Below are 55,061 nucleotides of genomic sequence, written 5' to 3'. Positions count from 1 at the left end.
CGCGCAGGCCCGCGCCGCCGCGCTGCCGGAGAACGACATCGCCGCGCTGGAGGACGCTGCCCGCACCCACGCCGCACAGGTCGCGCAGCTCCAGGCCGCGCTGGCCGACCTGAACCGGCAGCTGGGGGCCGCGCCCTTCGACCCGGCGCAGCTCGACCAGACGCACCGCGACCTGATCGCCACGGACGCCGCCCTGAGTGCCGCCCGCGAACGCACCGGCATCCTGGCCGAGCAGGAACGCCAGCTGCGCGAGCGCCTGGAGCGGCGGGCCGACATCGAGGCGCGGGCGTCCAGCGCGTCGCGCCGCTACGACACGTGGCAGACCCTGACCAACACCCTGAAGACCAGCGAGTTCCAGCAGTTCCTGCTGGCCGAGGTCGAGGCGCAGCTGCTGACGCGGGCGGGTATCCTGCTGCACGAGATCAGCGACGGCCGCTACCGACTGGCCCTCCAGAACGGCGACTACGTGGTGCAGGATCTGTGGAACGCCGGCGAGGTACGCGGCGTGAAGACCCTGTCCGGCGGCGAGACCTTCCTGGCGTCACTGTCGCTGGCGATCGCCCTGAGCGACTATCTGGCGGGCAACCGGGTGCTGGGTGCCCTGTTCCTCGACGAGGGCTTTGGCACGCTGGATCCCCAGGCACTGGAGGCCGTGGCGGGCGCGCTGGAGAACCTGAGAACGCAGGGCCGCATGGTGGGCGTCGTGACCCACGTCGAGAGCCTGTCCGAACGCCTGCCCAGCCGCCTGCTGGTCACGAAGAGCGTGGCGGGAAGCAGCGTGCACCGGCTGGACGGGTAGGGGCTCTGAGTTCCGGGCTGTGAGCAGAACTGCAGACGCTCTCGCGCTGGCTGAAGCTCCCCTCATACGGGATTACCGAGCCGTGCCCTGATTCGTAGCGATGTGGCATCTGGAGCCGCGTGCGGTGAGCCGAACTTCTACTCCTGCCGGCGGCCAGGTTCTTATTGATCTGGGCATAAGTCGGCGCAGCGCGGAATTCGGGTGATGAGAACTGCGCTCGGTGTCCAGACGCTTCGCCACTTGGCTGGGTAAGGAGGGAGGCGCAGGTGCGGATTTTGGCCGCTATCAATAACGACTGCTGCGGGTCAACTCAATGCGCCATGAACACAGGCAGATCCCCCCGGTGTCCCATTTCTGTAATCTCAGTCAGCACGCTTACTGAAGGTCATCACTGTCAGCAGGTTGACAGGTACCCAAGGACGACGCTCGAGCGTCGTCCTTCTTCACGACCACGGCATCCTCAACTGGGATCGCCCGCAAGGACACCATGACTGACCAACCGACAGTGACCGCCCACACCGCTGGAGAAGCCCCCTCCACCAATCGCCGCAGCCTGCTCAAGCACCTCACCGCCACCGGTGTGGGGCTCGGCCTCAGTGGACTGGCCTCGTCCGCCCTGGCGGGCGGTGCCCCTGGCCCCATGAAGATGGGCCTGAACGAGAAGACCTTCCGCATGGGCGTCATCGGGCCAGCTGAGCTCTCCCTGATCACCAGCCAGATTGCGGTCGCCCGGGCGACCAACGCCAACGCCCGGGAGTTCGCCCGCTTCGAACTGCGGGAGGCCATTGCGGTGACCACCGTGCTCAAAGAACTCAAGACCCCGGTGCCTCCAATGGATGCCAAAGCCAGGGCGACGCTCGCACGCATTCAGTCCGCTCCCGACGGGAAGGACTTTGACACGGCGTACATCATGGCCCAGCATGACAACCACGTCTTTTTGCAGCAACTGGCAACGGCGTATCTGGCAAATACCACGCCGAATGAACCGACGTTCCCGGAGCAGCAGGGGCGGCACCTGGCGACGCTGGCCCTGAATCAGTTCACGGAGCATGTCGAATTGACGGCACGGATCCTCAAGGAACTACAAGCCTAGAGAGGCACCCGCTCGTGAAGCGACGATCTACCCGCTTCGACGGGTTTTTCCGTCCTCGCCATTCGTTGAGGGAAGAGAAGCCTGGTTCTTTCAATGAAATCTGAGACCTGTCGCTACACTTACTGATCCGTGCTTAAATCAGTAGCGACGCCGTGAACGGCCTTCCTCGGATGAACGCAAGCGGCAGGGCCTTGCGCCGGATGCTCTGCCAGCCGACCGACAACCGCTTCTTCAATTCGCCCACCGACATCGCGCAGAAGTTCCCCACCACATTCCGCTTGAGATCTGCCCAGAACAACTCGATCGGGTTCAGTTCCGGCGCATACGGCGGCAGGTAGACCAACGACAGGCGTTCGTGCAGGTGCACGAACGCCTGCACCGACTTCAACCGGTGGATCATGGCGTGATCCAGCACCACAACCACCTCGCCGTCGATATGGAGCAGCACAGGTTTCAGGACCGGGTGAACGCACTGCGCCGCGGTGCGTGTGGTGCAGGAACTGCCCGCCTGTCGTGATGGCCCCGATCACGGAGAGATGTTCCCAGCGAAGCTTCGTGGGAATAACCGGTGTCTGCCCACTCCGCCCTTAGGTGCGCACCTTTATCGTATTCAGACTGAAGCCGGTCTCGTGCAGAAACACCACGGTGGCACCCTCAGCGACTTTTTTTTCCCAGGGCCTCTCGCTGGACACGAACCCAGGTGGCGATGTCGTCGTCGTGGCGTTCCACGGCCCGCAGCGCGGGCCGCTGATACGTGAACCCCCAGCGGCGCAGGATTCGGGAGAGGTGCGCCCGATCAAGCCACACGCCGGAGGTCACGCCGATCACGTGGCGGATCTTCGGGATCGTCCAGCCGCTGGTTTCAAAGCCGTGCGACCGGGGGTCACCGTCAATTACGGCTCCGATCTCGTCTTGTTGCGCAGCGGTCAGATGTTGTGGTCGACCAGTGGCGCGGGACGCGCGCAGCGCGTCCTCTCCATCGCGCCGCAGCCGAGCACGCCACGCACGGATGGTGACCTCGGCCACGCCGAACTGCTGGGCCAGGTCGTCGGTCGTGCGGCCCGGGTCGGTGAGGGCAGAGTGGGCGGCCAGACGCCGTTCTTCCTGTTGGGCGCGCGTGAGGTGGCTCGGCCGCCAGAAGGAAACTGTCAAGCCCCATGCTACAGATTTACGCACGGATCAATAAGTTGTTTGCAGGGCATGGCAGCGTCGTGAGCCGGACCCCCCTCTCCCCTGGGGAGAGGGAGGGAGGAGCGCCGAGGGCGGAAGGGTGAGGGGTCTTGGATGCCGCGCACCCAACTGAGTCCGGTGTCATAGCCCACAGCCCAGAGCCCTACACCACCGCTTCCTCCCGATCCAGCTTGGCGAAGATCATGCGGCCCACACTGGTCTGCACATTGTTCACGACCTGCACGCGCACGGCCTTGCCCCGGTGTTTCAGGCCGTCCTCGACGACCACCATGGTGCCGTCATCGAGATAGCCGACACCCTGCCCGGCCTGCTGGCCACTCTTGGTGATCGTGATGGTCAGGGGATCGCCGGCCTGCACCTGGGCCCGCAGCGCGACGGCAATGGCGTGAATGTTGATGGTCTGGACGTCGTGCAGACGGGCGATCTTGCCCAGGTTGCTGTCGTTGGTGAAGATCCGGGCGCCGGTCTCGCGGGCCAGCCGGATCAGCTTGTCGTCGGCGCCGGGCAGGGCGGGATCGTCCCAGTCCTCGATATGGAGATGGCGCAGCTCGCGCAGGTCTTCCAGGATGCCCAGCCCGCGCTTGCCGCGGGTGCGCTTCTGGGGATCGGCACTGTCGGACAGGGCCTGCAGCTCCCGCAGGATGAAGGTGGGAACGACGAGTTCCCCGTCGAGCAGCCCGGCACGGGTGAGATCGAGGATCCGGCCGTCGATGATGACGCTGGAATCCAGCAGCGTGCTGCCCGGCTTGCGGCGTACCTGCGGAAAGGCCAGCAGCCCGAAGGCGTCCGCGTGGCCGGTGGCGTAGGTCACGAAGAACACGCACAGCAGCGCGGTGACGGCGACGCTCCAGATCCAGTTGTAGAACGGCAGGGCCTGGAGCAGGCTGCCCAGCAGCACGCTCAGCAGCAGGGCGATGATCATGCCGAAGGTGGCAGCAGCGACCTTGCGGGGCGACAGCGCGGCATACCAGCGGCCCAGCCGGGTCGTGTACTGCAGGCCCAGGCGTTCCGCGCGGGGCGCGAACAGCAGGGCGGTCAGCACCCCCGCGAGCATCAGGCTCAGGGTGTTGACGACCCCGAGTTCCTCGGGTTGGATCGCCGCCAGGGCGCGCCCGGCCCCGAGCCCGGCGAGCAGGCCCAGGAGCATGGTCAGGAGGCGGATGGCGAGCACGCCCCGCAGTGTACCCGCCAGTGCTGTGCGGGAACCAGGGACTTTTCGTGATGACGCGGCGGAACTCAGCCCGTGGTCGGCTCCGGGTGGGTGGAGGGCACCGGCCCATCCAGGCGCCGCACCGCCGGGTTCAGGAGCTGCGCGCCACAGATCACGGCAGCGGCCACGCCGGCCCAGCTCAGGACGTCGCCGGCCGGCAGGTGGGCGGCGGCCAGCCCTGCGGCGGCGGTGCTGATCGGATTGGTGAACTGAGACAGCATGCGCCGCACGCTGAACACGCGGCCCTGCACCTCCGGCGGCACCTGCGACTGCCAGATGCCCATGGAGTGCGCGGCGGCACTGGGCGTCATCAGGCCGTACACCACCAGGCCCGCGCTGGCGATCAGGACGCTGTGGGTACTGCCCGTGAGCGCCTGGGCCAGACCGGCCACGAGCAGGGGAATCAGGATGCCCAGGGTGCGGCGCTCGCGCAGTCCGCCCCACGCGCTGATGATCAGTCCGCCCACGACGCTGCCCAGACCCAGGGTCGTGTACAGCGCGGCCAGGGCCGTGCTGGGCGTCCACGCACGTACCGCGAGGTCGGCCGCGAGCGTGCCGGTCAGCAGCAGGGGCCTCAGGACGCCGCTGCCCACAGTCAGCAGGTTGAACACGGTGAAGGTGAGCAGCAGGTTCAGCAGGGCGGGCCGCGCCACGATGAACGTCAAGCCGTAGGTCAGGTCATGTGTCAGGCCGGTGCGGGCGCCCTGGCGGGGTGGGGTGGGCACGTGCAGCCGCCACAGCACGAGCGCGGCCACGACGAAGCTCAGGGCATCGACCATCAGGGTCAGGGCCACGCCGTCCGTCCAGCCGGCCAGCCACGCCGGGCCGCCGCCCTGCCGGATCAGCGCGGGCAGGCCGATGATCAGGGCGCCCAGGCCGGGGCCGATCAGCGTGGCGGTGCTGGTCAGGGTCTGCATCATGCCGTTGGCGCGGGGCAGCTGCTCACGCGGCACCAGCGTGGAATAGCTCGTGTCGAAGGCGGCCGAGTGCACGGCGAAGAGGGCCGCCTCGGCGGCGGTGAAGGCGACAATCAGCCACAGCGGCGGCGTCGGGGCCGTGACCATGCCCACGCCCAGGGCCATGAGCACCGCCCCCAGGACATTGGCCGTGAGCATGATCCGGCGGCGGTCGAGGCGGTCGGCCAGCACCCCGGCCAGGGGGGCCCCGAAGATCGTGATGATGTTCCACGCCAGCAACGTGAGGGTCAGCGCGGCGGCGAGTTCCCCCCGCTGCTCCGGGAGCGCAAAGCGCGTCTGGACGAGATAGACGCTGATGGCAAACCCGCTGACGATGCTGCCCAGGGCGCTCAGGGCCTGCGAACCCCACAGCCACAGGAAGGTGCGCCAGCCCTCAGCAGAGGGCCGGGGTGGGGGGAACCGGTCGGTCATTGCCGTCCAGCGTACGTCAGGTCACGGGTGGTCGACACCTCAGATGTGGGGTACCTCCACCGCGGCGCGGGCCGGAGCCACGTCGCCCAGGGGCCGCAGGCTGGGATTGAGCAGCTGCAGGGCCGCGACGCCGGCGTACAGCAGCCCGGCGGCGACCAGCACGCTGCCCGGCGCGTAGTGCGCGGCGAGCACACCGGCCAGGGCGGCACTGACCGGCGACGTGAACTGCGCGATCAGCCGGCGGACGCTGAACACCCGCCCCTGCATGTGGGTCGGCACCTGCGACTGCCAGATGCTCTGCGAGTGCGCGTTCATGGCGGGCAGGGTCACGCCCATGACCAGCAGCGCGGCGCTGGCGGCGAGCACGGTACCGCTCAGGCCCAGGGCGGCGAGGGCCATGCCCGAGATGACCATGGGGACGAGCACGCCCAGCACCCGCACCCGTTTCAGCCCCCCCCACGCGCTGATGAGCACGCCGCCCAGCACGCCCCCGACACTCTGCGTGACGGTCAGGGTGGCCAGGGCCGACTGGAAGGAACTGCCGCGTGCCTGCCAGTCGGCCGCCAGCCCGAACTTCACGAGCAGGGGTTCCAGCACGCCCAGGCCGCTGCTGCACAGGTTCGCCACGGCGAAGGTGAGGAGCAGGGCCAGGAGCGGCCGCCGCTGCCCGATGAACCGCCACCCGAAGGTCATGTCGTCCCGGAAGGAGCGGCGCTCGCCCCCGTGGGCGGCGTGGACGGGCGACGGCACGCGCAGCCGCAGGAGCACCAGCGCGGCGAGCAGGAAACTCAGGGCGTCCACACCGTAGGCGAAGGGCACACCGTCCCGCAGCCCGGCGATCCACGCGGGGCCACCGTGATCCCGCAGCACGGCCGGCAGACCGATCAGCAGCGCGGCGGCAGCCGGGCCGACCAGCCCCGACAGGCTCCAGATGGTCTGCATCAGGCCGTTGGCGCGGGGCAGGCGGTCGCGCGGCACCAGCGTGGTGTAGCTGGCGTCGAAGGCCGACCCGTGGAAGGTGGACACCAGGCCCATGGCGCCGGAGAGGAGCACGAGCACCCACAGCGGCGTGGTGGCGCTCAGGAGCAGCAGCATGAGCACCACGGTCAGGGCCGCCCCGAGCACGTCGCAGACCAGCATGATGCGCCGCCGGTCGTGCCGGTCCGTCCACGTTCCGGCCAGCGGCGCACTCAGGGTGGCGGCCAGGGTCCACGCCAGCGCGGTCAGCGACAGCGCAGCGGCCAGCTGCGGTTTCTGCTCGGCCAGCGGAAAGCGCGTCTGGGTCAGGTAGATGGTGAACGCGAAGCCTGCCACCGCCGAGCCCAGGACGCTCAGGGCCTGCGAACTCCACAGCCACAGGAAGGTGCGCCAGCCGTCCGGGGCGGGGGGCGTCGAGCCGGTCATGGACGTCCAGGGTAGGCGTGGACGCGGCGCGGCGCGATACGCCGAATGGCCCAGCCCGCTGGCCCGGCACCACACGCACCGGCCGCGGGCACCAACCTTCCCTGAACCGGCCGCTGCGTAGACTGCCGGCGTTCCATCGTCCAGTTGCCCCCCACGTCCTCGCACGCTGGCCGGGCCCCGCCCGTTCGTGGGCTGCCTGCTGTGGGCAGGTGCGTCTGCCGGCGCTGGCCCGATCCGTCCCTCGCCCCATCGTCGTCTGCCCATACACCCCGGAGGAGGTGAGCTCCATGTGGATGAAACCCCGCGCGAAGAAGATCGTCGTGTGCTGTGAAGTGACTGCGTACGCCCACAGCCGCTGAGCCCCGCCGTTCTCCCGCGCCGCACCTGCGCCCACACCGGCCAGGGCGCGGCGCGCGCCCTACTGCCGGGTGTCCATGCTGCACATGCCGACCGCACCTCCGATGTTCCAGCTCCTCGGCACCGCCGCCGGCGGCGGGCTGCCGCAGTGGAACTGCGGGTGCCGCAACTGCGACCTCGTGCGCTCCGGGGAGCTGCCGCCCCGCACGCAGTCCAGCGCGGCCTTCACCCCCGACGGCGAGCACTGGTACCTGATCGACGCGTCGCCGGACGTGTCGTGGCACATGGCGATCCTGGATCCGCCGCGTGGGCGGCGCACCCCGCTGGCGGGCGTGCTGCTCACCGACGCGGAATTCGACCACACCCTGGGGCTGCTCCAGCTGCGCGAGGGCAGCGCGTGGGAACTGCACGCCACGCCCGGCGTGCACCGGATCTTGGAGGATCAGTTCCCGGTGCGCCGCCTGCTGTCGCGCTACGCCGAGGTCACGGCCATCACCGCCGAGCCGGGTGAGCCGCTGCGCTTCGGGAGCGTGGAGGTCACGTGGGTGCCGCTGGACGACCACACGCCCCGCTACCACCACGGCCGCCGGCCCGAGACGGGGGCGACGTGCGCCCTCGTGCTGCGCGGCCCACGCCGGACGCTGGTGTACGCCCCCAGCCTGAGCACCCTGGACGGCCCGGTGCAGGAACTGCTGGCGTCAGCGGACGTGCTGCTCGTCGACGGCACCTTCTACCACCCGGACGAACTGCCGCGCCTGGGCCTGGGGGTGGGCACGGCCGCCAGCATGGGCCACCTGGCCATCTGCCACAGTGCGCGGAGTCTGGCGGGCCTGCCGGCGGTCACGAAGCTGTACACCCACCTGAACAACACCAACCCGGCCATCGACCCGGCGAGTCCCGAGCGGGCGTGGATCCGCGCCCACGGCCTGGACATCGCGGACGACGGCTGGTCGGTCGGCCTGTAGGCCAGGGGAACATGATGTGGACGCCTGCTGAACTCGAATCCCGCCTGCTGACCGTCCTGGCCCGCTCGTACCACCACCGCCATCCCTTCAACCGGCGGATGCACGCCGGCACGCTGACCCCGGACGAACTGCGCGTGTGGGTGGCGAACCGCTACTACTACCAGCAGTGCATCCCCGTGAAGGACAGCCTGCTGCTGGCCAAACTGCCGGAGGACGCGCGGCGCGAGTGGATCACGCGCGTGCTGTACCACGACGGCCCGGATCGTGAACACGGCGGGCTCTCGGCGTGGCGGGCCCTGGGCCGCGCGGTGGGCCTGCCGGAGGGCCTGCTGGAGTCGCACGACCTGCTGCGGCCGGGGGCCCGCTTCGCCACGGACGCCTACGTGACCTTCGTGCGGGATCACCCGTGGTTCGACGGCGTGGCGTCCTCGCTGACCGAGCTCTACGCGCAGCGGATCATGGCGGTGCGTACCGTGGCCTTCGAGACCCACTATCCGTGGGTGGAGCCGGCGGGCCTGGCGTACTTCCGCAGCCGCTCGCGCCAGGCGGGCGTGGAGGCGAGCGGCGCGCTGACCCTGCTGAACGCGCACACCCGCACCCAGGCGGATCAGGAGCGGATCGTGGCGGCCGTGGAGTTCAAGTGCTCGGTGCTGTGGAGCCTGCTCGACGCGCTGGACGCCGTCACGCCGGAGGATGTGCCGGACAGGGACGACCTGATGCCGTCGGAGTCGGTGGCGGCGCGGGGGAGCGCGTGAGCCTGCACCTGTACCGGGGGGCGCGGCTGCGCTATGACCGCACGCGGGAGCAGCACGTGCTGTTGCGGGCCGAGGAGGTCACGGAGCTGAACGCCACCGCCTTTGAGATCCTGAGCCTGTGCGACGGCCGCAGCGACGCCGCCGTGGTGGCGGAACTCCTGACCCGCTACCCGCAGGCCGATCCGGCCGAACTGGCCGCCGATGTCGCGGAGTTCCTGGCCGAGGCTCAGGCGAGCCAGTGGATCCAGCGCACGGAGGGGACGCCATGACCGGCACCCTGGACGCCACGCCGCCCGCCACCCGGCCGCCCCGCCCGGCCCCGCCGCTGGTGCTGGTCGCGGAACTCACCCACCGCTGCCCGCTGCAGTGCGTGTACTGCTCGAACCCCCTGGAACTGCTGGGCGCGGCGCGGGAACTGTCCACCGAGGACTGGCGGCGCGTGCTGTGCCAGGCCGAGGCCATGGGCATCCTGCAGGTGCTGTACACCGGCGGCGAGCCGCTGCTGCGCCCCGACCTGAGCGTGCTGCTGCGGGCCGGCAGGGCGCTGGAGCTGTACCAGGTGCTGATCACCAGCGGCGTGGGCCTCTCGGAGCGCCGCCTGCGCGACCTGCTGGACGCCGGCCTGGACGCCGTGCAGCTCAGCCTCCAGAGCCTGGACGACGTGACCGCCCGCACCATCTGCGGCGGGGACTTCCTGAAGCGCAAGCACGAGGCCGCGCAGCTCATCCGCGCGTCCGGCACGCCGCTGATCCTGAACGCCGTGCTGCACCGCCTGAACCTGCACGAGGTGCCGGCCCTGCTCCAGTTCGCCGCCGATGCCGGGGCGGAACGGATCGAGCTGGCGAACAGCCAGTACTACGGCTGGGCGCTGGAGAACCGCGCGCACCTGCTCCCGGATCTGGCCCAGCTCCAGGCCGCCGAGGCCGAGGTGCTCGCCTTCCGCGCCCGGCACCCGGAGGTCGCCGTACAGTGGGTCGTGCCCGATTACCACGACGCCTCGCCCAAGCCGTGCATGGGCGGGTGGGCCAGCACCCACATGATCGTCGGCCCGGACGGGCGGGCGCTGCCGTGCCCGGCGGCGTACGTGCTGCCGGAACTCGCGTTCCCGAACGTCACGACCTCCAGCCTGGACAGCGTGTGGTATGACTCGGCCGCCTTCCAGGCCTACCGGGGCACCGCGTGGATGCAGGAGCCCTGCAGGGCATGCCCCCAGCGAGAGGTGGACTTCGGCGGCTGCCGCTGCCAGGCCTTCCTGCTCACCGGCGACGTCCGCGCCGCCGATCCGGTGTGCTCGCTGTCGCCACACCGGGCCGTGATCGATGCCGCGCTGGAGGAGATCGCTGACGTGCCCCCCACTGCCCTGCGCCACCGGCCGCGCACCGCATGACCCTCCCCGATCTGCTGGACGTGGTGAACCGCGCGGGACTGGTCATCGACGGGCATCTGGATCTGGCGTACAACGCGGGCGTGGGCCGCGACCTGACCCTGCCGCTGGACGAGCTGCGCTCCCGCGAGGGGCCAGGAGCCCGCGACATCGCCACCGTGACCTTCGGGGCGCTGCGGGCCGGGCGCGTGGCCGTGTGCCTGGGCACGCTGTTCGCCATGCCGCGCACGGAATCCAGCCCACACGGCTATACCGACGCCGATGGAGCGCATGCGCAGGCGCTGGCCCAGCTGGATCAGTACCGCCGCTGGGAGGACGCCGGACACGTCCGGCTGCTCAGGCCGGGCGCCGAGGTCGCCGCGCACCTGCGCGAGTCCGCCCGCGACCCGGACGCCACTCCCCTGGGCGTGGTGCTGCTCATGGAGGGCGCGGATCCCATCCGCACGCCCGATGAGCTGCCGTTCTGGGTGCAGCAGGGCGTGCAGATCGTCGGGTTGTCGTGGCGGGGCACGCGCTACGCGGGCGGCACGGGCGTGCCGGGCGGCCTGTCCGCAGTGGGCGAGGAGCTGCTGGACGCCATGCGCGAGCAGCACGTCACCCTGGACGCCTCCCACCTGGCCGAACAGAGTTTCTGGGAGGCCCTGGAGCGCCAGCCGGACGTGATCGCCTCGCACAGCAACGCGCGGGCACGGGTGCCGACCGACCGGCACCTGACCGACGACATGCTGCGGGCCATCGGGGACGGCGGCGGAGTGGTCGGCACCGTGCTGTACAACGGCTTCCTGCACCCCGGCTGGGCACGCGGCGAGGCCCGCACCCCGCCACAGACCGTGGCGGCCATGCTGGATCACCTGGCAGAGGTGGCCGGGTGGGCACACGTGGGCCTGGGCAGCGACATGGACGGCGGCTTCGGCCTGCGCGAGTTCCCGGAGGGCCTGAACAGCGCCGCCGACCTGGGCCGCGTGGCTGACCTTGTTCCCGCCGACCACCGCGCCGGGGTGCGCGCCGGCAACTGGGCCCGCTGGCTGACCCTCGACCGCCCGTAAGCTGGGGGCGTGACGCCCGGCCGTCTCGTCCCGCCGCCCATTCCACCTCGCCAGCGGCCGGAGGTGGACGCCCTGCTCGCCCGTGCGATGTTCCCGGATCCGGAGCGGATCGCCCGGCAGCTGGCCGCCTACCACGTCCCAGGCGGCCCACCCGTGTTCGTGTGGGAGGTCGCGGGCAGGGTCGTCAGCGCCGCTGGACTGCACGTGACTGGCGACCACACCGAGATCCTGCACGTGGGCACCGATCCGGCGCACGCCGGACGTGGGTACGCCCGCGCGCTGCTGCACGCCGTGGCGGATCACCTTGACCTGACCACACTGACGGCCGAGACGGACGCTGAGAGCGTGGACTTCTACCGGCGGACAGGATTCCGGGTGGAGGCCGCACCCACCCGGAACGGCCGGGCACGCTACCGCTGCACCCTGACCCGGCGCTGAGCGGCAGGCCTACACTCGGAGCACGCCGGCCCACACGGTCGCCGTCACGTCCGGGCAGCGGCCCGGAGCGGCGATGGGCGGCAGGGGGCAGACATGGCCTATGTCCGGACGGTGCCGGTAGACGATGCGGTGGGTGACGTGCGTGAGCAGTACGCGCGGGCGCAGGCCACCATGGGCTACGTGCCGAACTACACACAGCTGTTCAGCCTGCGTCCGGATGTAAACGCCGCGTGGGGCACGCTCCTCGGCGCGATCCGGAGCACGCTTGACCCGCGCCGGTACGAACTGGTGACCCTGGCCGCCGCCCGCGCCCTGCGCTCGTCGTACTGCTCGCTGGCTCATGGCAAGGTGCTGCTGGACGCACACTACGCCCACGGCGAGGTGCATGCCATTGCCACGGCCCCCGAGACGGCCGGGCTGGACACCGTGGACGTGGCGCTGATGGCCTTTGCTGCGAAGGTGGCCCGCGACGCCCCCGGCGTGACCGCTGCCGACATCCAGACCCTGCGCGATCACGGCCTGGGCGATCCCGAGATCTTCGACGTGGTCGCCGCCGTCAGCGCCCGCTGTTTCTTCAGCACCCTCCTCGACGCCCTGGGTGCCGAGCCGGACGCCACGTACGGGGAGCTGGAGCCCGGCCTGCGGGACGTGCTGACGGTCGGCCGGGAGATCAGCACGCAGCCGACCCGCACGCTGCCGTGACTACGCGGGCGCGGTGATCCCGAACGCGGCCCACGCAGAGCGCAGATCCGGGTGCGCAATGAGCAGCCGCGCAGCGGGGGTCGCCATCCACGTCAGCATCCACCGCGCCCCGGCGTCCAGACCGTCATGCAGAGCGGCACGGAGCGGCGCGTGGTACGGGGGCACGCCTCCCTGATCCCACTCCAGCTTGTCGGCCAGGAACACGACCAGATCGAGCGGTGAGGGTTCGGCATGCAGGGTGGTGTGAAACCGGATCGCCTGGAGGACGGCCGGATCGCTCACGCCATACCGTTCCTGCGCCAGCACGACACTGAGTTTTGCGTGCAGGAGCATCGGCACCTGCCGTTCCTCGGGTCCTATGCAGATGCCGAGCGTTTCACACAGGCCCACCATGTCGGCGCGGGGCACGATGCCGCCCATGTCGTGCAGCAGGGCGGCCGTGCGGGCGGCCTCCGGATCGACGCCGGAACGCCGGGCCAGCGTCACTGCCTCCGCCGCCACACGGGGAACATGTTCACGAGTGATGGTGCGGTGGTGTGCGGCGAGCAGCATGTCCACATCGGCTGCCAGATCACCCGCGAAGGGCGGCATGTCACACAGGGGCACCGGCCAGCCCTGAGCCACCGTGAACGCCACCATCACCCCGCGCGGAGCTTCTTGCGTTCCTGCACCGCCAGGACATCCACGCGCTCGTTCTCGCCGTGTCCGGCGTGTCCCTTGACCCACAGGAAGGTCAGGGCGTGCGTGCGTGCCAGAAGGATCAGTTCCTCCCACAGATCCTGGTTCTTCACGGGGTCGCCGCCGGCGGTCTTCCAGCCGTTGCGCTGCCACTTGATGATCCAGCCGTCGGTGAACGCCTTTCTCAGGTACTGGCTGTCGGTGACCACCCGCACCTGACACGGCCGCTTGAGGGTCTTCAGGCCCTCCAGCAGGCCGCGCAGTTCCATACGGTTGTTGGTGGTGTTCTCCTCGTTGCCGCTCAGCACGAGTTCTTTTTCCCCGTAGCTGAGGATCGTCGCCCAGCCGCCGTGCCCCTTGGTGGTATCGCACGCACCGTCCGAGTACAGGGTCACGACCTGCCCGGCAATCGGCGCGTCCGGCTGGATCCCGGCCCGGATCGGCAGGCGATCACGGGCCGCGTCCTGCGCCTTCTGCGCGGCGGACTTGCGGCCACTGTACGGACTGCCGGAACGGGTCATCCGGGGAACTGTAGGCACAGCCCGCCCGTAGTGTCAAGCATGGAGCCCGCCACCCACCTGCGCCCGCTGACTGCCCTTCCGGAGCCTGACCGCACGCCGGCGATCATCCAGCACCTGTCGCCGCTGGCTGACCTGCTGCTGCCCACACTGGGCGGCCTGCTGGGGCCGCTGGTCGCGTGGCTGGTCTACCGCGACCGTGGCCCCGCCCTGGACACGCAGGGCAAGGACGTCCTGAACTTCCGCGTGAGCGTGTGGCTGTACGGGCTGATCATCGGCGTGCTCGCCTTCATCCTGTTCAGCCTGGGACTGCTCGGCGGCGCGGTCGGCGCGGCGGCCGGCAGCGACGAGCTGGGGGCACTGGCCTTCCTGGGATCGTTCGCGTCGTTCTTCCTGTTCTTCCTGCCGGTCATGCTGGTGCTCAGCATCGTGCCCTTCATCTTCATGATCATCGGCGTGATCCGGGCCAGCAATGGGCAGCACTACCGGTATCCGCTGACGATCCGGTTCCTGCGCTGACCGTCGGCGGAACCGCCACACGTACACGACCTCGGGGTCGCCGGCGTCCAGCTGGTTCAGCACGCCGCTGACCTCCCAGCCCAGCCGGCGGAACAGGGCGTGCATGGGCGCGTTGGACGCGTCCGTCGAGGAGGACATCTTCAGGGTGGACGCCACGGCGCACAGATGCACAAGCAGCGCCGCCCCCACCCCACGGCGCCGCCATGCCGGAGCCACACAGAGCAGTGCGACGAAGGCGTGCCCGAGGAAGGTCTCCACCATAGACGCTGTACGCGCACAGCTGGTCACCGGCCACGCCGACGCTGACAGCCTGCCGCTCCAGCGCGCCGACGAGCCAGGCGCGGCGCTCCCCAGTCGCGGCCAGGGCATCCAGCACGGCGAGCGCGGCCAGATCCGCCGGGTGGGCAGGTCGGAAGGTCAAGGACATGCCGTCACGGCATCCGGACACGCCCACCTCCCTCTGTGCGCTGGAGCGGACACGGCCGCTGCGTCTCCCCTATCCTGTGCCCCATGCGAATCATGGCGGTGTTTGCCCATCCGGACGACGAGATCGGTTGCATAGGAACGCTGGCGAAGCACACTGCACGCGGCGACGAGGTCATGCTGGTCTGGACGACGCTGGGCGAGCTGGCGAGCCAGTTCGGGACTGCCTCGCACGAGGAGGTCACGCGCGTGCGCCGCGAGCACGGGGCCTGGGTGGCCGAGAAGATCGGCGCGACGTACCACTTCTTCGACATGGGCGATTCCCGCATGACCGGCAGCCGCGCCGAGGCGCTGCAACTGGCGCGGCTGTACGCCACCTTCCGCCCGAACGCCGTGATCACCTGGAGTGACGACCACCCCCACCCGGATCACCGCATGACCGCGAAGATCGCCTTCGACGCGATCACGCTGGCCCGCATCCCCAAGATCGTGAACGAGTCCGGCGCGGGTCAGTCCATGCCGCCTGCCCCGGATCTGGGCAGCGCGGGGGGCATCGAGAGCGGCGAGGACGTGGCGCAGCTCACGGCCCTGCGTGATCCGGTGCGCTTCTACCAGTACTACGCGCCGGCCAGCCCCTACCCCGAGGTGATCGTGGACGTGAGCGACACCATCGAGGCGGGGGCAGACGTCATGGCCTTCTACCACGACTTCTACAAATGGGCGTGGACAAAGGAGCAGTACCGTGAGGGCCGGGCGGCGATCGGGCGCATGGCGGGAGCGGGGGCGAAATACGCCGAGCACTTCACGCTGCGGGTCAGCCACCTGCCCGCGCGGCCGTATCTGGACTGACCGCGGTGTTCAGTTCCCCCCCGTGCTGAGGAGATGCCCCAGGGCTCCACGGAGGCCGCTGTCATGTCAGGGACTCGCTGCGCTCGGTTCAGAGGCAGCGAGGGCACCCTTCACTCCCTCTGAACTCTGCTGTGACTCCCGCTGAGCTGCATGTCGGGGCCGGGGACGTCCCGGCCACGCGCTACAGTGACCGGCAGAATGTCCGAGTCGATTCAGCTGAAACAGAGCATCGTGGTGCGCTCCCGTCCGGACGTGCTGTACCGCCTGGCGCTGGAGCCGCGCCGGCGTGCCAAGTGGGACAAGAACTTCGTCTCGGCCGCCTACGAGGGCGGGGACGGCCGGCTGACGAACAATGCGCTGGTGCGCTTCAAGTTCCGCCGGCAGCTGCTGGGACTGGCCTTCACCGCGAAATACGGGCAGCTTCAGCCCCCGCAGCGCGGCGGGTGGGAGAGCGTGCGCCACGTGGGGCCGCTGGAGAAGCTCACGCAGGCGTGGTCGTTCAAGCCCATGCCCGGCGGCACCGAGGTCACGCTGAGCATGAACGCCCGCGTGCGCTACCGCTGGATCAGGGCGCCCATCGAGCGGGTGCTGAACAACATGCTGGTCAGCACCCTGATCGAACTCCAGCGCACCGTCGATGCCCAGGGGGCCCAGCTCATGGAGGACGTGGGCAAGGAACTGGCCGAGAAGCAGCGGGCGGAACAGAAAGCCGCGAAGGACGCAGCGAGGGCCGCAAAGAAAAGACGCTGAGCCGGCTCCCGGCGTACCCAGCGCCCCCTCCACTCCGTGGACGTTTTCCCAACACCTGCCCCTCACATGGCGTTCTCATCGCGCTAGGGTGACAGGCACGCTGATGTCTTCGGTGACGGATCTCTCTCCCCTAACCTGCCTATGACCCCGTCCGAACAGCCCAGACCTAGTGCCGAAGGCGATTACCTCCGGCTCCTGGAGGCCATGCCGGTCATGCTCTGGACGGCAGATGCGGACGGGCGCTGGGTGCATGTCAACCGCCAGTGGATCGAGTTCACCGGCCTGATGGACGATGTCGGCGCCTTCGGTTTCGAGGCGGCGTTGCATCCGGACGACCTGGAGCGCACCATCACCTGCTGGCGGCAGTCGGTGGCGCGTGCCGAACCCTACGAGATCGAGTACCGGCTGCGCTGCCACGATGGAACCTACCGGTGGTTCCTGATCCGGGGGGTGCCGGTCGCAGATCCCCAGGGCCGGGGCATTGCGTGGGTGGGCACCTGCACCGATATCGAGGAACAGAAGCAGGCCCGGCAGGCGGCCATGGCGATGCGGGAGTCAGCGGTGCGGGCACTGGGACTGGCCCTGGAGACCCGAGACCGCGAGACGCACGGCCATACCGACCGGGTCACGCAGCTGGCGCTGCGACTCGGCCACGCCCTGCACCTGTCCGACACCCAGCTCAACGCCCTGCGGCTCGGAGCCTACCTGCACGACATCGGCAAGCTGGCGATCCCGGACGCCCTGCTGCTCAAGCCCGGCACCCTGGACGAGCGCGAGTGGCAGCTGATGCGTATCCATCCGGTCGAGGGAGAACGCTTCGCGGCGGCCCTGGGCTTCCTTCCGCCCGAGGCGACCGACCTGATCCGCCACCACCACGAGCGCTGGGACGGCGCCGGGTATCCCGACGGCCAGCGGGGCGAGCACATTCCCCTGCTGGCCCGGCTGTTCAGCGTCGTGGACGTGTACGACGCCCTGCTGAGCGAGCGGCCCTACAAGCGGGCCTGGACACCCGACGAGGCCCGCACCGAACTCCGGCGACAGGCCGGCACCCAGTTCGATGCCGGGATGGTCGAGACCTTCCTGACCCTGCTCCAGCGCCCCGACGACCGGTCAGCCAACAGCGGGAACCCGCCGGTGGCACCCGCTCCTGGCGACGGCCCCGACCGCCCGCCGAACTGACCACCGATCCCGGCTCATGGCGCCCGCAGCTCCTCCAGCGCGGCCCGCAGCGTGTCCGGGAGCGTCGTGGGCCGCCGGGTCTCGCGATCCACATAGACGTGCACGAAATGGCCCTGGGCGCACGCCGCCTCATCGTTCCCCCGGAACACGGCGAGCTCGTAACGCACGGAGCTCGACCCCAGCCGGGCCACGCGCACGCCCACGCTGAGCACGTCTGGGAACGCGGCCGGCGCGAAATACGCACAGCCGGTCTCCACGACCAGCCCGATCACGCTGCCCGCATGGATGTCCAGTGCGCCCCGAGCCGTGAGGTACGCATTCACCGCCGTATCGAAATACGCGTAGTAGGTCACGTTGTTCACGTGCCCGTACACATCGTTGTCTGCCCAGCGCGTCGGCATGGGATGGTGATACGGGTACTCGGCGCGGCCATGCGGGGTCGGGCGGGTCATGCCTGAACTGTAGCGGGAGCGATGGAGGCGGGATGGAACGAGGAACGGCCTTGTCATCCTTCCGCTCACCACGCAGCCTGCGAGTCCCAGCCTCCATGACGAGGCCCGGTGTGGACAGAAAACACAGCCGTATCCAGAAGGGGATGAACATTGAGCGTCCAAGACGATGGTGAGCTGCGCCCGCCACCCCCCCCCCCCACAAGGCGGGAGGGAGCCAAAAGACGAAGCCCACCATCTTGCCCTGACCGAATGCCATCGGGCGCGCAGCGCACGGGCGCGGACGGCGTGAACGCACCAGGCAGGTACGCCGCCTCCACAGCTCCAAGAACACGCCCACCAGCGCGGCCCAACACGCACCTTGCCCAGCGCAGCGCCGCTCCCCCTGTCCCCTGCGGGAGAGGGGGATGGGGGTTAGGGCCGCGCCGCAGGCACCCACCTTCTACATATTCATGCCCGAGCAGACATCATGACCCGTCCACCACCAGCATCACGACTGTTCCTTCCCGCGTGTCGAAGGGCACCCACGGCTCGCCGGCCTTCACGCGGTAGCCCTCGCCGGGGCGCAGCCGGACGAAGTTGTTCAGCGGCAGGTCGATCACGACCTCGCCGGACAGGCACACGACCCAGCCGTCCACGCCGGCTTGAGGGGCCTTGCCGCTGAGGTGCAGGACGCGCACGTCGCCACCGGGCAGCCGAACCCACTCGCCGGGCGTGCCCTGCGCCAGCCGGACAAGGTGCAGGGACTGGGGAACGTCAGGGCGTGTCCGGGTCAAGCGTTATTCCCCGCGTGCCGCCTGATTCAGCTTCTTGCTGGCCTGGAGCGCCATACCCTTGGCCTTCTTGATGTCCAGCCCCAGCCCCGGCGCGACGTCCTCGACCTTGCGGCCCTGTTCGCGGGTGGCCGTGACCAGCTGGCGTTCATCGCTGCTGAGCACCCCGAGGTGCGGTTTGAGCTGCGCCCAGGTGAGGGGGGTCTTGGCCGGAGCCTTGGCCTTGGTGGGGGCCTTGCGGGCGGTGCCCGACTTGGACGTGGCGGTGCGGGCGGGGGCCTTGCGGGCCGTGGTGCCGGCCTTCGTGCCCCCGGTCTTCGCCGTGCCGGTCTTCGCGGCCGTCTTCTTCGCCGTCGTGCTCGCGGCGGCCTTCTTCGGGGCCTTGCCCGGCTTCTTCTTGGGCTCCTTGCCGCGCTCCTCCAGGATTTCCAGGGCGCGTTCGGCGGTCAGGGTGCCCTCGTCCTCGCCCTTGCGCAGGGTGGCGTTGCGCTCGCCATCGGTCAGGTAGGGGCCGAAGCGACCGGACTTGAGCACGATGCTGGCGCGGCCCGGATATTCGAAGTTCCGCAGGGGGGGCGCGGCGGCGGCGCGGCCCTTGCCGAAGCGCGGCTGGAGGAACAGCGCCTCGGCCTCATGGATGCCGACCTCGAACAGCTGCTCGTGGGTGGTCAGGCTGCGGCTGTCGCTGCCGCGCTTGAGGTACGGGCCGTACTTGCCGTTCAGCGCCCAGACCTCCTCGCCCTCCGACGTGCCCACCAGACGCGGCAGGCTCAGGAGTTTCAGGGCGCGTTCCAGGGTCAGGGTATTCAGGTCGTCGCTGGGGAACAGGCTGGCACTGCGCACGGGCGGGTTCTCGGCCCCCAGCGTCACGTAGGGGCCGTACCGCCCGGCGCGGGCCACGACGGGATGCCCGGTGGCATCGTCGGTGCCGAGCACGCGGTCGCCGCTGGGGCGGCTCATCAGTTCCTCGGCGCCCTCGGCCGTCAGCTCGTCCGGGGCCATGCCCTCGGGCAGGTTGGCCTTCTCGCCGTTCCGCTCCATGTACGGCCCGTAGCGGCCGACGCGCACCTCGATGCCGCTGCCCTCCAGCTTCGGCACCGTGATGGTGGCGATGCCGCGCGCGTCGATCTCACCCATCTTCGAGTCGATCAGGGGCCGCAGGGCCATGCCCTCGCCGTGGTCGCCCAGGTAGAAGCGCTTCAGGTACGGCACCCGCTGGGCCCGTCCACCCGCGATGTCGTCGAGATCCTCTTCCATCTTGGCGGTGAAGTCGTAGTCCACCAGCGACCCGAAGTGGCCCTCCAGCAGGGCGCTGGTCGCAAACGCCGTCCAGGACGGCACGAGGGCCTGCCCCTTCTTGGTGGCATAGCCCCGATCCTGGATGGTGCCGAGGATGCTCGCATACGTGCTGGGGCGGCCGATGCCGGCGGCTTCCAGGGCCTGCACCAGGGACGCCTCGGTGTACCGGGCGGGCGGCTGGGTCTCGTGGCCCTCGGGCTTCACGCTCTCGGCGGTCACGCGCTCGCCCTCCTTCAGGGGGGGCAGGGGCGTCTCGCGGTCTTCCAGGGCGGCGCTGGGGTCGTCACTGCCCTCCACGTAGGCCCGCAGGAAGCCCGGGAAGTCGATGGTGCGGCCGGACGCACTGAGCTGCACGTCCTCGCCCGTCGTGGCCCGTCCAGCGAGGCGCACGCGCAGGCTGCGGCCCCGCGCGTCGGCCATCTGGCACGCCACGGTGCGCTTCCAGATCAGATCGTACAGGCGCCACTCGTCGCCGCTCAGTTCGCTGCGCAGGCTGTCCGGCGTGCGGAAGCTGCTGCCAGCCGGGCGGATCGCCTCGTGGGCTTCCTGGGCGTTCTTGGCCTTCTTGGCGTACACACGCGGCTGCGGCGACAGGTAGGTCTGGCCGTACATCTGCGCGACCTGCGTGCGGGCGGCGGTCACGGCCTCGGTGCTCAGGTTGGTGCTGTCGGTACGCATGTACGTGATGTAGCCCTGCTCGTACAGCTTCTGCGCGGCCCGCATGGTGCGCGTGGCGGCGAAGCCCAGCTTGCGGCTGCCCTCCTGCTGGAGCGTGGACGTGATGAACGGCGGGTACGGGCGCTGCGTAAACGGCTTCTCCTCGGCGCTCGTGACCGTCAGGGGCTGTCCGGTCAGGCCACCTTGCAGGGCGCGGGCCTCCGCCTCGGTCAGCAGGCGGGCGGTCACGCCGGCCTTGAGCTTGCCGGTCAGTGGATCGAAGTCGCGTCCCAGCGCGAGCTTCTGGCCGGCCACGTCGGTCACGCGGGCGGGGAAGGTCTGCGCCTCGGCGGTCGCGCCCGTGACCAGCAGATCCCACCACGTGGCGCTGACGAAGCGCATGCGCTCACGTTCACGTTCCACCAGCATGCGGGTCGCCACGCTCTGCACGCGGCCGGCACTCAGTTTCGGCGCGACCTTCTTCCACAGCACCGGGCTGACCTCGTAGCCGTACAGGCGATCCAGCGCCCGGCGGGCCTCCTGCGCCTCGACGAGGTTCGTGTCGATCTGGCGCGGGCTGGCAATCGCGGCCTGGATCGCTTCCTTGGTGATCTCGTGGAACACCATGCGCTTGACCGGCACCCGGGGTTTCAGTTCCTGATACAGGTGCCACGCGATGCTCTCGCCCTCGCGGTCATCGTCCGTCGCCAGGATGATCTCGTCGGCGTCCTGCGCCATCTTGCGGAGCTTGGCCACGTGCGCACGCTTCTCGGGGGCGACCACGTACAGCGGGCTGAAGTCGTGCTCGACGTCCAGACCGAGCCGCGCCCAGGCCTGCCCCCTGTACTTTTCGGGGATGTCGGCGGCGCTCTTGGGCAGGTCGCGGATGTGCCCGATGGACGACTCCACCGTGTACCCCTTTCCGAGGTACTTCTCGATGGTGCGGGCCTTGGCGGGCGATTCGACGATGACGAGGGTGTTGGGCATAAGGATTCAGCTCCCGGCTGGACAGTACGGGTGAGCGTAGCACGTGCTTCTCACAGGGTCAGGAACCTGATCCCCACTGACACGAACGGGCATTACCTTGTGAAGAAACCGTCAGGGACGGGCGAAATCGCAGGTCTTGGGGGTTTCTTTATGTTACGCTCCGCTCGTGCGTGCGCGCGGCTCCACCCTGACCCTGCTGCCCCTGGCCGTCGTGGCCCTCCTGGCCGCCGGCTTCCTGGCGCTGCCAAACCTGCGCGTCCCGAACACCCAGACGCCCCACACCACCCTGCTGGTGCTGGGAGCCGCACAGTACGCCGGGCGGCCCAGCCCGGCATTTCAGCGCCGCCTGGATCATGCCCTGAGCCTGTACCGCGCCGGCGGGGTGCAGCACATCGTGGTCACCGGCGGTCGCCGCCAGGGCGATCCCTACACCGAGGGCGGCGTGGGCACCACCTACCTGACCCGCCACGGGGTACCGGCGGATGACCTGAGCGCCGAGACGCGCAGCCGCACCACCATCGAGAACCTCCAGAATGCCCGCGTGCTGCTGTCCCCCGGCACCCCGGTCACGCTGGTCACCGACGAGGCCCACGCGCCGCGTGCCCTGGCCCTGGCCCGCGCCCTGGGCATGGATGCCGACGTGAGTGCCAGCCCGCTCGGCGTAGGCACCAGCCGCCAGTACCTGCTGCGCGAGAAGCTGGCCCTGCTGGGCTACGCCCTGATCGGCATCCGGCTGTAGGTCACCCCCAGCCGGGGCAGACCATGCCGGAAATCCCACAGCTCGGGGCGATGTAAGACACGTGTAGGCGCAGACTTTCTACCGTTCAGACATGACGTCCCCCCCGCGCCTGAGCCTCCGTCCCGGCGAGCCCGGCGACCTGCCGTTCCTGCGGTCGCTGGCCCCCCGGCTGGTGGCCAGTGCGCCCCCGTGGCGCCGCCAGGACGACCTGCTCGCCGAGTACGACGTCCTGTTCGCAACAGCCCTGACCGACCCCGAACCCGACAGCGCCGTGCTGATCGCCTGCATGGGCGGCCAGCCCGTGGGCTTCACGCTGCTGTACTGGCACCCGCAGGAGCGCGGCGTGTTCGTGAAAGACCTTGCCGTCCGTGCCGACGCCGAGGGTCAGGGCGTGGGACGCTTCCTGCTGGAGGCCGTCGAGCGCTGGGGCCGCCACCAGGGTGCCCGGGAGATCATGCTCAAGACCTCATGGTTCAACGACCGCGCCCGGGCCTTCTATGCCGATCTAGGCTTCCGCGAGGATCACGTGGCGCTGGTGCTGAGCCTGGACGGGTGATACGGACTTCGATTGAATCCCGCAGAATTGCGGGTTCAATCCGACCGAAGGGAGGAGGAGAAGGACGGATTCCGTCCGATTCCCGCACATCCGGGAAAGAACCGGATGCACGTCCATCTCCCGAAATCCGTATGACCAGAGACCCAGACAACAAAACACCCCAGCATTGCTGCTGGGGTCTTCGTGGTGCCGAGGATGGGATTTGAACCCACACACCTCGCGGCGCTAGTCCCTGAAACTAGTGCGTCTACCAATTCCGCCACCTCGGCACGCTTGTTCTGGTGGGGCCGCCCCGTGGGGCGCGTTTCAGGCTCGCTTACTTTAACGGCGCCTTTGCAGGCTGTCAACCACCCGCCGCTGTGGTCAGCCGCGCTTCGAGGAAGGCCCAGATATCCGCCGCCTCCGCGATGACCAGCGAGGTGGGCTTGCCCGCGCCGTGGCCGCCGCGCGTCTCGATGCGGATCAGGGTGGGCGCGTCTCCGGCCTGCACGTGCTGCAGCTGTGCCGCGAACTTGTACGAGTGCGCGGGCACCACGCGGTCATCGTGGTCGCCGGTCGTGATCAGGGTGGCGGGGTACGCGGTGCCGTCTCTCAGGTTGTGCAGCGGCGAGTATGCCAACAGTGTGCGGAACAGGTCAGGGTCGTCACTGCGCCCGTAGTCACTGGCCCACGCCCACCCGATGGTGAAGTGCTGGTAGCGCAGCATGTCCATCACGCCGACCTGCGCGATCACCGCCCCGAACAGCTCCGGGCGCTGGGTCATGGCCGCGCCGACCAGCAGGCCGCCGTTGCTGCCGCCCTGGATGCCCAGGTGGGCGCTGGACGTGAACCCGGACTGGATCAGGTGCTCCGCGCACGCCAGGAAGTCATCGAACACGTTCTGCTTCCGCTTCAGCGTGCCCGCCTGGTGCCACTCCTCACCGTACTCGCCGCCGCCGCGCAGGGTCGCCACGACGACCACGCCGCCGCGCTCCAGCCACGCCAGCCGCCCCACGCTGAAGGTGGGCGTCAGGCTGACAGTGAAGCCCCCATAGCCGTACAGCAGCGTGGGATTCGTGCCGTCCCGCTCAAGCCCCCGCCGGGCCACGATGAACATAGGGATGCGGGTGCCGTCGCGGCTGGTCGTGAACTCCTGCGTGACCTCGTAGGCGCTGGCGTCGAAATCCAGCGCCGGGGTCGAGAGGGCCTCGGGCGTGGTGTCCGGCAGCAGCAGCCGCTGCGCCGTGCCAGGGGTCAGGAAGGACATGAAGCCGAAGAACACCTCCGGGTCGTCCTGCCGGGCATTCAGCTCGGTCACGCTGCCCAGGCCCGGCAGCTGCACCTCACGCACCACGGCCCCGGCGCGGTCGTGCAGCGTCAGGCGGTGGCTGGCGTCGTGCAGGGTCACGGCCAGCAGGCCACCTGGCACCAGGGCCACGACCTCCAGCACATCCGGCCCTTCTGGGATCACCTCGCGGCGTTCACCGGTCAGGACGTTCCATGCCAGCACGCGGCCACGCGGGGCGTCCTCGTCGGTGCGGATGTACAGCAGGGGGCCGTCGTTGCCGATCAGCTGGTATGACGCACGGAACTCCGTGACCAGTTCGGTGAAGGGGTCCTGCGAATCCAGCGAGCGCACCCACAGCAGGTTCTTGGGATCCGTGCCCTTCCACACGTGGACGACCACATACGCGCCGTCCTCGGTCACGCTGCCCTGGAAGCCCCAGTCGGGCTCGTCCGGTCGGGCGATCACCAGCGTGTCCTGCGCCTGCGGCGTGCCGGCCCGGTGGAACATCAGGCGCTGGCCCCGGTTCGCCCCGGTCAGGGCCGCCCCCTCCTGCGGGGCGTCGTAGGCCCCGTAGAAGAAGCCCGCTCCGTCCGGCGTCCACGCCGCGCCGCTGAACTTGCTCCACTCCACGGCGTGCGGCTCGTCCTCGCCCGATTGCACGTCGCGCACGTGCCACGTGATCCAGTCGCTGCCGCCCTGCTGCACGCCGTACGCCACGCGCCCACCGTCCCAGCTCACCGACGCGCCGATCAGCGACGCTGTGCCGTCGGCGCTCAGGGTGTTCGGGTCGAGCACGGGACGCCACGGGCCGCGCGGGCTGGCCGCGACCTCCAGCACCGGCTGGTTCAGCAGGCCGGGGTTATAGAAACGGAAATACCGTCCGCCCCGCATCCATGGCACGCCCTCGCGCGGGTAGTTCCACAGGGAGGTCAGCCGTTCCCGGTACGCACTGCGGGCGGGCAGCGTATCCAGGTAGGCGTCCGTCACGGCGTTCTGCGCCGCCACCCACGCCCGCGTCTGGGGCGAATCCGGCTCCTCCAGCCAGCGGTAGGGATCGGGCACCGGTACCTGCTGGCCGTGCTCGTCGGTGTACACGTCCACGTGATCGCCACGCGGGGACTCGGGGTACGGAGAGGTCACCCGACCAATCTGCCACGCCACCCTGAGAAGCGGCCCGCTGGACTGGACGCACAGAAAGGGGACGAGGCCCGCGAGCCCCGCCCCCAGAACATTCGACGGTTACTTGACCAGGCCGAGCTTGCGAACCTCGTCGCGCTCCTCGCTCAGTTCCTGGGCGGTGGCGTCCATCTTGCCCCGGCTGAAGTCGGAGACCTCCAGGCCCTGCACGATCTGGTACTGGCCGCCGCTGCACGTGACGGGGAAGCCGTAGATCAGGCCTTCCGGCACGCCGTAGCTGCCGTCGCTGGGGATGCCCATGCTGACCCACTGGCCGTCCGGGGTGCCCAGCGCCCAGTCGCGCATGTGATCGATCGCCGCGCTGGCCGCCGACGCCGCCGAGCTGGAGCCCCGCGCCTCGATGATCGCCGCGCCGCGCTTGGCGACGGTCGAGATGTAGGAGTTCTCGTACCACTCACGATCCACCTGCTCCAGCGCGGGCTGGCCGTCCACGGTCGCCTGGCTCAGATCCGGGTACTGCGTGCTGGAGTGGTTGCCCCAGATCGTGATGTTCTGGATGCTGCTCACGGGCTTGCCGGTCTTCTCGGCCAGCTGCGAGATCGCGCGGTTGTGGTCGAGCCTGACCATCGCCGTGAACTGCTTCGGATCGAGATCCGGCGCGTTCTGCTGCGCGATCAGGGCGTTGGTGTTGGCCGGGTTGCCCACCACGAGCACCTTCACGTCCCGGCTCGCCACGGCGTTCAGCGCCTCGCCCTGCGGCTTGAAGATGCCGCCGTTCGCGCCCAGCAGGTCGCCACGCTCCATGCCGGCCTTGCGGGGCATGGCCCCCACCAGCAGCGCGTAGTCCACATCCTTGAACGCCACCATGGGGTCATCGCTGGTCACGATGTCGGCCAGCAGCGGGAACGCGCAGTCGCGCAGCTCCATGACCACGCCGTTCAGCGCCTTCAGGGCAGGCGTGATCTCCAGCAGGTGCAGGATCACGGGCTGATCCTTGCCCAGCATGTCACCGGACGCGATCCGGAAGAGCAGGCTGTAACCGATCTGGCCGGCAGCGCCGGTCACGGCCACACGGACGGGGGACTTGGTCGTCATAGGGGTTCCTCCTGAGAAGTGGTGCAAAAGTTTTACGGCTCACGATAACGCGGGCCGGGTGAGGAGGGGCGGGGCGTTCCTGAAGGGGGAACAGGCTCAGTCCAGCTGCCACTCTGATGGCCACCGGTCGGCGAAGACCTGCCTCAATCCGTCGCGCAGCGCGGCGTGGGCGGCGTCGTCAAGGCGCAGCATCAGCTCATAGAACGGAGCACCCAGCATCTGGGCCGCATCGTCATCGAGACGGAGGATCAGTCCGTCACGCGACAGCACACACGCCGCGACGCCTCCATACACGGTCGGCCCGCCTGAACGCACCAGACAGTAGGTGTCCATCCCGAGGGCCACGTCCTGTTCGTCCTCAACCAGCGCACGCTGGAGTTCAAGCCACTCCTGCGGCTCGTCCGCGTGGTCACCGAGCGCCACCATGAACGTATCGGCGTCCTCGATTTCACCCACGAAGATGGCCTGCACATCGAACACGACTGGCGGCATGACCGGAGTTTATGTGCTTCCACCTCAGATCGGCGCGTCTTCTTCGAATCTCGGCTCGCGCTTCTCGCGCAGGCTGGACAGGCCCTCGCGCACGTCGGGGCCGGTGAAGCCCAGGAATTCCAGGGCCAGGGACGTGTCGAAGATCGGGCCGGCCTGCCGCAGCCAGTTGTTCAGCGCGTATTTCGTCCAGCGGATCGCGGTGGGGCTGCCCGTAGCGAGCGTCCGGGCCACCGTCCACGCGCGGTCGAGCAGGTCGTCGTCGGGTACGCACAGGCTGACCAGGCCGATGCGTTCGGCCTCCTCGCCGGAGACAGACTCGCCGGTCAGCAGGTGGTACTTGGCCTTGTTCAGCCCGCACAGCAGCGGCCAGATGATCGCGGCGTGGTCGCCCGCCGCCACGCCAAGGCGCACGTGGCCGTCGAGCAGGCGGGCCGACTTTGCCGCCACACTGACATCGGCCAGCAGCGCGACCGCCAGCCCCGCGCCGACGCAGGGGCCGTGGATGGCGCTGACGATGGGCTTGCCGCAGTTCACGACGTTGTACACGAGGTCGCGGGCCTCCTTCCACACGCGGGCCAGGGCGGTGAAGTCGCTGCTCATCTCCTCGATCAGGGCGAAGTCGCCGCCCGAGGAAAAGCCGCGCCCCTCGCCCCGGATCAGCACGCAGCGCACGCCCGGCGTGTCGTCGATGTCACGCCACACGCGGGTCAGGGCGCGGTGGGCGGCGGCGTCCACGCTGTTCAGCGTCTTCTCGCTGCGGATGACGATCTCCAGGATGCCGGGATCGTGCAGCGTGAGCTGGAGACCGGGATACGCCCCGTCAGCGGTGAGGGTTGAGGTCATGGCCCGAGGCTAACATCGGCCCCCCTCACGTCCGCTTCCAGCCCAGCACCCCGACCAGCGCGGCCAGCACCATGCTCCCCACGACCAGGGGCACGACGCCGTTCCAGCCACCGGCCTCGAACACGTGACCGGCGACCACGCTGGCGACGGCCGCTCCGCCGTAGTACGACAGGTGGTACAGGCCCGAGGCGAGGCTGCGGGCCTGCGTGACCGAGCGCTGCACGGCGGCCAGCGCGGCCGACTGCGCCAGAAAAACACCGCACGCGCCGGCCGCCACTCCTGCGACGATCAGCGGCAGCGGATGGGCCAGCGTGAACAGCAGGCCCACCGTGCCGGCCCCCACCGCGCTGAGCAGCGCAAAGCGCGGGCCACGCGAGGCGAGCAGCGGCCCCGCGACCGGCGTGATGACCACGCCCAGCAGGTACACGGCGAAGATCGCACCGGTCTGCGCCGAGTTCAGGCCGTACGGAGGCGCGGCCAACCGCAGGGTCAGGGTGTTGAAGGTGCCGACCAGGGTGAACAGGATCAGGAACCCGACCGCACACGCGGCCAGCAGCGCCGGCGTGTGCAGGTGCGTGCGGAAGCTGCCCAGCACGGCGCGGGGATCGCGGCTGGCGCGGAAGGCCCGCTCGGGCGGCAGGCCCCGGCGGGCGAGCAGGAAGCCGGCCACAGCGCACCCGGCCAGCCCCCAGAACGCCGCGTGCCAGCCGAAGCGGGCATCGATCACGCCCGCCAGGAAGCGGCCCAGGAACCCGCCCAGCACGGTGCCCGTGACGTACATGGTCAGGGCACGCGCCCGCGACGCCGGCAGCAGTTCCTCCCCGATGTACGAGGTCAGGGCGACCATGACGCCGGGGATCAGCAGGCCCTGCGCGAAGCGGGCAGCGTTCAGGGCAGCCAGGGTGGGGGCCAGCGCCGCGAGCACGGCGGGCACGGTCAGCAGCGCGAAGGCCCACAGCACCGTGCGGCGGCGGCCCAGCGCGTCGGCCAGCACGCCCACCAGGGGCGACGCCACCGCCATGGCAAGCATGGTCGCGCCGATCACGCCGCCCACCTGCGCCGCGCCCGCGCCGAACTCGCGGGCCAGCACCGGCAGCAGGCTCTGCGGCGCATACACGTTCAGGAAGACCAGCGTTCCCAGCGCACCCAGCAGCCACCCGGACGGCTCCTGACGTGTGGGGACACTCAAAACAGGCCGACCAGACCGTGCGGACTGACCAGCGCCACCTCCACGCCGAGTCCGGCCGCGCGTTCCGCGTCGGGCCAGCCGGGCGGGCCGGGGATGAGCAGCGTGGGGCGGGCCTCCAGGGCGACGCTTCCCGAGTCGTCCAGCCGGGCCAGCACGGCGTCAAAGGCCCAGTCCTGGGCCCACAGGCGCTTGACGGCGTGCAGGGCGGCCGTGCCGGGCGGCGTGACGGTCGCCGTCTCGGTGCTCAGGCGGCCGGGGCGGCGGGCATGCAGTTCGCCGCTGTCCAGACCGGCCGGGGCCAGGGCACGGTAGAAGGCCTGCACAGCGTCGTCGAGCAGGTACGTGGTGCGGATCAGGGCCTGGGCACGCTCGGCCAGGGGCTCCAGCGCGTCCTCGTCGATCCGGGCGGGATTGACCGGACTGAACAGGCGCCGCAGCTGTTCGGGCAGGTTGCCGTGGCGGTAGAAGGACTCCTCGAAGTCGGGGGGGATGACCAGGCCACGGACGCCGTACGCGGCGAGGCGCGGCGCCTCCTGTCCAGTCTCCGCGGCACTCCGGGTGACGGCGTCAGCAATCGTGAACATGCGTGCAGGGTAGAGCACCCCTGCGCGGCGGGTCAGTGAACGAGGCTGCGGGGCACGGGACTCGCCCAGCGCTGGCGCACCCACGCCTTGACACTGCTTGCGGCGGGCGTGTCGCGCACCAGCACCGCCAGCAGTTCACCGGGCCGGAAGCACGCGACCAGCACCCGGTCACCGAACTCCAGCTGCGCAGCCCGCACGCTGCCCTGGGCGTCCAGATGGGTGCCCAGGGTGCTGGCGCTGGTTCCCAGGAAGCGCAGGTACATGCCCACCTGAACGTTCAGTTCACCCTGTACCCCCAGCAGCAGGCCGTCCTCGCTGAACAGGGCCGCGCTGATCACGCCGGGCAACAGGGTCAGTGGGCGCAGCAGGGTCTGTGCGGCCACACCAGGATCCTCCGCCGGCACGGCAGGACGCGGCCCGGCCGCCGCCGGCACCGGACGGGCCGGCGGCGAGGCGCTCAGGTCGAGCTCCGGATGCTGGGGCGACAGCCACTCCTGCAGGGCGGGCAGCAGCGTCTCGGAGCGCAGCGGCTTGCGCAGCACGTCCAGGGCCCCGAGTTCCCGGGCCCGGATCCGCAGGCCGTCCTCGACGACGCCGGTCATCAGCACCACCGGCAGGCTCGGGCGTCCCTGGTGCAGGGCGCGCGCGAGTTCTAGGCCGTCCATCCCCGGCATCCGGATGTCGGCCAGCACCAGCCCGGTGTCGGCCGTGACCGCCCGCAGCGCAGCCGTGGCGCTGTCGGCCACCTGCACCGTCAGGTGCGGTGAGAGCAGCCGTTCCATGGCGGTCAGCACGCCAGGACTGTCGTCCACGATCAGGACGGCAGGGCGCGGGGAGGCGGGGCCGGTCATGGATCCAGCGTACGGTGACACACTTCACCCTCGTCTTACGTGCCGTCCGGCCTTCGTGAAAAATCCGCGCCCACCGCCCCCGACGGCCGCCCCAGCCGGGGGCCTGGACGGACGCGGCTGGCATACTTCAGGCATGAGCGCCCCCACGACGCCGCTCCCGACCCGCCCAGCCGTCCCCCCCTCCACAGACGTGGCCGGGTGAACCTGCGGGAGCTGCTTGCCCAGGACGCGCGGCTGCCCGGCGTGTGGACATGGGTTCACGCGCACATGCAGGGCGACGCCGCGCACGACGACGCCCACCTGCTGCGCGTGGCCCGCTGGACGCGCCGCTGCGCTCCCGATCTGCCGGCCGGCCCGGCCATCGCCGCCGCCTTCACGCACGACGTGGTGAACCTGCCCAAGAACCACCCGCAGCGGGCGCAGGCCAGCGAACTCAGCGCCCGGGCGGTCATGTACACCCTGCCGGGCCTGGGCTTCACGCCCGCCGAGACGCTGGACGTCGCGCTGGCCGTGCGCGACCACAGCTACTCACGCGGCGCGGTGCCCGACACCGAACTGGGCGCGGCGCTTCAGGACGCCGACCGGCTGGACGCCCTGGGAGCGCTGGGCGTGCTGCGCGTGGCGGGTGTGGGCGGGCAGCTGGGCCGCGCCCTGCTGCACCCCACCGATCCGTGGGCCCAGGCCCGCGACCCGGACGACCTGGCGTACACCGTCGATCACTTCTTCACCAAGCTGCTGCGGCTGGACGGCACCTTCCGCACCCCCGCCGGACAGGCCGAGGCGCGGCGGCGCACGCTGACCATGCGGGCCTTCCTGGCCGAACTGGCCTCGGAACTGGAAGTGGCCCCGCCGGAGTGAGGATCAGATGCAATTCAAGCAAGCTGGATTGAGCAATTCCAGGGCAGAGGATTAATTGCGTTGCGTTCTATTTGATGCTTGCAGATCAGGTGGGGAGGTGTGTCCGACTTAGGAGCCGAAGGTTGACCAACCCGGCAGCACACCCCCAGGACAGGCCACGACGAGCCGGGTCATTTTGGTAAATTCTGATTTACACGAAGTTTCCTGAGCTTGCACATGGCGTTTTCGACGGTTATGTGAACCTTCGAGATTTCGTGCCAACCGCTGCACTTGGAGCACCAACGTACTTTGCCGCTGAAATATCTATCAAGCAAGATGGCTCAGGCAAAAGCATCTCCCCAGCAACCTCGCAGTGGGCAAGAAGAGGCTTGCATCGGGATCAGTCGACCTCGCGCACAGGACGAATCAGCTTTCTCCTTTCCTCTAATTGCCCTGCCGCAATACCTTCCAAGCCATCTCGCACATTCTGGCCGACCCTGTAGACGTAGCAGTACCAAGCACCATCTATCGCGTAGAGCTGGTCATCTTCGCCAATGTATAGATCATACGAATCGCAGCTTTTACAAGATCCAACCGGGAAGAGGCGAAAATTTTCCCGCATCCACCACGTTAGGTCATCGAACATACCCAGTCCGTACCCAATGCCGAAGGTGAGGGACGCGCACTCCAGATCCTTGTGCGCGTGGATGTGTCGTTGTGCAGCAGGAAAATACACGAAGCCCTCACGCAGAAGTTCGTCCAGTGCGTCCTCAAAAGAAATCGTCATCGAAGTCCTTTTCCTGGCACCACTGTACTGTGCCGCCCCACACTCAATTGTTGATGGAAAGGCTGAGCCCTCAGCCCTTCCCCACCGCCTGCGTGACCCGCGCCAGCACACTCAGCGCCACCTGAAGCTCCTGCTCGTCCAGCCCCGCCCCGATGCCGTTGGCCCACTCGTACTGGGCGGTCTCGATGGTGGTCAGCGCCCGTTGACCTTCCAGCGTCAGACGCAGCAGGTGGGCGCGTTTGTGCTCCGGGTTCGGCAAAGTCTCGGCCAGCCCCTCGGCGACCAGCAGGTCGGCGGTGCGCTGCACGCTCTGGCGGGTCAGACCCATCAGGCGCGCGACCGCCGCCACGGTGCGGGGCGTGTCGTCGATGCAGCCCATGACCTGCCAGCGCCCGCTGGTCTGCCCGGCGGGGGCACTCAGGCGGTCGCCGGCGGCCGTGAGCAGCCCGTTCAGGCGCAAGACCTCCAGCACGAGGTCGGTGAACGCGGCTCCGGCGGGCGTGTGCGGCATGTATTGACAGCATACTGTCAATCTGCGTACACTGGGCAACTTGACAGCAGTCTGTCAATCTGGAGGTTCGCCATGACCGACGACCGCCACCGTTCGCCGCCCCAGGACGACATCCACGCTTTGGGCCGCTGGGCCGACGACCATCTGGCCGCCCACTGGCAGGAGGTGCTGGATACGCACCGCGAGAAGCTGGCCGACGCCTACGCCCGCGCCGGGGACGCTGCCTACGGCACCTATCAGCACCTGCTGCTGCGTGATCTGAAGCGCCAGCTCCGCGAGGCTGGGCTGGTCGCCACCCCACCCCTGCCCGGCGACTTCATGACCTCCCGCGAGTGGGGGAACGCCGATCAGACCGATCAGGAGCGCTGGATGTGGAGCACCATCCACGCGGCATCGGGGCAAGCTCTTGGGACGCTCGTGCATGTCATCCCGCACGACCACACGCGCTTTCATGTGCCCCGGCGTCCGGAGATGTTCGGCATGGCCGAGACGGCACCGGAGGCAGTGGAAGACGTCCTCAGCGCACGCTCCAGCGCCTTCGCAGCGGCCCTCCCCTTCCACGAGTGGTACGAACAGTATCTGGCCGGCCACATCGAACATTAAAGACCCGATGAAGGCCCACCGTGGGGCATCCTCACATCTTCCACAGAGAACATGGAGGTGTAGGCCAACCAACTGAAAAGCTTCACAGCCAGGTTCCGCCCTCGTTCGCGGAGCCGTCACCCATTCCGCTGCGCCCGACAGGAGAGTCATGACCGATCGTCAGTTCATCGAAGTCCAGGGTGCCCGCGAGAACAACCTGAAGAACGTGTCATTGCAGATCCCCAAGCAGAGCATCACGGTGTTTACCGGCGTGTCCGGCTCGGGCAAGTCGTCGCTGGTGTTCGACACGATCGCCGCCGAGGCGCAGCGGCAGCTCAACGAGACCTTCACCGCCTTCGTGCAGGGCTTCCTGCCGCACTACGGGCAACCGGACGTGGATCACATCGGGCACCTGAACGCGCCGATCATCATCGACCAGAAGCGGGTGGGCGGGGGCTCGCGCTCGACGGTGGGGACGTACACCGACATCGCCGCCGTGCTGCGCGTGCTGTTCTCACGGGTGGGGCAGCCGTCTGCCGGCCCGGCCTTCCACTTCTCGTTCAACACGCCGCAGGGCATGTGCCCCGAGTGCGAGGGCATCGGCACGACCACGCAACTGCGGCTGGACAGGCTCCTCGACCGCACGAAATCCCTGAATGGCGGCGCGATCCTGCACCCGGAATTCAAGGTCGGCAAGTGGATGTGGAAGATCTACGCCCTGTCGGGCCTGTTTGATGTCGACAAGCCCATTCAGGACTACTCCGAGAAGGAGCTGCACGACTTCTTGTACGGCCGTGATCTGAAGGTGTCGCTGGGCGAGATCAACATGACCTACGAGGGGCTGGTCGAGCGCTTCACCCGCATGTACCTGAAAAAAGACGCGGCGGCCATGTCGGAGCGCAACCGCGCCGTGTTCGAGGGCTTCACGACCTCGCAGACCTGCCCGGTGTGCCACGGGCAGCGGCTGAACGCGGCGGCGCTGGCGTGCCGCATCGGGGGGCACAACATCGCAGAACTGTCGGAGCTGGAGGCGACCGAGCTGATCGCCTTCCTGGGCGACCTGACCGATCCCACCGCCCGCACCATCGCCGCCCGGCTCATCGAGCGGATGACGCACCTGGATCAGATCGGGCTGGGCTACCTGAGCCTGGGGCGCGAGACGGCCACGCTGTCGGGCGGCGAGTCGCAGCGCCTGAAGATGATCCGGCACCTGGGCAACAGCCTGACCGACATGCTGTACATCCTCGATGAGCCCAGCGTGGGCCTGCACGCCCGCGACGTGGCCCGCCTGACCGGCCTGCTGCGGCAGCTGCGCGACAAGGGCAACACCGTGCTGGTCGTCGAGCACGACCCGGACGTGATCGCGGTGGCCGACCACGTCGTGGACATCGGGCCGGGGGCGGGCACGCACGGCGGCGAGATCGTGTTCGAGGGCAGCTACGCCGCGCTGAAGTCGGCCGACACGCTGACCGGGCGGCATCTGGCCCAGCACCTGCCGCTGAAGACCGACGTGCGCTCACCGAAGGGCTGGATGACCGTGCAGGACGCCACCCTGCACAACCTCAAGGGGGTGACGGTGGACATTCCGACCGGCGTGCTGACCGTCGTGACGGGCGTGGCGGGATCGGGGAAAAGCACCCTGATCAACGACGTATTTCTGGCACAGCACCCGGACGCCGTCGTGATCGACCAGTCTCGGGTGACCGCCAACAGCCGCTCGGCCCCGGCGACGTACACCGGCATCATGGACGACATCCGCAAGGCGTTTGCGAAGGCCAGCGGCGCCCCCGCCTCGCTGTTCAGCTTCAACTCCGAGGGCAGCTGCCCCAACTGCACCGGCCTGGGCGTGACCTACACCGACCTGGCCTTCATGGAGGGCTTCGCCCAGACCTGCGAGGTCTGCGAGGGCAGGCGCTTCCGGCCCGAGGTGCTGGAGCACCACCTGCGCGGAAAGACCATCAGCGACGTGCTGGACATGACCGTGGAGGAGGCGCTTGAGCACTTCACCGAGAAGAAGATCCGGAGCGTGGTGCAGGCCATGCAGGAGGTCGGGCTGGGCTACCTGACGCTGGGCCAGCCCCTGAGCACCGTGTCCGGCGGCGAGGGCCAGCGCCTGAAGCTGGCGACCGAACTGCACAAACAGGGCAGCGTGTACGTGATGGACGAGCCGACCACCGGGCTGCACCTGTCGGACATCACCCTGCTGCTGGGCATCGTGGGGCGGCTGGTCGATGCCGGCAACACCGTGATCCTGATCGAGCACCATCTGGACGTGATCCGGCAGGCCGACTGGCTGATCGACCTGGGGCCAGAGGGTGGCCGGGGCGGCGGCGAGGTGCTGTATTCAGGCCCACCGCAGGGGCTGCTGGACGTGCCGCGCAGCGTGACGGCGCGGTTCCTGCTGCCGGCGTGACCGAGGACATTCCAGCGCTGATCCGGGCGCACCTCCCCGGTCTGGCGGGCCTCGACATCACCCTGCTGGGCGAGGGCACCGACCACCGCGTCTATGAGGCCGGCGGGTGGCTGCTGCGTGTGCCCAGACATGGAGAGGCGGGCGCGGCGCTGGAGGTCGAGGCGGGGGTGCTGCGCTGGCTCGCGCCCCAGCTTCCCCTGCCCATTCCGGCCTATGAGGTCGCAGGGCCGGAGTTCGCTGGGTACCGCACACTGAGCGGTACGCCGGGGATCGGCCTTCAGGAGCCTTCTCCTACCCTCGGCACCCGCCTGGGCACCTTCCTGCGTGCCCTGCATGACGTGGATGTGGGCAAGGCGGCGGCCCTGGGCGTGCCGCCAGACGACGACCCGGCATTGAGCGAATGGATGGCGGCAGCGCGGGATGATCTGGACGTTGCGGCTGGGCAGCACCTCGTCGATCCAGACGTTCACCGGATCATCCGGCCGTATCTGCTCGAACCGCCCCCGCGATCTCCCCTGCCGCCCCGGCTGATCCACGGCGATTTCGCTGCGGAACACGTGCTGCTGGACGGGTCGGGCGACCCCTGCGGCGTCATCGACTGGAGCGACATGATCGTGGGCGACGTGGCGCAGGACTTGGGCGGCCTGCTGCACTGGGGCGGGCCAGGGCTGCTGGAGGCGGCCCTCCAGACCTACGGCCCGGTCGACCACGCCACCCGCCAGCGTGCCCGCGTCTACGCCACCTGCCGCGCACTGGGCGACCTCGTATTCGGGGAGCAGACGGGCCGGTCAGCGTACGTGCAGGCCGGGCAATCGGCGCTGACGAGGCTCTTCCCTGACCCGCCACGCTGAACTACTCCAGATGCGCGTGGTCGTTGTACGTGTGGAGCGTCCAGCGGCCACCCGTGCGGGTCAGCGTGGTCAGGCTGGTGTGGGCCAGCACGTACGGGAACGGCAGGACATAGCCGGGCATCGGCTCGGTCGGCCACCCGAACAGGGCACACAGCAGCGCCCGGATGGCCGCCCCGTGCGAGAACGCGATGACCCGGCCGTCCGGGAGTTCCTGTGCCCACGCGCAGAGCCGGGCGGCGACCGCGCCCATGCTCTCGCCGCCGCCGGGGGCCGGGCGGCCCCAGGGATCGAGCTGCCAGTCGTGGTACTCGGGGTCGTGCAGCACGTCGTCCGTGCCGGCCCCCTCATACTTGCCGAAGTTCAGCTCGCGCAGGCGGTCGTCCAGGGTCAGGGGCGTGCCGGGCAGGGTCAGCTCGGCGGTTCGTACGGCGCGGGCAAGGTCGCTGCTGTACGCCGCGTCGTAGCGGCGGCCGACCAGCCGCGCCGCGAGCCGCCCGGCCTGCTCCTGACCGACCATGCCCAGCGGCGTGTCCGTCCAGCCCTGCCAGCGGCCGGCCCCGTTCCAGTCGGTGGCCCCGTGGCGCACCAGGGTCAGGTGCAGGGTTCCGGGCGTCACGGCCGGGCCTCGGGATCGGGCTCGGCGCTGCTCGTGTCCTGCCCGTCGGCCAGCGGCGGCACCGGGCGGGGGCGGTTCTGGTCGTCCAGCGCCACGAACACGAAGGTGCCGGTGGTGGCGAGTTCCTGCTCGCCGGTCGGCATGTGCTCGCGGTATACGTCTACGCGGATGGTCATGCTGGTGCGGCCGACCTTCACGACCTGGGCGTCCAGCGCCACGGCGTCGCCCACGCGGATCGGCACGTGGAAGTCCACGCCGTCCATGCGGGCCGTGACCACGTTGCCGCTGGCGTGCCGCACGGCGGCGACACTCGCGGCCTTGTCCATCAGCGACAGCACCCAGCCGCCGAAGGCCGTGCCGTGATAGTTCGTGTCCTTCGGGAACACCAGTTCCAGCATGCGGGCGCGGCTGCGCGGCGCTTTTCCAGGTTGTTCGTCCATCCCGTTACCCCTTGTCTCCCCCGCCACCTGGCCGGGGGCGTGCGGCCGTGAGTGTAGCGGGGAGCGCACGTGGGAGCGGCCGGGCTGTCCAGGGGCCGGCGGGGCGCGGGGCCATCCCGCCGGGCGTGAAGACCGGCTCCAGGGCACCGGGTGATTGACACCCCTGCATGCCCATGACACCATGCGCAGTACCCACAACTTATACCCCGTCCAAGAGGGCTGGCGGCCTGTGTCCGCGCCTCCTGGCACCCCGGAGGTTCACCTATGAGACGACTCCACCTGATCTCCACCCTGGCGCTCCTTGCGGCCTCCTCTGCCCTGGCCGACCGGGTCGTGAACATCGGCTACTCCGGCCCGCTGTCGGGCGGCGCGGCCTTCTACGGCAAGGACGTGCAGTCCGGGCTGGATATGGCAATCAGTGAGCTGAACAAGGCGGGCGGGATCACGGTCAAGGGCGAGAAGGTGACCTTCAAGCTGGTGGCGCTCGACGACCGCTACCTGCCCAACGAGACGGCCACCAACGTCCGGCGCCTGACCTCCCAGGGCATCGACATCGTGTTCGTCCCGCACTCGGGCGGCATCCTGACGGTGCAGCCGCTGACCGCGCGTGACCCCGAATTCCTGCTGGTCGCGTACTCCAGCGAGCCCAAGATCCTGGAGTCGAAGAATCCCCTGACGTTCATGCTGCCGCCGCGCTTCGACAACTACTTCCAGCCCTTCGTCAGCACCCAGATGAAGGCCTTCGGCAAGAAGCTGGGCATGATCGGCACGACCTCCGCCTACGGCAAGCAGTGGGCCGAGGGCGTCACGGCCGAGTGGCAGAAGCAGGGCGGCACGGTCGGCGCGAACAACGGCGTGGACTACAACACCACCGTGGACTACTCCAGCGCCGTCACCAAGGCGCTGTCCGAGAAGCCCGACGTGCTGTTCATCGGCGGCCCCAGCCAGCCCACCGCGCTGGTGGTCAAGGCCGCCCGCGAGCAGGGCTTCAAGGGCGGGTTCATCATCATGGATCAGGCGAAGTTCGAGCAGATGGATCAGGTCGTGCCCAAGTCGTACCTGGACGGCTCGGTGGGCGTGTATCCCACCATCCTGTTCCCCGGCACCCAGGTCTTCGTGGCGCAGTACCAGCGCCAGTACAAGAAGATCCCCACCAGCGAGGCCGGGCTGAACTACATGGGCATGAACGTCGTGGCCAAGGCCATGGAACTGGCGGGCACCACCGACGATCCCAGGGCCATCCGCGCCCAGCTGAACGCCGCCGCCAAGGCTCTGCCGCTGAGCAAGACCGTGTACAAGATGCTGGGCGTGACGGCCGACGGCCACGCCGACGCCGAATTCGTGATCGCCAGCGTCAAGGGCGGCCAGTACACCAAGCTGCGCCTGAGCAAAGTCTTCAAGTAAGCCCCTGTCGGCGCGCCCCGTACTTGTTGCGGGGCGCGTCCGTCCTATCGCCACCAGACCGAGTCCCACCGCTTCAGGAGCTTCCACTTGACCACCTTCATGCAGCAACTCTTCAATGCCCTGGCGCTGGGCGGGGTCTATGCCCTGGTCGCGCTGGGGCTCACGCTGGTCTACGGCGTCATGCGCGTGCCGAACTTCGCGCACGGTGGCCTGTACATGCTCGGGGCGTATTTCTGCTACGCCGCGCTGAGTGGCCTGGGCATCGGCTACGTGCCGGCGCTGCTGCTCTCGGCGCTGGGGGTGGCGGTGCTGGCGGCGGGGCTCGAACGCCTGATCTTCTACCCGCTGCGCAATGCCCCGCACGTCCATCCCATGATCGCCGCGATCGGTGTGCTGTTCTTTCTGGAGGCGGCCGTGCAGCTGATCTGGGGGCCGGACTTCAAGCAGATCCAGGAACCGGTGCCGGGTATCCTGAACGTGGGCGGCGTGATCATCACGTGGCAGCGCCTGATCGTGATCGTGGCGAGCGTGCTGACCATGCTGGGCCTGAACTACTTCCTCAAGCGCACCCTGACCGGCACCACCATCGAGGCCATGAGCCAGAACCGGGAGGGGGCCCGGCTGGTCGGCATCGACACCAACCGCGTCGGGATGCTGACGTTTGCGATCAGTGGGGCGCTGGCGGCGGTCGGGGCGTCCCTGATCGCGCCGATCAACTCGGTCGCGCCCAGCATGGGCGAGGTCATGAACCTCAAGGTGTTCGCCATCATCATCCTGGGCGGCATGGGCAGCGTGCCGGGGGCCATCGTGGGGGCGTTCCTGCTGGCCTTCACCGAGGTCTTCGGCGGCTTCTACATCTCGCTGGACTTTGCTGACGTGATCGGCTTCGCCATGCTGGTGCTGGTGCTGGCCCTGAAGCCGGCCGGGCTGTTCAGGAAGGGCGCATGACGCCGGGGGCTGTGAAGGTGGGGCAGTGGGGCTGGATCGCCGCGTTCGTCGTGGCCGCCCTCTTCCCGCTGCTGCGCCCGTCGGGCTACCTGCTCGACATCGGCATCAACGTGATGATCTGGGCGATGGTCGCCTACGGCCTGAACGTGATCCTGGGTTATACGGGGCAGCTGTCGCTGGCGCACGCGGGATTCTTCGGCATCGGCGCGTACACGGTGGGCATCCTGACCCTGAAGGCCGGCTGGAGCTTCTGGGTGGCGTGGCCGGTGGCGGTCGCGCTGTGCGCCGTGCTGGGGCTGCTGCTGGGGCTGGTGGCCTTCCGCACGCGCGGCGACGCCTTCGCCATCTTCACGCTGGGGGTGGGCGTGATCGTCATGCTGGTGATCAACAAGTGGGATGCCCTGACCGGCGGCAACGAGGGCCTGAACGGCGTGAACCCGCCCGCCGGCCTGGAGGCGCTGTCGGCGGGGCTGGGCCTGAAGCTCTCCGGGGGCTTCTACTACCTGGCGCTGATTTCCCTGGCACTGACCGTGCTGGTGGCGGCCCGTGCCCGCTTCAGCGTGTTCGGACGCTCGCTGATCGCCGTACGCGGCAGCGAGGATCTGGCGCGCAGCGCCGGCATCGACGTCTACTCGCACAAACTGCGGGCCATGATGCTCTCGACCGCCATCGCGGGCTTCGCGGGCGGGCTGTACGCCGTATACGTGGGCTTCCTGGGCTCGGCCGTGACCGGGCCGGTGACCACCTTCACGGTGCTGCTGTACCTGCTGGTGGGCGGTCTGGGCACGCTGGCCGGCCCCCTGATCGGCACCGCGCTGATGTACGTGCTGACCCAGCTCCTCCAGGGACTGGCCGACTACCGCTACATCGTGTTCGGGCCGCTGCTGGTGCTGCTGGTCATGTACGCGCCGCACGGGCTGTGCGGCCTGTGGGATCGCGTGCGTGCCCGCCGCGCTGCTCCCACGAAGGCGGCAGCCCATGACTGAGTCGACCTCTCTGCTGGACGTGCAGGGCCTGGGCATCCGCTTCGGCGGGCTGGACGCCGTCAAGGATGTGACCGCCGTCATTCCCGCCGGGCAGATCACCGCGATCATCGGCCCGAACGGAGCGGGCAAGAGCACCTTCTTCAACCTGATCTCCGGGTTCTACCAGCCCACAGCCGGCAGCATCCGCTTTGCCGGCGAGGACATCACGCGCCTGAAGACGCACGAGGTCGTAGCACGCGGCATCGCCCGCACCTTCCAGACCACGACCATCTACCGCGAACTGAGCGTGCTGGACAACGCCATGATCGGCCACCGCGTCCGCACGCGGGCCGGACTGTGGGACGCCCTGCTGCGGACGGGGCGCGAGAAACGCGACGAGGACGGCAGCCGCGCCGGGGCCCTGCAGGCGCTGGAGCGCGTGGGCCTGTCCAGCCGCGCCCACCTCCCCGCCGGGGCGCTGACGCAGGAGGGCCAGAAGCGCGTCGGCATCGCCATGGCGCTGTCGAGCGACCCGAAACTCCTGCTGCTGGACGAACCCGCCGCCGGCATGAACCCCGAGGAGACCGTCCGGCTGATGGCCCTGATCCGTGACCTGGTGGGCGGCGGCCTGAGCGTCGCCCTGGTCGAGCACAAGATGAGCCTGGTGATGGGGCTGGCCGACCGGATTCTGGTGCTGCACCACGGCCAGAAGATCGCGCAGGGCACGCCCGCCGAGGTCAGCCGCGATCCGGCGGTCGTCGAGGCCTATCTGGGCAGCCACGCCCACGGCGGCCAGATGGGCCAGCGCACAGGAGCCGACCATGCTTGATGTCCAGAACCTGCGCGTGAACTACGGCCCCTTCACCGCCCTGCACGACATCGGCCTGACCGTGAACCCCGGCGAGATCGTCGTGCTGCTGGGCGCGAACGGCGCGGGCAAGAGCACCCTGTTCCGCACCCTGAGCGGGTTGCAACGTCCGGCGGGCGGCGCAGCCACGTGGAACGGCACGTCCCTGACCGGTGGCAGGCCGGAATTCAACGTCGCCCACGGCGTCGCGCAGTGCCCCGAGGGCCGCCTGCTGTTCCCGGAGCTGAGCGTGCAGAAAAACCTGCGCCTGGGGGCGTATGTCCACCGGAAAGACCCCGCCGGCACCGAGAAGGAACTCCAGCGCGTGTACGACCTCTTCCCCATCCTGGTCGAGAAGAAGCACGATCCGGCGGGCAGCCTGTCGGGCGGGCAGCAGCAGATGGTCGCCATCGCCCGCGCCCTGATGGCCCGGCCCCAGCTGCTGCTGCTGGACGAGCCGTCGTTGGGCCTGGCCCCGCTGGTCGTCGAACAGGTCTTCCAGACCGTGCAGCGCGTCAACGAGGCCGGCGTGAGCGTCCTGTTGGCCGAACAGAACGCCTTCGCCGCGCTGGGGATCGCACACCGGGGCTACGTGCTGGAGAGCGGGAAGATCACGCTTCAGGGCACGTCGGGCGAACTGATGAACGACGACCGGGTGAGGAGTGCGTACCTGGGGGTGTAGGGGCCATAGGAGTGTCGGCGCCAGCCAACAGATTGCCCACCCCCCAGCCCCCTACCCGAAGGGTAGGGGGAGCTCAGCGCTGCGCTCGGCATGTGGTCGCCGCTGCGTCCTGGCCGGCGTTTCTGGGATTTGCGGTAGCGTGGGGCGTCTCTGCCTTGAGCGGGATCGCGTCGTTGCCCGTGCGCCACGCACCCGACGGCATTCGGTGAGTGGCAGGGTGGGGCGCTTCGGCTTTCAACCACTCCCCTTCATGATGTCCGATTCCCAGAAGCGTACACAGCGACTGGAACGCATCTTTTCGCCCCTCCCCCCTCAAGGGGGAGGCTCGGACTCGGAGAGCTGCGCAGCAGAGGGGGTGAACGGGCAGGGCGTCCCGGATAGGCCTAACGCCACTTTCCTGCCACCCTTTCGTCAAACGATCCGACCCAACACCACCCACCCATTCCCCGCACCCTCACACCCCGTCGCCCTTCCGCCCCTCCCCGACCAGCCGCAGCCGCCACGCCGCCACCGCCGCTGTCAGGGCGGCCAGCAGCGTCAGCCCGAAGGCGAGGGTGAACGCGCCCTGCAGGGGCTGCACGCGGGCGATCAGGGCTCCGGCGAAACCGGCAGACAGGGCGACCATCAGGGTCTCGATGTTCGCCAGCTGCCCGGACAGGCGTCCGGCCCCGTCGGCGGGCACGCTGTCCAGGGCGTTCAGGCTGATGCCGTTGTAGCCGATGCCCATGCCCAGGCAGCCCAGGATCTGCCCGATATACACGCACCACAGCGGCACTGCGCCCAGGGTGCTCAGGGTGGTGAGGGTCAGGCCCACCACCACACAGGCCAGGGCCACGCGGATCGTCCGGGTACGGTACACGCTCCCCCAGCGCCGTTCGATCTGGGCCTGGATCCACGAGCCCGCAGTCCACGTCGCCCCGCCGACACTGAGCACCAGCCCCGCGCCGCTCAGGCTCAGGCCGCGCAGGTCGTGCAGGGCCAGCGGCAGGAAGGTGCCAGAACCCATGAAGGCGAAGCCCAGCAGGCCGCGCAGCGCCAGCAATCTCGGCAGCCCCGGCGCGAGGCGCTCCATGCCCGCCGGGAACAGCGGCCGCATGGCGAGCAGCAGCCCGACCAGCCCCGCCGCCGCGACAACCAGCGAGACAGCGTCGGCGCGGCGCAGACCCTCGATCAGGGCCCCCGCGCCCACCAGCAGGCCCAGGGCGGGCCACAGTTGCCCCCGAGCCCCGGCCGGGGCGATCAGCGCGGCCCCACCCCCCCGCCGGGCCAGCAGCGGCAGCACACACAGCGGCGCGGCCAGCAGCAGCACCGGCACCAGCCCCCAGAACACCGGCCGCCACGAGAAGTGATCCGCGATCACGCTGGCGATCAGCGGCCCCACCAGCACCGGCAGCAGCCACGCACTGGACATGGCCGCCAGCATGCGCGGCCGGGCAGTCTCGGGGTAGCGGGTGGTGATGACCGCCCACGGCAGCGCGGCCAGCCCGCCCGCCCCCAGGCCCTGAACCACCCGGGCCAGCACGAACATCGGCATGGAGGTGGCCACACCGCCCAGCAGCAGGCCCACTGCGAACAGCACCAGTGACACCACCGTGCCCGGCGCCAGCCCACGCCGGTCGGCCACCACGCCGCTGGCCACGGCACCGAACAGGCTGGCGAGCAGGAACGCGCTGGATGCCCACCCGAACAGCGCCAGTCCGCTCAGATCAGACGCCACGCGCGGCATGACCGTGCCGACCGCCATGGATTCGAAGGCGACGATCATCACGACCAGGATCAGCCCCACACCGAGCATGCGGGGCGGGCCGGCGTGGGCGGCCACAGGCGCAGCACTCAGGACACGGGTCATGAGTGGCATGCTGGCACACCGCCGGTGCCCGGTACTGAGCAATCCGGCCTACTCCAGCGTGTCCCGTGGGCACGTAACCCACCCCTGTCCCTGCGGTTCGGACAACGGCCGCGCCCGGACGCCCTGTGCTCCTGTGTATGCTCTGCGGAGTCCATCCCCCCTCTCCGGAGCGCCGCTCATGACCGCACGGCCTGCACGCCAGCCGACGCGCCCACCGCACCGCACCATGGGCGCTCCGGCGTCCCCGGCCTCACCCAAGGAGCCGCCATGTCCACCACTGCCGGAATCTCGACCGACCGCCTGCACGCCTGGGAAGCCCACGTGAAGGCCGCGTATCTCGACACGGGCATCCTCCCGAACGCCCTGACGCTGGTGTATCGCCGGGGCGAGATCGTCCACCAGCACGTGCAGGGCCACGCCGACGTGGAGGCGAGCCGGGCGCTGCGCCAGGACGACATCTTCCGCATCTATTCCATGACCAAGCCGATCACGAGTCTGGCGTTCATGATGCTGGTCGAGGACGGCCGGGTCGCGCTGAATGATCCGGTCAGCAGCGTGATTCCCGAGTGGGCCGGGCTGGGCGTGTGGGCGGGCGGCGAGCTGGGCAGCTTCACGACCACGCCGCCGGGCCGCCCGATGAGGATGGTGGATCTGCTGCGCCACACCGCCGGCCTGAGTTACATCATCCAGCAGGGCGGGAAGGTGGACGCCGCGTACCGCAGCCTGGGGATCGGCTCGCAGACCGATCTGGACGGCTTCATCGCCGCGCTGGCCGACGTGCCGCTGGAGTTCTCGCCCGGCGAGTCATGGCACTACTCGGCCGCCACCGATGTCCTCGGGTACCTCGTCGGGAAGATCTCGGGGCTGCCCTTCGAGGACTTCGTGCGGGAACGCATCCTGGGACCGCTGGGCATGACGGACACGGATTTCTTCGTGCCGGAGGGCAAGACCGGGCGCTTCATGCCGTGCTACGTCCTGACGCCGCAGGGCCGCGTCGTGTTCGACGCGCCGCCCAGCAGTCCGTACCTCGCGCCGCCGCACTTCGTCTCCGGCGGGGGCGGGCTGGTCTCCACGGCCGCCGACTACCTGCGCCTGTGCCGCATGTTGCTGCGCGGCGGTGAGCTGGACGGCGCGCGGATCGTCGGGCCCAAGACCCTGGAACTCATGACCCGCAACCACCTGCCCGGCGGCGCGGACATGGCGGGCATGGCCCGGACACCCATCGCCGTATCGGAATCGAGCGGAGCCGGGGTCGGCTTCGGCCTGGGCTTCGCCGTGACCCTTGACCCCGCCCGGGCGCTCCGGGCCGGGAACGCCGGGGACTACTCGTGGGGCGGCGCGGCCGGCACGTACTTCTGGATCGATCCGGTCGAGGACATGGCCGTGATCTTCATGACCCAGCTCATCCTGTCGCCGGACCGCATCCGCGACGACCTGCGCACCTTCGTGTACTCGGCCCTGACCGACAGCCCCACGCGGCCGCAGACGCGGGCCTGACCGGACGCCGAATGTAGGTGCGCCTTGACACCGTGCTTACCCTGCTCAGGCTCCCGGCTGGCACACTGATCCCTGTGGCCGCTGTCCGCTCTGGACACGGCATCACCCGGACGAGAGTTCCGCCGTACCCGGTCACGACAAGACGGCGAGACACCACAGGAGGTGTCACGTCATGGCATGGATCCTGCTCGTCCTCGCGGGGCTGCTGGAAGTCGGCTGGGCCATCGGCCTGAAATACACGGAGGGCTTCACCCGCCCCCTCCCCTCGCTCCTCACCGTGCTGAGCATGATCGGCAGCATGGCCCTGCTGGGTCTGGCGGTCAGAACCCTGCCGATCGGGACGGCCTACGGCGTGTGGGTCGGGATCGGCGCGGTGGGCGCGGCCATCCTGGGCATCGTGCTGTTCCACGAGGCCGTGACCCCGGCCCGGCTGGTCTTCCTGACCCTGATGGTCGTGGCGATCATCGGCCTGAAGGCGACGAGCGGGCACTGATCGAGGGTAAGCATGAGTTGCCGACACGACTGATGGCGGAATAGAGATCTGCTTGATGGGACGCCGTTTGCGTGACCCCCCTCCCCAACCCTCCCCCACAAGGAGGGAGCTACAAACCGATGTTTCCCCCCTGCCCCCAACCGACTGCCATCGCATGTGGCCCCATCCGCTCAGGGGCGGCCCTTCGCTCCTCCTGCTCCGTCAACGTAGGCTTATCCGCTCATGGGCGCGCACCGGAGAAGGCCGGTACGCCGCCCCACGCCAACGACAATGCCAACAGGGCCACTCACAGCGGTGTTCAGTTCCACCCTGGGGCTGAACTGACGCCCCTCACTTCCATGTCTAACCGCTGCCGTGTCAGTCACTCGCTCCGCTCGATTCAGGGGGAGTGAGGGGGTCCCTCACTCCCCCTGAACCCTGCTGTCAGCACGGCATGGCGACGACATGCCCAGCGCAGCGCGGCCCCCCTGCTCCTCTGGGGTCGGGGCAGGGGGTGCGGCAGCTACCGCAGGTGCCCACCGTTGGCACACGAGTGAACCGCTACCGGTTCAACCCAAATATCGCCATGTCCGCATCCGGCTTTCCCTGCACATATGCCGTGAGCATCCGTGCCGCCTGGGCCGAGTACGTGATGCCATTGCCACCGTATCCCAGCGCGAACAGCAGCTTCGACCCCTTCTCCTTCGGGCCGATGTACGCCAGGCCGTCCTTGGTCTCCCCGAAGGTGCCGGCCCACGCGAAGGCGACCTCCAGTTCCAGGCCGGGTAGCAGCTGCTCCAGCTTCTTCTCCAGGCGGCGCTGTTTGGCCGGCAGGGACTTCTCGCGTTTCAGGGGGCTGTTGAAGTTGTCGTCCTCGCCGCCCATGACCACCCGGCCGTCGGCGGTGGTGCGGGCGTACAGGTACGGGCGGGCGGTCTCCCAGATCAGGCAGGCTTCCGGCCAGGGCTCCGGGCCCACCGGCTCGGTTGCCAGGGCGTAGGAATTCTTCAGCTGCGCGAGCCGCCTGCCCAGAAACGTCTCGGCCTCGTAGCCGGTGGCGACGATCACATACCGTGCCCTGACCCTCGCCTTCCGGTCGGTGTGGGCGGTGAAGCCGGCGCGGCCCTCGTCGAGCCGGGTCACGACTGTACGGTCGTACACGCGCGCCCCGCGCTCCTGCGCCCGCCACAGCAGGTGCTGCGCGAGCCGGTAGGGATCGACCTCCGCGCCGTCCGGACTGAACAGGGCATTCGGGGCACTGATGCCGAAGCGGGCCTTCAGGTCGCGGTGGTCGAGCAGCTGGACGTTCAGCCCGGCGGCCTCGCGGGCGGCGCACTCGCGGGTCAGCATCCGGGCATCCTTTTTGTTGCTGGCGTAGTACAGGCTGCCGCGCTCCTTGAAGCCACAGTCGTCGGGCAGCGTGGCCGTCAGGCCCGCAATCAGGTCAATCGACTCGCGGCACAGCTGATACGCCCGCTCGGCATCACGCTGGCCGATCATGGGGATGAGATCGACGAGGTTCGTGTCGATCTCATACTGGAGCAGCGCCGTGCTGGCGCTGGTCGAACCGAACGCGGCGTCCCGCCGGTCGATGACCACCGTCTCCAGCCCGGCCGCACTCAGCGCATCGGCCAGCAGCGCCCCGGTGATCCCCGCCCCGATGACCAGCACATCGGCCCGCGTGTCCTCCGTCAGCGGCGGGTAGGTGTGCATGAGGCCATTGGTCAGAGGCCAGAAGGCCCGTCCAGAACGCAGATCCATGATCCTGACTGTACGGGCCTCATGAGAGGACTGGTGCGGGGAATGCTACAGGTTCACTGACCTGCGCCGGGCAGCTGCGGCTTCTTGCCCCGGAAGGCGTCCTTCTTCTTCACGGCCTTCAGGTTCACGACCTTGCCAGTGCGGGCACTCTCGTAGATGGCGTCCATGATCACGTGATCCTGCACGGCCTCCTCGCCGGGCGTCCACGGAGTCTTGCCGTCGCGGACGCGCTGGGCGAAGTGGTCGAACTCCAGCCCGAACTGGTCGTACGGCGGGAAGGTGGGCGTCATGGCCCCGGCCTCGTCCTGGATGGTGAGTTTCAGACCCTCGTACTTGAAGGCTGGATCCATCAGGACGCTGCCCTCGTCGCCCATCACGCGCAGGGTGTCGGTCTTGAATGCGCCGTAGCTGGTGTGGCAGTTGGCGGTCACACCGTCCGGGAAGCCGAGCATGAAGCTCACGGACTCCTCGACCTCCTTGAACCGCTTGTCGCCCTTGGGCTGGTGCAGCGTGGCGAAGACCCACTCGGGCTCCTGACCGGTCACGAAGCGCAGGGTGTTCAGCGAATAGATGCCCACGTCGGGCAGCGGGCCGCCCCCCGCGAGTTCCTTCTGGAGCCGCCACACGGTCGGGTCGTCCTCGACCTGCACGTGCATGGAGTCGAGCAGCTTCACCTTGCCCAGCTTGCCGCTCTGCACGGCGTCGCGGGCGGCCCAGTGGTGGGGGCTGTACTGGCAGCGGTACGCGGTCATGAGCAGCACGCCGGCCTTCTTGCAGGCGTCCACGATCTTCTGGGCATCCTTGGCGTCCATGCCCAGCGGCTTCTCGCTCAGGACGTGCTTGCCCATCCTGGCGGCCCGCGTGATGAAGTCGCGGTGCAGGCTGTTCGGCAGCACGATATACACGGCCTCGACGTCCTCGCGCTCGGCCAGCCGGTCGAACTCGTCGTAGGTGTAGACGTCGGCGTCGGTCAGGCCCAGCGCCTGGGCAAAGCCCTCGCCCTTGTCCTCCTCGCTGGTCACCAGGGCCGCCACATACGACTCCTGGCTGGTGCGCGCGGCCGGAATGAGTTCCTGCACACTGAGCTTGCCCAGGCCGACGATGGCGTACCCGACCCGGCGGGACTGCGGCGTGGGCGGTTTGAGCTTCGGTTTGCGCGGCATCTGTCCACGCTAAACGCGCGCAGGCCGGGAACAGGTCAGCGCGCGCTTAGGGCTTCTTGATGGTGCGCCAGCTCAGAACCAGCGGCGCCTGCGGGTCTTGCTGCCCACGGCACGGCTGGCGTGGCCCAGCAGGCCGTCGATGATCCGGTCACGCTTGCGCGCCTTCACGTATTTGCCCCGTTTGGCTGCCTGACTGCGCCGCAGGAGGTTCAGCACCTCCAGCACGATGGGCGCGTACACGAGCACCTTGCCGAATTTGCCGCTGCGTGAGGTCTTCATGCCACGGAATACGCGGCGTGGCCCAGCCGGGTTCCCGTCAGTCCGGGGTGGGATGGCTGCGGGCCGCGTGCTCCACGGCCAGGGCATCCAGCGTGGCGCCGGCCTTCAGGAGGTGACCCCGGCCGGCCAGCAGATGCGCGGCGGAGCGCGGCACCTCGCCGGCAGTCATGTGCGCGGCGGCCGTGCGGAGGTGCTGGGCCGCCACCTCCAGCTCCTGTGCGGGCAGCAGGGCGGCCGCCGCCGCCTGCGTGCGGGCATCGGTCATGCGCGGGCCTGGAGGTCGCCGGCGGGCGTATAGGTCAGCAGCAACACGCCCGAGCCGAGGTCTCTCGATTCCCTGAGGGTCAACCGCAACATGTCGCCGTCTGCGAACAGACGTTTGCCCTGGCCCAGCACCACCGGGAAAATCATCAGGCGCAGTTCGTCCACCAGACCGTGCCGCAGCAGCGTCTGAACCAGGGTGCCGCTGCCGTACACGAGGAGGGTACCGCCCTCCTGCCGCTTCAGGCCGTGCACGGCGCTGGCCACGTCGCCGCCCAGCGGGGTCGCATTCCACTCTAGGGTGCTGCGGGTGGTCGTGGCGACGTACTTCGGCAGGCTGTTCATGCGTTCGGCGAAGGCTCCGGTGGCGGTGGGCCAGTAGGCGGCGAAACCGTCGTAGGTCACGCGGCCCAGCAGCAGGGCCTCGCTGCCGAACAGTTCGTCGCGCTTGAACGGTCCGTCGTCCGGATGGTAGTCCTGCCGCCAGGGGCTGATCTCCTCGTACACGCCGTCGAGGGTCAGGAACTCGGTCACGATCACCTTCCGCATGCGCCCTCCTTGCCGGGATGTCCGTGGATACTCTACGGTGGCCCGCCACGTCCCGCGTACACGGACTGGAGCGGGCGGGGCTGACCGGCACGTGGGCCCCGCGCTAGGCTGGGGCATGACGGCAACCCAGGACACGGTCAGCAGCCTGCGCGAGCAGCTGGTGGCATGGCGGCGGCACCTGCACATGAACCCCGAGGTCGGCTTCCACGAGCACGAGACGGCGGCCTACATCGAGGCCGAACTGCGGAAGATGCCGGGGCTGACCATCTCCCGCCCGACCGCGACCAGCGTGCTCGCGGTGCTGAAGGGAGGGCAGCCGGGCCGCACCGTGCTGCTTCGGGCCGACATCGACGCGCTGCCGATCACCGAGGAGAACACCTTCGAGTTCGCCTCCCGCAACGCCGGGGTCATGCACGCCTGTGGCCACGACGGCCACACGGCGATTCTGCTGGGCACCGCGAAGTTGCTTTCTGAGCACCCGCAGGACGTGCCCGGTGAAGTCCGCATGATCTTCCAGCACGCCGAGGAGATCGGCCCCGGCGGCGCCGAGGAGCTCGTCATGGACACGCCGCTGATGGACGGGGTGGACGTCGTGACGGGCCTGCACCTGAACAGCCAGCTCCCCGCCGGGATGGTGGCGGTCAAGCCCGGCGCGTTCATGGCCGCGCCGGACACCATCGAGGTGACCATCCGGGGCCGGGGCGGCCACGGAGCGCACCCGGAAGAGGCCGTCGATCCCATCGCCGTCGGGGCACAGGTCGTGACCAACCTCCAGCACGTCGTCAGCCGGCACGTGGGCGCGCAGGACGCGCTGGTCATCAGCATCACCAAGTTCGTCAGCGGCACCACGCACAACGTGATCCCGGACACCGCCGAGCTCATGGGCACGGTGCGCACCTTCGACCCGGCCCTGCGCGAGAAGGCCCCGAAGCTGATCGAGCGCGTCGTGAACGGCGTGTGCAATGCGCATGGCGCCACCTACGACCTGAAGTATGAGTTCGGCTACCGCCCGCTGATCAATACCGACTGGGTGGCCGCGCAGCTGAAGGACATCGCGCTGGAGACCGTCGGCGAAGCCCACGTTCAGGACGCGAAACCGACCATGGGCGGCGAGGACTTCAGCGCGTATCTGGAAAAGGCACCGGGCGCGTACTTCAACGTCGGTTCCGGCAGCGACGAGTGCGACAGCCGCTGGCCGCACCACCATCCGAGATTCACCATCGACGAGACCAGCCTGGAGACCGGTGTGCGGATGCTGCACGCGGCGGCCCTGAAGCTGACCGGGCCGCCGGCGGCCGGAGCCTCAGGCGCCATCTGACGACAGCAGCCGATCGATCTCGGCCATCTGATCGGCATCCAGCGGGCCGAACTGGAGCGCACCGGCGTTCTCGCGCACCTGGGCCACCGTGCGGAAGCCGGGGATGGGCACGGTCAGCGGGCTGCGTGCCCAGATCCAGGCCAGTGCCCCCTGCGTCAGCGTGCGCCCGTCCGAGGTCAGCACCCCGCGCACGGTCTCCAGGCGGGCCAGCCACTCCGGGTTGGGCTGGCCGTCCTGAAACGGCTTCATCCACGCGGCCCCCCGGCGCCGGATGTCCGAGGGCCCGAAGGCTGCTCCCCGGGCATACGTGCCGGTCAGCAGGCCCATCCCCAGTGGCCCCCGGTTGATGCTGGCCAGCCCGGTCTCCTGGCACAGCCGCAGCATGTCCGGCGCGTCCTCGAAGATGTTCAGCCCGTGTTGCACGCTGACGCAGTGGGCACCCCGGCCGAAGCGCCGGGCACGTTCCGGGTCGTCGGTGCTCCAGCCGTAGGCGCGGATCAGGCCCTCCGCGACCAGCCGTTCGAGGGACTCCAGCACCCCGTCGACCTGTTCCAGCGGCAGATCGCCGACGTGCAACTGAAACAGGTCGATCCGGTCGGTGGCCAGCCGCCGCAGACTGGCCTCGCAGGACGCGCGGATGTCGGCGGGACTGATCTCGATGCCGCCCACCTCTTTGCGGGCCTCATCGACAGCGTAGCCGAACTTGGTGGCGATCACGGCCTCCTCGCGCCGCGTGGCCAGGGCGCGGCCCAGCACCACCTCGCTGTGACCGGCACCGTAGTTCGCGGCCGTGTCGAAGACGGTCACGCCGAGATCCAGCGCGGCCTGCACGGCGCGGATGGACTCCTGGTCGTCGACCGTGCCCCAGCCGGCCTCCTGGTCACCAAAGTGCCAGGGGCCGCCGATGGCCCAGCAGCCCAGGCCCAGGGCACTGACGGAACGTGTTCCAAGGGTGCGTGTGTGCATGATGACCTCCTGGGAGGCGCCACTCAGGCGTCCCGGATGAACGTGAGACGGTCAGGGCCGCAGCCGCCAGGCCACTTCGGTGCGGTAATCCGCCGGATCGGCGGTGTTTGTCTCGTCGAAGAGATAGACCTCGTGGGGGCCACCCAGTGGTTCACGACCCTGCTGGGTCAGCCAGTGCCACAGGGCCGTGTACGCGCCCTGCATCCCGTGGTTGCCGCCGCAGTCGCCGGTGTGCACGGTGTAGGCCACCTCGCCGCCCGGCAGTTCGGCGTGGTAGATGCCGCCCGGCCAGGCGTCCACCGGCCACCCGTCGCCCAGCGGCAGACAGACCTCGATGTCCCAGGCGTCCTCGCGCTCGTCGTGGTAGATGGCCAGGGCCGCGCCGCCACGATCCAGCAGGTGTCGGTGCCGGGCCTCCTCCAGCCGGGCCTGCGCCTGGGCGATGAGCGCGCAGGCCGAGTCCGGAGCACACCAGCCGCGCGTGCCCAGGTACCGCTGTGGGGCCACCGTCTTGGTCTGCACGGCGTAGGGCTGCGCCGGGCGGGCGATCAGGGCGTCCAGACCCTCCAGCGCCGCCTGCACCTGCTGCGCCTGGGCGTGCAGGGCGTCGCGGTGTGCGGCCAGATGCAGCCCGAGCGCCGGCGTGTTCCACACCCGCAGGGCGTCCCGGATGGCCGCCAGCGGCATGCCCAGGGCACGCAGATCGCTGATCCGGCGGGCGTCCTCCAGCTGACTCAGGCTATAGGTGTGGTAGCCGCTGCCCGGGTCGATGTGCACGGGCCTCAGCAGCCCCTGCTCGGCGTACAGTCGCAGGGCCTTGCGCGACAGACGGGAGAGCTGGGCAAAGCGGCTGCTGGGAATCAAGTCACGCACGCCGTCACCCTAAACCTGGCCCCTGGGGCCACCTCAAGGCCGGGGTCGCGCCGTACTTTCCCGCACCACCAGCCGAGTCGGCAGGGTCACATTGGTCGCTGCACGTCCGGCCAGCAGGGCCAGCAGCGTCTCGCCCACGTGGCGGCCCTTGTCGGCGGTGGGCTGCCACACGGTGCTCAGCCCTAGGGCCGCGCTGCTGGGCAGGTCGTCGTAGCCGATGATGCTCAGGTCGTCCGGCACGCTCAGCCCCAGGCGGTGGGCACCCCGCAGCGCTCCCTGCGCGATCACGTCGCTCATGCACAGCAGGGCTGTGACGGCGGGATGGGCGGTCAGCAGTTCCACGGCGCGGTGTTCTCCCTCGTCCGGGGTGTTCTGGGCGACCTCCGAGGGGTAGATCGTGGCCTGCGGGGCACCGGCCCGGTAGCCGGCCAGACGCTCAGCGCTGGTGCGGTAGCCGATCACCTGCTCGCGCGGCACGCTGACCGGGCCGCCAGGGGCGTCCGGGCCGAGTTCCAGGCACAGCACACCCACGTGCCGGTGACCGAGGGCCTGTAGGTGCGCGGCAGCCTCGCGGGCACCGCCGGCATCGTCAATCCCGATCTGCACCGCAGGTGGGTGTGGGTACTGGTCGACCAGCACGGTGGGCAGGCCGCGATCCATGACCGCCGTGAGCAGGTCGCTGCCCTCGGCGGCGCAGTACACGATGAACCCGTCCACGCTGGCGCTGCTGACCGGCGAGACGTCCTCGGGGCTGGCGAGCAGCAGCAGGTTCAGGGCGTGTTCCTGGAGGGCGTGCGCCACACTGCCCAGGAACATGGCGGCGGCCGGGTCGGCAAAGGCGTATTCCAGCGGCGCATCGTACACCACACCGATCACGCCGGTGCGGCCCCGGCGCAGGCTGCGGGCCAGGGGGTCGGGGCCCCGGTAGCCCAGGCTGCGGGCCGTGTCCAGGATGCGTTCGCGCAGTTCCCGCGACAGCTGATCCGGGCGGTTGTACGCATTGCTGACGGTCGCCACCGACACGTCGAGCGCCTGGGCGACCTCGCGCAGGGTGATCCGGCCACCGCGAGCGGCAGACGCAGCGGACGGCTTGGCGGGAGGCATACCGGAATGCTACCGTATGGCCAGTCGATCTGAAACGATTCAGACCACGCTGTTCCCTGCCCCGTACCGAGGTATCCATGACCACCGCGCCGTCCGTTTCCGTCCCTTCCACCGTGCAGGCCGAGGCTGCCCGCCGTGCAGTGGGGGCCATCTTCCTGGTCAACGGCATGGTCTTCGCGTCGTGGGCGGTAAATATTCCCAGCGTGCGCGACAGACTGGGCCTGGATGAGGCGCAGATCGGACTGGCACTGCTGGCCGCCGGGATCGGTGGGGTGCTCAGCATGAGCCTGGTCGGCCGCTGGACGACCCGCTGGGGCAGCGCCGCCGTCACGCGCGTCTCGACCATCCTGTTCCTGACCTCGCTGCTGCTGCCCATCCTGGCCGGCAACCTGTGGGGCCTGATCCTGGGTCTGGCCGTACTGGGGGCCGCCAACGGCGTGATGGACGTCGCCATGAACGCCCAGGGCGTCACGGTCGAGCGGGCGCTGGGCCGGCCGATCATCAGCCGGCTGCACGCCTA

The 55,061-nt window shown here is 69.4% G+C and carries 58 protein-coding genes, 1 tRNA gene, 1 pseudogene and 1 riboswitch (2 of these 61 cut by a window edge); of the genes and pseudogenes, 28 read left to right on the top strand and 32 right to left on the bottom strand.

Features of this window, described 5'->3' with window-relative positions:
* Both U2P90_RS05395 and U2P90_RS05390 read left to right on the top strand, forming a co-directional pair.
* Window positions 1-799 carry the end of an SMC family ATPase gene (locus U2P90_RS05395; RefSeq protein ID WP_322474105.1) on the top strand. 1,943 nt of this gene lie to the left of the window's left edge, so only the last 799 of its 2,742 coding nucleotides appear in the window; the start codon falls outside the window, past its left edge; the stop codon is at window positions 797-799.
* 487 nt (window positions 800-1,286) lie between these two features.
* Window positions 1,287-1,892 carry a twin-arginine translocation signal domain-containing protein gene (locus U2P90_RS05390; protein ID WP_322474104.1) on the top strand — a complete coding sequence of 202 codons (606 nt, stop codon included), beginning with the start codon at window positions 1,287-1,289 and terminating at the stop codon, window positions 1,890-1,892.
* A gap of 133 nt (window positions 1,893-2,025) precedes the next feature.
* Here the strand turns inward: U2P90_RS05390 and U2P90_RS05385 are convergent, their stop codons facing one another.
* The 5 genes from U2P90_RS05385 to U2P90_RS05365 form a co-directional block, all read right to left on the bottom strand.
* A complete protein-coding gene (locus U2P90_RS05385) occupies window positions 2,026-2,340 on the bottom strand; it encodes a transposase (RefSeq protein WP_322474103.1) in 315 nt (104 codons plus the stop codon).
* A gap of 206 nt (window positions 2,341-2,546) precedes the next feature.
* On the bottom strand, window positions 2,547-3,044 hold the full coding sequence (locus U2P90_RS05380) for a winged helix-turn-helix domain-containing protein (protein WP_322474102.1): 498 nt from the start codon (window positions 3,042-3,044) through the stop codon (window positions 2,547-2,549).
* A 181-nt stretch (window positions 3,045-3,225) separates the two neighbouring features.
* On the bottom strand, window positions 3,226-4,254 hold the full coding sequence (locus U2P90_RS05375; protein ID WP_295817463.1) for a PIN/TRAM domain-containing protein: 1,029 nt from the start codon (window positions 4,252-4,254) through the stop codon (window positions 3,226-3,228).
* Between the two features lie 65 nt (window positions 4,255-4,319).
* The gene (locus U2P90_RS05370; RefSeq protein ID WP_322474101.1) at window positions 4,320-5,681 is read right to left on the bottom strand and encodes an MFS transporter; all 1,362 of its coding nucleotides are present in this window, start codon (window positions 5,679-5,681) and stop codon (window positions 4,320-4,322) included.
* A gap of 39 nt (window positions 5,682-5,720) precedes the next feature.
* Window positions 5,721-7,085 (bottom strand): MFS transporter, encoded by a 1,365-nt coding sequence (locus tag U2P90_RS05365; RefSeq protein WP_322474100.1) that lies wholly within the window; start codon window positions 7,083-7,085, stop codon window positions 5,721-5,723.
* A gap of 443 nt (window positions 7,086-7,528) precedes the next feature.
* Between U2P90_RS05365 and pqqB the strand changes: the two genes are divergently transcribed.
* The 7 genes from pqqB to U2P90_RS05330 all read left to right on the top strand — a co-directional run bounded on the left by pqqB (window position 7,529) and on the right by U2P90_RS05330 (window position 12,732).
* Window positions 7,529-8,407 carry a pyrroloquinoline quinone biosynthesis protein PqqB gene (pqqB, locus tag U2P90_RS05360; protein ID WP_322474099.1) on the top strand — a complete coding sequence of 293 codons (879 nt, stop codon included), beginning with the start codon at window positions 7,529-7,531 and terminating at the stop codon, window positions 8,405-8,407.
* 14 nt (window positions 8,408-8,421) lie between these two features.
* The gene (pqqC, locus tag U2P90_RS05355) at window positions 8,422-9,162 is read left to right on the top strand and encodes a pyrroloquinoline-quinone synthase PqqC (protein ID WP_322474098.1); all 741 of its coding nucleotides are present in this window, start codon (window positions 8,422-8,424) and stop codon (window positions 9,160-9,162) included.
* Window positions 9,159-9,431, top strand: a complete 273-nt coding sequence (gene pqqD / locus U2P90_RS05350; protein ID WP_322474097.1) for a pyrroloquinoline quinone biosynthesis peptide chaperone PqqD — start codon at window positions 9,159-9,161, stop codon at window positions 9,429-9,431. The genes pqqC and pqqD overlap by 4 nt, the downstream gene beginning before the upstream one ends.
* Window positions 9,428-10,549 carry a pyrroloquinoline quinone biosynthesis protein PqqE gene (gene pqqE, locus U2P90_RS05345; RefSeq protein WP_322474096.1) on the top strand — a complete coding sequence of 374 codons (1,122 nt, stop codon included), beginning with the start codon at window positions 9,428-9,430 and terminating at the stop codon, window positions 10,547-10,549. The genes pqqD and pqqE overlap by 4 nt, the downstream gene beginning before the upstream one ends.
* Window positions 10,546-11,592, top strand: coding sequence for a dipeptidase (locus tag U2P90_RS05340; RefSeq protein WP_322474095.1), 1,047 nt, complete (start codon window positions 10,546-10,548; stop codon window positions 11,590-11,592). The genes pqqE and U2P90_RS05340 overlap by 4 nt, the downstream gene beginning before the upstream one ends.
* 9 nt (window positions 11,593-11,601) lie before the next feature.
* Window positions 11,602-12,030 (top strand): GNAT family N-acetyltransferase, encoded by a 429-nt coding sequence (locus tag U2P90_RS05335; RefSeq protein ID WP_322474094.1) that lies wholly within the window; start codon window positions 11,602-11,604, stop codon window positions 12,028-12,030.
* 93 nt (window positions 12,031-12,123) lie between these two features.
* The gene (locus U2P90_RS05330) at window positions 12,124-12,732 is read left to right on the top strand and encodes a carboxymuconolactone decarboxylase family protein (RefSeq protein WP_322474093.1); all 609 of its coding nucleotides are present in this window, start codon (window positions 12,124-12,126) and stop codon (window positions 12,730-12,732) included.
* On the opposite strand, the gene yqeK is transcribed toward U2P90_RS05330, so the two are convergent.
* Together yqeK and rnhA are read right to left on the bottom strand one after the other, a co-directional pair.
* Window positions 12,733-13,323: a bis(5'-nucleosyl)-tetraphosphatase (symmetrical) YqeK gene (gene yqeK, locus U2P90_RS05325; RefSeq protein ID WP_322474092.1), complete on the bottom strand. Its 591-nt coding sequence runs from the start codon at window positions 13,321-13,323 to the stop codon at window positions 12,733-12,735.
* Window positions 13,324-13,370: 47 nt separating this feature from the next.
* On the bottom strand, window positions 13,371-13,931 hold the full coding sequence (gene rnhA / locus U2P90_RS05320) for a ribonuclease HI (protein WP_322474091.1): 561 nt from the start codon (window positions 13,929-13,931) through the stop codon (window positions 13,371-13,373).
* Window positions 13,932-13,970: 39 nt separating this feature from the next.
* Between rnhA and U2P90_RS05315 the strand changes: the two genes are divergently transcribed.
* A complete protein-coding gene (locus U2P90_RS05315) occupies window positions 13,971-14,447 on the top strand; it encodes a DUF4870 domain-containing protein (protein ID WP_322474090.1) in 477 nt (158 codons plus the stop codon).
* An 84-nt stretch (window positions 14,448-14,531) separates the two neighbouring features.
* Here U2P90_RS05315 and U2P90_RS20160 read toward each other — a convergent pair.
* A pseudogene (locus U2P90_RS20160) lies at window positions 14,532-14,708 on the bottom strand (GNAT family N-acetyltransferase); the annotation flags it as partial.
* A 249-nt stretch (window positions 14,709-14,957) separates the two neighbouring features.
* Here U2P90_RS20160 and U2P90_RS05310 point away from each other — a divergent pair.
* The 3 genes from U2P90_RS05310 (at window position 14,958) to U2P90_RS05300 (ending at window position 17,648) form a co-directional block, all read left to right on the top strand.
* Window positions 14,958-15,719 (top strand): PIG-L deacetylase family protein, encoded by a 762-nt coding sequence (locus U2P90_RS05310; protein WP_295817488.1) that lies wholly within the window; start codon window positions 14,958-14,960, stop codon window positions 15,717-15,719.
* A 198-nt stretch (window positions 15,720-15,917) separates the two neighbouring features.
* Entirely contained in the window at window positions 15,918-16,469 is a 552-nt protein-coding gene (locus U2P90_RS05305) for an SRPBCC family protein (protein ID WP_322474089.1), read from the top strand.
* Window positions 16,470-16,610: 141 nt separating this feature from the next.
* Complete coding sequence (locus tag U2P90_RS05300; RefSeq protein WP_322474088.1) at window positions 16,611-17,648, top strand: HD domain-containing phosphohydrolase; 1,038 nt, start codon at window positions 16,611-16,613, stop codon at window positions 17,646-17,648.
* Window positions 17,649-17,662: 14 nt separating this feature from the next.
* Here U2P90_RS05300 and U2P90_RS05295 read toward each other — a convergent pair whose 3' ends face one another.
* The 3 genes from U2P90_RS05295 to topA all read right to left on the bottom strand — a co-directional run bounded on the left by U2P90_RS05295 (window position 17,663) and on the right by topA (window position 21,813).
* Window positions 17,663-18,100 carry an acyl-CoA thioesterase gene (locus U2P90_RS05295; RefSeq protein ID WP_322474087.1) on the bottom strand — a complete coding sequence of 146 codons (438 nt, stop codon included), beginning with the start codon at window positions 18,098-18,100 and terminating at the stop codon, window positions 17,663-17,665.
* Between the two features lie 464 nt (window positions 18,101-18,564).
* Window positions 18,565-18,873 (bottom strand): hypothetical protein, encoded by a 309-nt coding sequence (locus U2P90_RS05290; protein WP_322474086.1) that lies wholly within the window; start codon window positions 18,871-18,873, stop codon window positions 18,565-18,567.
* A gap of 3 nt (window positions 18,874-18,876) precedes the next feature.
* A complete protein-coding gene (gene topA / locus U2P90_RS05285) occupies window positions 18,877-21,813 on the bottom strand; it encodes a type I DNA topoisomerase (protein ID WP_322474085.1) in 2,937 nt (978 codons plus the stop codon).
* 166 nt (window positions 21,814-21,979) lie between these two features.
* Between topA and U2P90_RS05280 the strand changes: the two genes are divergently transcribed.
* Both U2P90_RS05280 and U2P90_RS05275 read left to right on the top strand, forming a co-directional pair.
* Window positions 21,980-22,552 (top strand): YdcF family protein, encoded by a 573-nt coding sequence (locus U2P90_RS05280; protein ID WP_322474084.1) that lies wholly within the window; start codon window positions 21,980-21,982, stop codon window positions 22,550-22,552.
* Between the two features lie 91 nt (window positions 22,553-22,643).
* Window positions 22,644-23,108: a GNAT family N-acetyltransferase gene (locus U2P90_RS05275; protein ID WP_322474083.1), complete on the top strand. Its 465-nt coding sequence runs from the start codon at window positions 22,644-22,646 to the stop codon at window positions 23,106-23,108.
* A gap of 184 nt (window positions 23,109-23,292) precedes the next feature.
* On the opposite strand, the gene U2P90_RS05270 is transcribed toward U2P90_RS05275, so the two are convergent.
* The 8 genes from U2P90_RS05270 to U2P90_RS05235 form a co-directional block, all read right to left on the bottom strand.
* Window positions 23,293-23,377 (bottom strand) — tRNA-Leu (locus U2P90_RS05270).
* Between the two features lie 74 nt (window positions 23,378-23,451).
* The gene (locus tag U2P90_RS05265; RefSeq protein WP_322474082.1) at window positions 23,452-25,515 is read right to left on the bottom strand and encodes a prolyl oligopeptidase family serine peptidase; all 2,064 of its coding nucleotides are present in this window, start codon (window positions 25,513-25,515) and stop codon (window positions 23,452-23,454) included.
* Between the two features lie 99 nt (window positions 25,516-25,614).
* Complete coding sequence (locus tag U2P90_RS05260; protein ID WP_322474081.1) at window positions 25,615-26,607, bottom strand: malate dehydrogenase; 993 nt, start codon at window positions 26,605-26,607, stop codon at window positions 25,615-25,617.
* Window positions 26,608-26,703: 96 nt separating this feature from the next.
* The gene (locus U2P90_RS05255; protein ID WP_322474080.1) at window positions 26,704-27,099 is read right to left on the bottom strand and encodes an Imm10 family immunity protein; all 396 of its coding nucleotides are present in this window, start codon (window positions 27,097-27,099) and stop codon (window positions 26,704-26,706) included.
* Window positions 27,100-27,123: 24 nt separating this feature from the next.
* Window positions 27,124-27,942 (bottom strand): enoyl-CoA hydratase/isomerase family protein, encoded by an 819-nt coding sequence (locus U2P90_RS05250; RefSeq protein WP_322474079.1) that lies wholly within the window; start codon window positions 27,940-27,942, stop codon window positions 27,124-27,126.
* A 25-nt stretch (window positions 27,943-27,967) separates the two neighbouring features.
* A complete protein-coding gene (locus U2P90_RS05245; RefSeq protein WP_322474078.1) occupies window positions 27,968-29,131 on the bottom strand; it encodes an MFS transporter in 1,164 nt (387 codons plus the stop codon).
* Window positions 29,128-29,715 carry a hypothetical protein gene (locus U2P90_RS05240; RefSeq protein WP_322474077.1) on the bottom strand — a complete coding sequence of 196 codons (588 nt, stop codon included), beginning with the start codon at window positions 29,713-29,715 and terminating at the stop codon, window positions 29,128-29,130. The genes U2P90_RS05245 and U2P90_RS05240 overlap by 4 nt, the downstream gene beginning before the upstream one ends.
* Window positions 29,716-29,747: 32 nt before the next feature.
* Window positions 29,748-30,566 (bottom strand): response regulator, encoded by an 819-nt coding sequence (locus U2P90_RS05235; RefSeq protein WP_322474076.1) that lies wholly within the window; start codon window positions 30,564-30,566, stop codon window positions 29,748-29,750.
* A 198-nt stretch (window positions 30,567-30,764) separates the two neighbouring features.
* On the opposite strand from U2P90_RS05235, the gene U2P90_RS05230 reads away from it, so the two are divergent.
* Window positions 30,765-31,424, top strand: a complete 660-nt coding sequence (locus U2P90_RS05230) for an HD domain-containing protein (RefSeq protein ID WP_322474075.1) — start codon at window positions 30,765-30,767, stop codon at window positions 31,422-31,424.
* Between the two features lie 379 nt (window positions 31,425-31,803).
* Here the strand turns inward: U2P90_RS05230 and U2P90_RS05225 are convergent, their stop codons facing one another.
* On the bottom strand, window positions 31,804-32,190 hold the full coding sequence (locus U2P90_RS05225; RefSeq protein WP_322474074.1) for a hypothetical protein: 387 nt from the start codon (window positions 32,188-32,190) through the stop codon (window positions 31,804-31,806).
* Window positions 32,191-32,260: 70 nt separating this feature from the next.
* Entirely contained in the window at window positions 32,261-32,701 is a 441-nt protein-coding gene (locus U2P90_RS05220; protein WP_322474073.1) for a MarR family winged helix-turn-helix transcriptional regulator, read from the bottom strand.
* A 72-nt stretch (window positions 32,702-32,773) separates the two neighbouring features.
* On the opposite strand from U2P90_RS05220, the gene U2P90_RS05215 reads away from it, so the two are divergent.
* From U2P90_RS05215 to U2P90_RS05205, 3 genes are all read left to right on the top strand, one after another.
* The gene (locus U2P90_RS05215; RefSeq protein WP_322474072.1) at window positions 32,774-33,304 is read left to right on the top strand and encodes a DUF6022 family protein; all 531 of its coding nucleotides are present in this window, start codon (window positions 32,774-32,776) and stop codon (window positions 33,302-33,304) included.
* Window positions 33,305-33,452: 148 nt separating this feature from the next.
* Complete coding sequence (locus U2P90_RS05210) at window positions 33,453-35,696, top strand: excinuclease ABC subunit UvrA (RefSeq protein ID WP_322474071.1); 2,244 nt, start codon at window positions 33,453-33,455, stop codon at window positions 35,694-35,696.
* Window positions 35,693-36,547: a phosphotransferase gene (locus U2P90_RS05205; RefSeq protein WP_322474070.1), complete on the top strand. Its 855-nt coding sequence runs from the start codon at window positions 35,693-35,695 to the stop codon at window positions 36,545-36,547. The genes U2P90_RS05210 and U2P90_RS05205 overlap by 4 nt, the downstream gene beginning before the upstream one ends.
* A 1-nt stretch (window position 36,548) precedes the next feature.
* Here U2P90_RS05205 and U2P90_RS05200 read toward each other — a convergent pair whose 3' ends face one another.
* Complete coding sequence (locus U2P90_RS05200) at window positions 36,549-37,163, bottom strand: histidine phosphatase family protein (protein WP_322474069.1); 615 nt, start codon at window positions 37,161-37,163, stop codon at window positions 36,549-36,551.
* On the bottom strand, window positions 37,160-37,603 hold the full coding sequence (locus tag U2P90_RS05195) for an acyl-CoA thioesterase (protein WP_295819726.1): 444 nt from the start codon (window positions 37,601-37,603) through the stop codon (window positions 37,160-37,162). Before U2P90_RS05195 ends, U2P90_RS05200 begins: the two co-directional genes overlap by 4 nt.
* A 264-nt stretch (window positions 37,604-37,867) precedes the next feature.
* Between U2P90_RS05195 and U2P90_RS05190 the strand changes: the two genes are divergently transcribed.
* The 5 genes from U2P90_RS05190 (at window position 37,868) to U2P90_RS05170 (ending at window position 42,449) form a co-directional block, all read left to right on the top strand.
* Entirely contained in the window at window positions 37,868-39,007 is a 1,140-nt protein-coding gene (locus tag U2P90_RS05190) for an ABC transporter substrate-binding protein (protein WP_295819724.1), read from the top strand.
* An 87-nt stretch (window positions 39,008-39,094) separates the two neighbouring features.
* A complete protein-coding gene (locus U2P90_RS05185) occupies window positions 39,095-39,955 on the top strand; it encodes a branched-chain amino acid ABC transporter permease (RefSeq protein ID WP_322474068.1) in 861 nt (286 codons plus the stop codon).
* A complete protein-coding gene (locus U2P90_RS05180) occupies window positions 39,952-40,941 on the top strand; it encodes a branched-chain amino acid ABC transporter permease (RefSeq protein WP_322474067.1) in 990 nt (329 codons plus the stop codon). Before U2P90_RS05185 ends, U2P90_RS05180 begins: the two co-directional genes overlap by 4 nt.
* Entirely contained in the window at window positions 40,934-41,749 is an 816-nt protein-coding gene (locus U2P90_RS05175; protein ID WP_322474066.1) for an ABC transporter ATP-binding protein, read from the top strand. Before U2P90_RS05180 ends, U2P90_RS05175 begins: the two co-directional genes overlap by 8 nt.
* The gene (locus U2P90_RS05170; RefSeq protein ID WP_322474065.1) at window positions 41,742-42,449 is read left to right on the top strand and encodes an ABC transporter ATP-binding protein; all 708 of its coding nucleotides are present in this window, start codon (window positions 41,742-41,744) and stop codon (window positions 42,447-42,449) included. Before U2P90_RS05175 ends, U2P90_RS05170 begins: the two co-directional genes overlap by 8 nt.
* A 454-nt stretch (window positions 42,450-42,903) precedes the next feature.
* On the opposite strand, the gene U2P90_RS05165 is transcribed toward U2P90_RS05170, so the two are convergent.
* Complete coding sequence (locus U2P90_RS05165; RefSeq protein ID WP_322474064.1) at window positions 42,904-44,298, bottom strand: MFS transporter; 1,395 nt, start codon at window positions 44,296-44,298, stop codon at window positions 42,904-42,906.
* A 267-nt stretch (window positions 44,299-44,565) separates the two neighbouring features.
* On the opposite strand from U2P90_RS05165, the gene U2P90_RS05160 reads away from it, so the two are divergent.
* Both U2P90_RS05160 and sugE read left to right on the top strand, forming a co-directional pair.
* Window positions 44,566-45,795, top strand: a complete 1,230-nt coding sequence (locus U2P90_RS05160) for a serine hydrolase domain-containing protein (RefSeq protein WP_322474063.1) — start codon at window positions 44,566-44,568, stop codon at window positions 45,793-45,795.
* Window positions 45,796-45,872: 77 nt separating this feature from the next.
* Window positions 45,873-45,947: riboswitch (guanidine-III (ykkC-III) riboswitch) on the top strand.
* Window positions 45,948-45,967: 20 nt separating this feature from the next.
* A complete protein-coding gene (gene sugE, locus U2P90_RS05155; RefSeq protein WP_295821258.1) occupies window positions 45,968-46,288 on the top strand; it encodes a quaternary ammonium compound efflux SMR transporter SugE in 321 nt (106 codons plus the stop codon).
* Window positions 46,289-46,828: 540 nt separating this feature from the next.
* Here sugE and U2P90_RS05150 read toward each other — a convergent pair.
* From U2P90_RS05150 to U2P90_RS05130, 5 genes are all read right to left on the bottom strand, one after another.
* Window positions 46,829-48,028 (bottom strand): NAD(P)/FAD-dependent oxidoreductase, encoded by a 1,200-nt coding sequence (locus U2P90_RS05150; RefSeq protein ID WP_322474062.1) that lies wholly within the window; start codon window positions 48,026-48,028, stop codon window positions 46,829-46,831.
* 53 nt (window positions 48,029-48,081) lie between these two features.
* Window positions 48,082-49,191, bottom strand: coding sequence for a Gfo/Idh/MocA family protein (locus U2P90_RS05145; RefSeq protein ID WP_322474061.1), 1,110 nt, complete (start codon window positions 49,189-49,191; stop codon window positions 48,082-48,084).
* A 72-nt stretch (window positions 49,192-49,263) separates the two neighbouring features.
* Window positions 49,264-49,470, bottom strand: a complete 207-nt coding sequence (locus tag U2P90_RS05140) for a hypothetical protein (protein WP_295821254.1) — start codon at window positions 49,468-49,470, stop codon at window positions 49,264-49,266.
* Window positions 49,471-49,507: 37 nt separating this feature from the next.
* Complete coding sequence (locus tag U2P90_RS05135; protein WP_322474060.1) at window positions 49,508-49,735, bottom strand: hypothetical protein; 228 nt, start codon at window positions 49,733-49,735, stop codon at window positions 49,508-49,510.
* Complete coding sequence (locus tag U2P90_RS05130; RefSeq protein WP_322474059.1) at window positions 49,732-50,280, bottom strand: dihydrofolate reductase family protein; 549 nt, start codon at window positions 50,278-50,280, stop codon at window positions 49,732-49,734. Before U2P90_RS05130 ends, U2P90_RS05135 begins: the two co-directional genes overlap by 4 nt.
* 115 nt (window positions 50,281-50,395) lie before the next feature.
* On the opposite strand from U2P90_RS05130, the gene U2P90_RS05125 reads away from it, so the two are divergent.
* Entirely contained in the window at window positions 50,396-51,598 is a 1,203-nt protein-coding gene (locus U2P90_RS05125; protein WP_322474058.1) for a M20 family metallopeptidase, read from the top strand.
* Here U2P90_RS05125 and U2P90_RS05120 read toward each other — a convergent pair.
* Genes U2P90_RS05120 through U2P90_RS05110 form a run of 3 tightly spaced genes read right to left on the bottom strand, consistent with a single transcriptional unit; the run spans window position 51,584 to window position 54,541 of the window.
* A complete protein-coding gene (locus U2P90_RS05120; protein WP_322474057.1) occupies window positions 51,584-52,564 on the bottom strand; it encodes an aldo/keto reductase in 981 nt (326 codons plus the stop codon). The two genes, U2P90_RS05125 and U2P90_RS05120, sit on opposite strands and share 15 nt — an antisense overlap.
* A 51-nt stretch (window positions 52,565-52,615) precedes the next feature.
* Entirely contained in the window at window positions 52,616-53,437 is an 822-nt protein-coding gene (locus tag U2P90_RS05115; RefSeq protein WP_322474056.1) for a MerR family transcriptional regulator, read from the bottom strand.
* Between the two features lie 33 nt (window positions 53,438-53,470).
* On the bottom strand, window positions 53,471-54,541 hold the full coding sequence (locus U2P90_RS05110) for a LacI family DNA-binding transcriptional regulator (protein WP_322474055.1): 1,071 nt from the start codon (window positions 54,539-54,541) through the stop codon (window positions 53,471-53,473).
* Window positions 54,542-54,618: 77 nt separating this feature from the next.
* Between U2P90_RS05110 and U2P90_RS05105 the strand changes: the two genes are divergently transcribed.
* Window positions 54,619-55,061, top strand: the start of a protein-coding gene (locus tag U2P90_RS05105) for an MFS transporter (RefSeq protein ID WP_322474054.1). 790 nt of this gene lie beyond the right edge of the window; only the first 443 of its 1,233 coding nucleotides appear in the window; its start codon is at window positions 54,619-54,621; its stop codon lies beyond the right edge, outside the window.

Source organism: Deinococcus sp. AB2017081 (genome assembly GCF_034440735.1).
Classification (GTDB): Bacteria; Deinococcota; Deinococci; order Deinococcales; family Deinococcaceae; genus Deinococcus; species Deinococcus rufus.
This window is presented reverse-complemented; position numbering and strand designations above follow the sequence as displayed.

Coding starts and splice junctions, on each gene's coding strand:
- U2P90_RS05390 (WP_322474104.1), top strand. CDS start 1,287: ATGACTGACCAACCGACAGTGACCGCCCACACCGCTGGAGAAGCCCCC.
- U2P90_RS05370 (WP_322474101.1), bottom strand. CDS start 5,681: ATGACCGACCGGTTCCCCCCACCCCGGCCCTCTGCTGAGGGCTGGCGC.
- U2P90_RS05365 (WP_322474100.1), bottom strand. CDS start 7,085: ATGACCGGCTCGACGCCCCCCGCCCCGGACGGCTGGCGCACCTTCCTG.
- pqqB (WP_322474099.1), top strand. CDS start 7,529: ATGCCGACCGCACCTCCGATGTTCCAGCTCCTCGGCACCGCCGCCGGC.
- pqqC (WP_322474098.1), top strand. CDS start 8,422: ATGTGGACGCCTGCTGAACTCGAATCCCGCCTGCTGACCGTCCTGGCC.
- pqqE (WP_322474096.1), top strand. CDS start 9,428: ATGACCGGCACCCTGGACGCCACGCCGCCCGCCACCCGGCCGCCCCGC.
- U2P90_RS05340 (WP_322474095.1), top strand. CDS start 10,546: ATGACCCTCCCCGATCTGCTGGACGTGGTGAACCGCGCGGGACTGGTC.
- U2P90_RS05330 (WP_322474093.1), top strand. CDS start 12,124: ATGGCCTATGTCCGGACGGTGCCGGTAGACGATGCGGTGGGTGACGTG.
- yqeK (WP_322474092.1), bottom strand. CDS start 13,323: ATGCCGCCCTTCGCGGGTGATCTGGCAGCCGATGTGGACATGCTGCTC.
- rnhA (WP_322474091.1), bottom strand. CDS start 13,931: ATGACCCGTTCCGGCAGTCCGTACAGTGGCCGCAAGTCCGCCGCGCAG.
- U2P90_RS05315 (WP_322474090.1), top strand. CDS start 13,971: ATGGAGCCCGCCACCCACCTGCGCCCGCTGACTGCCCTTCCGGAGCCT.
- U2P90_RS05310 (WP_295817488.1), top strand. CDS start 14,958: ATGCGAATCATGGCGGTGTTTGCCCATCCGGACGACGAGATCGGTTGC.
- U2P90_RS05305 (WP_322474089.1), top strand. CDS start 15,918: ATGTCCGAGTCGATTCAGCTGAAACAGAGCATCGTGGTGCGCTCCCGT.
- U2P90_RS05300 (WP_322474088.1), top strand. CDS start 16,611: ATGACCCCGTCCGAACAGCCCAGACCTAGTGCCGAAGGCGATTACCTC.
- U2P90_RS05295 (WP_322474087.1), bottom strand. CDS start 18,100: ATGACCCGCCCGACCCCGCATGGCCGCGCCGAGTACCCGTATCACCAT.
- topA (WP_322474085.1), bottom strand. CDS start 21,813: ATGCCCAACACCCTCGTCATCGTCGAATCGCCCGCCAAGGCCCGCACC.
- U2P90_RS05275 (WP_322474083.1), top strand. CDS start 22,644: ATGACGTCCCCCCCGCGCCTGAGCCTCCGTCCCGGCGAGCCCGGCGAC.
- U2P90_RS05260 (WP_322474081.1), bottom strand. CDS start 26,607: ATGACGACCAAGTCCCCCGTCCGTGTGGCCGTGACCGGCGCTGCCGGC.
- U2P90_RS05255 (WP_322474080.1), bottom strand. CDS start 27,099: ATGCCGCCAGTCGTGTTCGATGTGCAGGCCATCTTCGTGGGTGAAATC.
- U2P90_RS05250 (WP_322474079.1), bottom strand. CDS start 27,942: ATGACCTCAACCCTCACCGCTGACGGGGCGTATCCCGGTCTCCAGCTC.
- U2P90_RS05240 (WP_322474077.1), bottom strand. CDS start 29,715: ATGTTCACGATTGCTGACGCCGTCACCCGGAGTGCCGCGGAGACTGGA.
- U2P90_RS05235 (WP_322474076.1), bottom strand. CDS start 30,566: ATGACCGGCCCCGCCTCCCCGCGCCCTGCCGTCCTGATCGTGGACGAC.
- U2P90_RS05225 (WP_322474074.1), bottom strand. CDS start 32,190: ATGACGATTTCTTTTGAGGACGCACTGGACGAACTTCTGCGTGAGGGC.
- U2P90_RS05220 (WP_322474073.1), bottom strand. CDS start 32,701: ATGCCGCACACGCCCGCCGGAGCCGCGTTCACCGACCTCGTGCTGGAG.
- U2P90_RS05215 (WP_322474072.1), top strand. CDS start 32,774: ATGACCGACGACCGCCACCGTTCGCCGCCCCAGGACGACATCCACGCT.
- U2P90_RS05210 (WP_322474071.1), top strand. CDS start 33,453: ATGACCGATCGTCAGTTCATCGAAGTCCAGGGTGCCCGCGAGAACAAC.
- U2P90_RS05195 (WP_295819726.1), bottom strand. CDS start 37,603: ATGGACGAACAACCTGGAAAAGCGCCGCGCAGCCGCGCCCGCATGCTG.
- U2P90_RS05190 (WP_295819724.1), top strand. CDS start 37,868: ATGAGACGACTCCACCTGATCTCCACCCTGGCGCTCCTTGCGGCCTCC.
- U2P90_RS05180 (WP_322474067.1), top strand. CDS start 39,952: ATGACGCCGGGGGCTGTGAAGGTGGGGCAGTGGGGCTGGATCGCCGCG.
- U2P90_RS05175 (WP_322474066.1), top strand. CDS start 40,934: ATGACTGAGTCGACCTCTCTGCTGGACGTGCAGGGCCTGGGCATCCGC.
- U2P90_RS05170 (WP_322474065.1), top strand. CDS start 41,742: ATGCTTGATGTCCAGAACCTGCGCGTGAACTACGGCCCCTTCACCGCC.
- U2P90_RS05165 (WP_322474064.1), bottom strand. CDS start 44,298: ATGACCCGTGTCCTGAGTGCTGCGCCTGTGGCCGCCCACGCCGGCCCG.
- U2P90_RS05160 (WP_322474063.1), top strand. CDS start 44,566: ATGTCCACCACTGCCGGAATCTCGACCGACCGCCTGCACGCCTGGGAA.
- sugE (WP_295821258.1), top strand. CDS start 45,968: ATGGCATGGATCCTGCTCGTCCTCGCGGGGCTGCTGGAAGTCGGCTGG.
- U2P90_RS05150 (WP_322474062.1), bottom strand. CDS start 48,028: ATGGATCTGCGTTCTGGACGGGCCTTCTGGCCTCTGACCAATGGCCTC.
- U2P90_RS05145 (WP_322474061.1), bottom strand. CDS start 49,191: ATGCCGCGCAAACCGAAGCTCAAACCGCCCACGCCGCAGTCCCGCCGG.
- U2P90_RS05140 (WP_295821254.1), bottom strand. CDS start 49,470: ATGAAGACCTCACGCAGCGGCAAATTCGGCAAGGTGCTCGTGTACGCG.
- U2P90_RS05135 (WP_322474060.1), bottom strand. CDS start 49,735: ATGACCGATGCCCGCACGCAGGCGGCGGCGGCCGCCCTGCTGCCCGCA.
- U2P90_RS05130 (WP_322474059.1), bottom strand. CDS start 50,280: ATGCGGAAGGTGATCGTGACCGAGTTCCTGACCCTCGACGGCGTGTAC.
- U2P90_RS05125 (WP_322474058.1), top strand. CDS start 50,396: ATGACGGCAACCCAGGACACGGTCAGCAGCCTGCGCGAGCAGCTGGTG.
- U2P90_RS05120 (WP_322474057.1), bottom strand. CDS start 52,564: ATGCACACACGCACCCTTGGAACACGTTCCGTCAGTGCCCTGGGCCTG.
- U2P90_RS05110 (WP_322474055.1), bottom strand. CDS start 54,541: ATGCCTCCCGCCAAGCCGTCCGCTGCGTCTGCCGCTCGCGGTGGCCGG.